At 67.4% G+C, this 47,857-nt stretch carries 60 protein-coding genes (1 of these 60 running past the window's edge); 44 read left to right on the forward strand and 16 right to left on the reverse strand.

Annotated features, from left to right (window positions below; translation table 11 throughout):
* Positions 1-1,237 carry the 3' portion of a L,D-transpeptidase gene (locus tag AC4LGL_RS20515; RefSeq protein ID WP_491840383.1) on the forward strand. It extends 92 nt beyond the left edge of the window, so the window shows 1,237 of its 1,329 coding nt (coding positions 93-1,329); its start codon lies beyond the left edge, outside the window; it ends in the stop codon at positions 1,235-1,237.
* A 172-nt stretch (positions 1,238-1,409) separates the two neighbouring features.
* Here AC4LGL_RS20515 and AC4LGL_RS20520 read toward each other — a convergent pair whose 3' ends face one another.
* Positions 1,410-2,174, reverse strand: a complete 765-nt coding sequence (locus AC4LGL_RS20520; protein ID WP_491840384.1) for an SDR family oxidoreductase — start codon at positions 2,172-2,174, stop codon at positions 1,410-1,412.
* 189 nt (positions 2,175-2,363) lie between these two features.
* Here AC4LGL_RS20520 and AC4LGL_RS20525 point away from each other — a divergent pair, with 189 nt between their 5' ends.
* The 6 genes from AC4LGL_RS20525 to regX all read left to right on the forward strand — a co-directional run bounded on the left by AC4LGL_RS20525 (position 2,364) and on the right by regX (position 8,354).
* Complete coding sequence (locus AC4LGL_RS20525) at positions 2,364-3,722, forward strand: ROK family protein (protein WP_491840385.1); 1,359 nt, start codon at positions 2,364-2,366, stop codon at positions 3,720-3,722.
* Between the two features lie 10 nt (positions 3,723-3,732).
* Positions 3,733-5,040 carry a D-inositol-3-phosphate glycosyltransferase gene (gene mshA / locus AC4LGL_RS20530; RefSeq protein WP_491840386.1) on the forward strand — a complete coding sequence of 436 codons (1,308 nt, stop codon included), beginning with the start codon at positions 3,733-3,735 and terminating at the stop codon, positions 5,038-5,040.
* Complete coding sequence (locus tag AC4LGL_RS20535) at positions 5,037-5,534, forward strand: type III secretion system chaperone family protein (RefSeq protein ID WP_491840387.1); 498 nt, start codon at positions 5,037-5,039, stop codon at positions 5,532-5,534. Before mshA ends, AC4LGL_RS20535 begins: the two co-directional genes overlap by 4 nt.
* Positions 5,535-5,584: 50 nt before the next feature.
* Entirely contained in the window at positions 5,585-6,328 is a 744-nt protein-coding gene (locus AC4LGL_RS20540; RefSeq protein WP_491840388.1) for a phosphoglyceromutase, read from the forward strand.
* A 143-nt stretch (positions 6,329-6,471) separates the two neighbouring features.
* The gene (locus tag AC4LGL_RS20545) at positions 6,472-7,659 is read left to right on the forward strand and encodes a sensor histidine kinase (protein ID WP_064957086.1); all 1,188 of its coding nucleotides are present in this window, start codon (positions 6,472-6,474) and stop codon (positions 7,657-7,659) included.
* A gap of 8 nt (positions 7,660-7,667) precedes the next feature.
* On the forward strand, positions 7,668-8,354 hold the full coding sequence (gene regX, locus AC4LGL_RS20550; RefSeq protein ID WP_055110471.1) for a two-component sensory transduction protein RegX: 687 nt from the start codon (positions 7,668-7,670) through the stop codon (positions 8,352-8,354).
* Between the two features lie 4 nt (positions 8,355-8,358).
* Here regX and AC4LGL_RS20555 read toward each other — a convergent pair whose 3' ends face one another.
* Positions 8,359-9,144, reverse strand: coding sequence for a DUF3109 family protein (locus AC4LGL_RS20555; protein WP_064957085.1), 786 nt, complete (start codon positions 9,142-9,144; stop codon positions 8,359-8,361).
* Between the two features lie 149 nt (positions 9,145-9,293).
* On the opposite strand from AC4LGL_RS20555, the gene AC4LGL_RS20560 reads away from it, so the two are divergent.
* The 9 genes from AC4LGL_RS20560 (at position 9,294) to AC4LGL_RS20600 (ending at position 16,925) form a co-directional block, all read left to right on the forward strand.
* Positions 9,294-10,265, forward strand: coding sequence for a Ppx/GppA family phosphatase (locus AC4LGL_RS20560; RefSeq protein ID WP_064937749.1), 972 nt, complete (start codon positions 9,294-9,296; stop codon positions 10,263-10,265).
* Positions 10,266-10,295: 30 nt separating this feature from the next.
* Positions 10,296-11,438 carry an Rv0497 family membrane protein gene (locus AC4LGL_RS20565; RefSeq protein WP_491840389.1) on the forward strand — a complete coding sequence of 381 codons (1,143 nt, stop codon included), beginning with the start codon at positions 10,296-10,298 and terminating at the stop codon, positions 11,436-11,438.
* Positions 11,439-11,485: 47 nt separating this feature from the next.
* Positions 11,486-12,331, forward strand: coding sequence for a sugar phosphate isomerase/epimerase family protein (locus AC4LGL_RS20570; protein ID WP_055110467.1), 846 nt, complete (start codon positions 11,486-11,488; stop codon positions 12,329-12,331).
* Positions 12,332-12,364: 33 nt separating this feature from the next.
* Positions 12,365-13,177 carry a thioesterase family protein gene (locus tag AC4LGL_RS20575; protein ID WP_491840390.1) on the forward strand — a complete coding sequence of 271 codons (813 nt, stop codon included), beginning with the start codon at positions 12,365-12,367 and terminating at the stop codon, positions 13,175-13,177.
* Positions 13,178-13,212: 35 nt separating this feature from the next.
* Entirely contained in the window at positions 13,213-14,073 is an 861-nt protein-coding gene (gene proC / locus AC4LGL_RS20580) for a pyrroline-5-carboxylate reductase (RefSeq protein ID WP_491840391.1), read from the forward strand.
* Between the two features lie 138 nt (positions 14,074-14,211).
* Positions 14,212-14,439 carry a cell division/environmental response transcriptional regulator gene (locus AC4LGL_RS20585; RefSeq protein ID WP_003882954.1) on the forward strand — a complete coding sequence of 76 codons (228 nt, stop codon included), beginning with the start codon at positions 14,212-14,214 and terminating at the stop codon, positions 14,437-14,439.
* A 118-nt stretch (positions 14,440-14,557) separates the two neighbouring features.
* Positions 14,558-14,659, forward strand: coding sequence for a 30S ribosomal protein bS22 (locus AC4LGL_RS20590; RefSeq protein ID WP_003402602.1), 102 nt, complete (start codon positions 14,558-14,560; stop codon positions 14,657-14,659).
* Between the two features lie 29 nt (positions 14,660-14,688).
* Positions 14,689-15,825: an SDR family oxidoreductase gene (locus tag AC4LGL_RS20595; RefSeq protein ID WP_491840392.1), complete on the forward strand. Its 1,137-nt coding sequence runs from the start codon at positions 14,689-14,691 to the stop codon at positions 15,823-15,825.
* A gap of 35 nt (positions 15,826-15,860) precedes the next feature.
* A complete protein-coding gene (locus AC4LGL_RS20600) occupies positions 15,861-16,925 on the forward strand; it encodes a lysophospholipid acyltransferase family protein (RefSeq protein ID WP_491840393.1) in 1,065 nt (354 codons plus the stop codon).
* A 94-nt stretch (positions 16,926-17,019) separates the two neighbouring features.
* Here AC4LGL_RS20600 and AC4LGL_RS20605 read toward each other — a convergent pair whose 3' ends face one another.
* Together AC4LGL_RS20605 and AC4LGL_RS20610 are read right to left on the reverse strand one after the other, a co-directional pair.
* Positions 17,020-17,553 (reverse strand): FAS1-like dehydratase domain-containing protein, encoded by a 534-nt coding sequence (locus AC4LGL_RS20605; protein ID WP_064882272.1) that lies wholly within the window; start codon positions 17,551-17,553, stop codon positions 17,020-17,022.
* 108 nt (positions 17,554-17,661) lie between these two features.
* Positions 17,662-18,555, reverse strand: a complete 894-nt coding sequence (locus AC4LGL_RS20610) for an HAD family hydrolase (RefSeq protein ID WP_491840394.1) — start codon at positions 18,553-18,555, stop codon at positions 17,662-17,664.
* A gap of 38 nt (positions 18,556-18,593) precedes the next feature.
* Between AC4LGL_RS20610 and AC4LGL_RS20615 the strand changes: the two genes are divergently transcribed.
* Genes AC4LGL_RS20615 through AC4LGL_RS20640 form a run of 6 tightly spaced genes read left to right on the forward strand, consistent with a single transcriptional unit; the run spans position 18,594 to position 24,418 of the window.
* The gene (locus AC4LGL_RS20615; protein ID WP_491840395.1) at positions 18,594-18,878 is read left to right on the forward strand and encodes a glutaredoxin family protein; all 285 of its coding nucleotides are present in this window, start codon (positions 18,594-18,596) and stop codon (positions 18,876-18,878) included.
* A 52-nt stretch (positions 18,879-18,930) separates the two neighbouring features.
* Positions 18,931-20,289 (forward strand): glutamyl-tRNA reductase, encoded by a 1,359-nt coding sequence (locus tag AC4LGL_RS20620; protein ID WP_491840396.1) that lies wholly within the window; start codon positions 18,931-18,933, stop codon positions 20,287-20,289.
* A 24-nt stretch (positions 20,290-20,313) separates the two neighbouring features.
* Positions 20,314-21,249, forward strand: coding sequence for a hydroxymethylbilane synthase (gene hemC / locus AC4LGL_RS20625; protein WP_055110460.1), 936 nt, complete (start codon positions 20,314-20,316; stop codon positions 21,247-21,249).
* Positions 21,246-22,922, forward strand: coding sequence for a bifunctional uroporphyrinogen-III C-methyltransferase/uroporphyrinogen-III synthase (locus AC4LGL_RS20630; RefSeq protein ID WP_055110459.1), 1,677 nt, complete (start codon positions 21,246-21,248; stop codon positions 22,920-22,922). The genes hemC and AC4LGL_RS20630 overlap by 4 nt, the downstream gene beginning before the upstream one ends.
* A 54-nt stretch (positions 22,923-22,976) precedes the next feature.
* Positions 22,977-23,987 carry a porphobilinogen synthase gene (gene hemB / locus AC4LGL_RS20635; RefSeq protein WP_491840397.1) on the forward strand — a complete coding sequence of 337 codons (1,011 nt, stop codon included), beginning with the start codon at positions 22,977-22,979 and terminating at the stop codon, positions 23,985-23,987.
* Positions 23,984-24,418 carry a hypothetical protein gene (locus AC4LGL_RS20640; RefSeq protein WP_491840398.1) on the forward strand — a complete coding sequence of 145 codons (435 nt, stop codon included), beginning with the start codon at positions 23,984-23,986 and terminating at the stop codon, positions 24,416-24,418. Before hemB ends, AC4LGL_RS20640 begins: the two co-directional genes overlap by 4 nt.
* Before the next feature lie 5 nt (positions 24,419-24,423).
* Here the strand turns inward: AC4LGL_RS20640 and AC4LGL_RS20645 are convergent, their stop codons facing one another.
* On the reverse strand, positions 24,424-24,561 hold the full coding sequence (locus AC4LGL_RS20645) for a hypothetical protein (RefSeq protein WP_491840399.1): 138 nt from the start codon (positions 24,559-24,561) through the stop codon (positions 24,424-24,426).
* Positions 24,562-24,580: 19 nt separating this feature from the next.
* Here AC4LGL_RS20645 and AC4LGL_RS20650 point away from each other — a divergent pair, with 19 nt between their 5' ends.
* Genes AC4LGL_RS20650 through AC4LGL_RS20665 form a run of 4 tightly spaced genes read left to right on the forward strand, consistent with a single transcriptional unit; the run spans position 24,581 to position 26,285 of the window.
* A complete protein-coding gene (locus tag AC4LGL_RS20650) occupies positions 24,581-24,820 on the forward strand; it encodes a hypothetical protein (RefSeq protein WP_491840400.1) in 240 nt (79 codons plus the stop codon).
* Positions 24,810-25,295: a transport-regulating membrane protein Mce1N gene (gene mce1N / locus AC4LGL_RS20655; protein ID WP_491840401.1), complete on the forward strand. Its 486-nt coding sequence runs from the start codon at positions 24,810-24,812 to the stop codon at positions 25,293-25,295. Before AC4LGL_RS20650 ends, mce1N begins: the two co-directional genes overlap by 11 nt.
* Positions 25,292-25,519: a hypothetical protein gene (locus AC4LGL_RS20660; RefSeq protein ID WP_491840402.1), complete on the forward strand. Its 228-nt coding sequence runs from the start codon at positions 25,292-25,294 to the stop codon at positions 25,517-25,519. Before mce1N ends, AC4LGL_RS20660 begins: the two co-directional genes overlap by 4 nt.
* A gap of 4 nt (positions 25,520-25,523) precedes the next feature.
* Complete coding sequence (locus tag AC4LGL_RS20665) at positions 25,524-26,285, forward strand: APH(3'') family aminoglycoside O-phosphotransferase (RefSeq protein WP_491840403.1); 762 nt, start codon at positions 25,524-25,526, stop codon at positions 26,283-26,285.
* Between the two features lie 16 nt (positions 26,286-26,301).
* Here AC4LGL_RS20665 and AC4LGL_RS20670 read toward each other — a convergent pair whose 3' ends face one another.
* A complete protein-coding gene (locus AC4LGL_RS20670) occupies positions 26,302-27,150 on the reverse strand; it encodes an alpha/beta hydrolase (protein ID WP_491840404.1) in 849 nt (282 codons plus the stop codon).
* A gap of 133 nt (positions 27,151-27,283) precedes the next feature.
* Here AC4LGL_RS20670 and AC4LGL_RS20675 point away from each other — a divergent pair, with 133 nt between their 5' ends.
* The 4 genes from AC4LGL_RS20675 to AC4LGL_RS20690 all read left to right on the forward strand — a co-directional run bounded on the left by AC4LGL_RS20675 (position 27,284) and on the right by AC4LGL_RS20690 (position 29,521).
* Positions 27,284-28,138: an oxygenase MpaB family protein gene (locus tag AC4LGL_RS20675; RefSeq protein WP_491840405.1), complete on the forward strand. Its 855-nt coding sequence runs from the start codon at positions 27,284-27,286 to the stop codon at positions 28,136-28,138.
* Positions 28,125-28,739 carry a TetR/AcrR family transcriptional regulator gene (locus AC4LGL_RS20680; RefSeq protein ID WP_491840406.1) on the forward strand — a complete coding sequence of 205 codons (615 nt, stop codon included), beginning with the start codon at positions 28,125-28,127 and terminating at the stop codon, positions 28,737-28,739. Before AC4LGL_RS20675 ends, AC4LGL_RS20680 begins: the two co-directional genes overlap by 14 nt.
* 51 nt (positions 28,740-28,790) lie before the next feature.
* Positions 28,791-28,985, forward strand: a complete 195-nt coding sequence (locus AC4LGL_RS20685) for a hypothetical protein (protein WP_491840407.1) — start codon at positions 28,791-28,793, stop codon at positions 28,983-28,985.
* A gap of 92 nt (positions 28,986-29,077) precedes the next feature.
* Positions 29,078-29,521, forward strand: coding sequence for a pyridoxamine 5'-phosphate oxidase family protein (locus tag AC4LGL_RS20690; protein WP_491840427.1), 444 nt, complete (start codon positions 29,078-29,080; stop codon positions 29,519-29,521).
* Here AC4LGL_RS20690 and AC4LGL_RS20695 read toward each other — a convergent pair.
* The 6 genes from AC4LGL_RS20695 to AC4LGL_RS20720 all read right to left on the reverse strand — a co-directional run bounded on the left by AC4LGL_RS20695 (position 29,478) and on the right by AC4LGL_RS20720 (position 33,683).
* Positions 29,478-30,140, reverse strand: a complete 663-nt coding sequence (locus tag AC4LGL_RS20695) for a hypothetical protein (protein ID WP_491840408.1) — start codon at positions 30,138-30,140, stop codon at positions 29,478-29,480. The genes AC4LGL_RS20690 and AC4LGL_RS20695 overlap by 44 nt on opposite strands.
* Positions 30,141-30,370: 230 nt before the next feature.
* Entirely contained in the window at positions 30,371-30,499 is a 129-nt protein-coding gene (locus tag AC4LGL_RS20700; protein ID WP_491840409.1) for a hypothetical protein, read from the reverse strand.
* A 103-nt stretch (positions 30,500-30,602) separates the two neighbouring features.
* Positions 30,603-31,373: a methanethiol S-methyltransferase gene (gene mddA / locus AC4LGL_RS20705; RefSeq protein WP_491840410.1), complete on the reverse strand. Its 771-nt coding sequence runs from the start codon at positions 31,371-31,373 to the stop codon at positions 30,603-30,605.
* Between the two features lie 136 nt (positions 31,374-31,509).
* Entirely contained in the window at positions 31,510-32,475 is a 966-nt protein-coding gene (locus AC4LGL_RS20710; protein WP_064882304.1) for an acyl-ACP desaturase, read from the reverse strand.
* Between the two features lie 363 nt (positions 32,476-32,838).
* Positions 32,839-33,219: a nitroreductase family deazaflavin-dependent oxidoreductase gene (locus AC4LGL_RS20715; RefSeq protein WP_491840411.1), complete on the reverse strand. Its 381-nt coding sequence runs from the start codon at positions 33,217-33,219 to the stop codon at positions 32,839-32,841.
* 77 nt (positions 33,220-33,296) lie between these two features.
* Complete coding sequence (locus AC4LGL_RS20720; RefSeq protein ID WP_491840412.1) at positions 33,297-33,683, reverse strand: nitroreductase family deazaflavin-dependent oxidoreductase; 387 nt, start codon at positions 33,681-33,683, stop codon at positions 33,297-33,299.
* A 56-nt stretch (positions 33,684-33,739) separates the two neighbouring features.
* On the opposite strand from AC4LGL_RS20720, the gene AC4LGL_RS20725 reads away from it, so the two are divergent.
* The 8 genes from AC4LGL_RS20725 to AC4LGL_RS20760 all read left to right on the forward strand — a co-directional run bounded on the left by AC4LGL_RS20725 (position 33,740) and on the right by AC4LGL_RS20760 (position 41,654).
* A complete protein-coding gene (locus AC4LGL_RS20725) occupies positions 33,740-34,126 on the forward strand; it encodes a nitroreductase/quinone reductase family protein (RefSeq protein ID WP_491840413.1) in 387 nt (128 codons plus the stop codon).
* A 57-nt stretch (positions 34,127-34,183) separates the two neighbouring features.
* Positions 34,184-35,494 (forward strand): glutamate-1-semialdehyde 2,1-aminomutase, encoded by a 1,311-nt coding sequence (gene hemL / locus AC4LGL_RS20730; RefSeq protein WP_491840414.1) that lies wholly within the window; start codon positions 34,184-34,186, stop codon positions 35,492-35,494.
* 20 nt (positions 35,495-35,514) lie between these two features.
* Complete coding sequence (locus AC4LGL_RS20735; protein WP_491840428.1) at positions 35,515-36,102, forward strand: histidine phosphatase family protein; 588 nt, start codon at positions 35,515-35,517, stop codon at positions 36,100-36,102.
* Positions 36,103-36,711: a TlpA disulfide reductase family protein gene (locus tag AC4LGL_RS20740; protein ID WP_491840415.1), complete on the forward strand. Its 609-nt coding sequence runs from the start codon at positions 36,103-36,105 to the stop codon at positions 36,709-36,711.
* Positions 36,708-37,487 carry a cytochrome c biogenesis CcdA family protein gene (locus tag AC4LGL_RS20745; RefSeq protein ID WP_491840416.1) on the forward strand — a complete coding sequence of 260 codons (780 nt, stop codon included), beginning with the start codon at positions 36,708-36,710 and terminating at the stop codon, positions 37,485-37,487. Before AC4LGL_RS20740 ends, AC4LGL_RS20745 begins: the two co-directional genes overlap by 4 nt.
* Entirely contained in the window at positions 37,487-39,124 is a 1,638-nt protein-coding gene (resB, locus tag AC4LGL_RS20750; protein ID WP_491840417.1) for a cytochrome c biogenesis protein ResB, read from the forward strand. Before AC4LGL_RS20745 ends, resB begins: the two co-directional genes overlap by 1 nt.
* Positions 39,121-40,125 (forward strand): c-type cytochrome biogenesis protein CcsB, encoded by a 1,005-nt coding sequence (gene ccsB, locus AC4LGL_RS20755; protein WP_491840418.1) that lies wholly within the window; start codon positions 39,121-39,123, stop codon positions 40,123-40,125. The genes resB and ccsB overlap by 4 nt, the downstream gene beginning before the upstream one ends.
* Before the next feature lie 245 nt (positions 40,126-40,370).
* Positions 40,371-41,654 carry a MinD/ParA family ATP-binding protein gene (locus tag AC4LGL_RS20760; RefSeq protein WP_491840429.1) on the forward strand — a complete coding sequence of 428 codons (1,284 nt, stop codon included), beginning with the start codon at positions 40,371-40,373 and terminating at the stop codon, positions 41,652-41,654.
* Here AC4LGL_RS20760 and AC4LGL_RS20765 read toward each other — a convergent pair.
* Positions 41,651-41,812 (reverse strand): hypothetical protein, encoded by a 162-nt coding sequence (locus AC4LGL_RS20765; RefSeq protein WP_003882924.1) that lies wholly within the window; start codon positions 41,810-41,812, stop codon positions 41,651-41,653. The two genes, AC4LGL_RS20760 and AC4LGL_RS20765, sit on opposite strands and share 4 nt — an antisense overlap.
* Positions 41,813-41,887: 75 nt before the next feature.
* Here AC4LGL_RS20765 and AC4LGL_RS20770 point away from each other — a divergent pair, with 75 nt between their 5' ends.
* On the forward strand, positions 41,888-42,169 hold the full coding sequence (locus AC4LGL_RS20770; protein WP_491840430.1) for a DUF4229 domain-containing protein: 282 nt from the start codon (positions 41,888-41,890) through the stop codon (positions 42,167-42,169).
* A 32-nt stretch (positions 42,170-42,201) separates the two neighbouring features.
* On the opposite strand, the gene AC4LGL_RS20775 is transcribed toward AC4LGL_RS20770, so the two are convergent.
* Positions 42,202-43,551 carry an MFS transporter gene (locus tag AC4LGL_RS20775; protein WP_491840419.1) on the reverse strand — a complete coding sequence of 450 codons (1,350 nt, stop codon included), beginning with the start codon at positions 43,549-43,551 and terminating at the stop codon, positions 42,202-42,204.
* Positions 43,552-43,693: 142 nt separating this feature from the next.
* On the opposite strand from AC4LGL_RS20775, the gene AC4LGL_RS20780 reads away from it, so the two are divergent.
* Positions 43,694-43,912, forward strand: coding sequence for a helix-turn-helix domain-containing protein (locus tag AC4LGL_RS20780; protein WP_491840420.1), 219 nt, complete (start codon positions 43,694-43,696; stop codon positions 43,910-43,912).
* A 1-nt stretch (position 43,913) separates the two neighbouring features.
* On the forward strand, positions 43,914-44,480 hold the full coding sequence (locus AC4LGL_RS20785; protein WP_491840421.1) for a Clp protease N-terminal domain-containing protein: 567 nt from the start codon (positions 43,914-43,916) through the stop codon (positions 44,478-44,480).
* Between the two features lie 86 nt (positions 44,481-44,566).
* Here the strand turns inward: AC4LGL_RS20785 and AC4LGL_RS20790 are convergent, their stop codons facing one another.
* On the reverse strand, positions 44,567-45,436 hold the full coding sequence (locus AC4LGL_RS20790) for a 1,4-dihydroxy-2-naphthoate polyprenyltransferase (RefSeq protein ID WP_491840422.1): 870 nt from the start codon (positions 45,434-45,436) through the stop codon (positions 44,567-44,569).
* Positions 45,437-45,495: 59 nt separating this feature from the next.
* Between AC4LGL_RS20790 and AC4LGL_RS20795 the strand changes: the two genes are divergently transcribed.
* From AC4LGL_RS20795 to AC4LGL_RS20805, 3 genes are read left to right on the forward strand one after another with little or no spacing between them, the layout of a single operon-like run.
* Positions 45,496-45,792: a hypothetical protein gene (locus tag AC4LGL_RS20795; protein ID WP_491840423.1), complete on the forward strand. Its 297-nt coding sequence runs from the start codon at positions 45,496-45,498 to the stop codon at positions 45,790-45,792.
* 6 nt (positions 45,793-45,798) lie between these two features.
* A complete protein-coding gene (locus tag AC4LGL_RS20800) occupies positions 45,799-46,575 on the forward strand; it encodes an S-methyl-5'-thioadenosine phosphorylase (RefSeq protein ID WP_491840424.1) in 777 nt (258 codons plus the stop codon).
* 59 nt (positions 46,576-46,634) lie between these two features.
* Complete coding sequence (locus AC4LGL_RS20805; protein ID WP_491840425.1) at positions 46,635-47,762, forward strand: NAD(P)H-dependent flavin oxidoreductase; 1,128 nt, start codon at positions 46,635-46,637, stop codon at positions 47,760-47,762.
* Positions 47,763-47,787: 25 nt separating this feature from the next.
* Here the strand turns inward: AC4LGL_RS20805 and AC4LGL_RS20810 are convergent.
* A partial coding sequence (locus AC4LGL_RS20810; RefSeq protein WP_491840431.1) for a DUF5078 domain-containing protein occupies positions 47,788-47,857 on the reverse strand: 70 nt, incomplete at its 5' end.

The following is a 47,857-nucleotide window of genomic DNA, read 5'->3' on the forward strand; positions in this document are numbered from 1 at the left end:
GCTGGCTGCCTGCTCGGGAAAATCGCCCGTCTCGGCACCTGAGGCCGCCGGGCCTGCGGCGCCGACGGTTACCTACGAGCCTGCCGCCGACTCCGATGACGTGCTGCCGACGGCGCCGGTCGGTGTCAAGGTCGAGAACGGCGTGTTCCAGCGCGTCAGCCTGACCAACGCCAACGGCAAAGTCGTCGCCGGCAAATTCAACAGCGACCGCACGGCATTCACTGTCACCGAACCCCTCGGCTACGAATCCACCTACACGTGGGCGGGCGCCGTGGTGGGGCAGGACGGCAAGTCCGAATCCGTGCAGGGCAAATTCTCCACCGTCGCCCCGCAGAAACAGGTCAACGGACAGTTCCAGCTCGCCGACGGCCAGGTCGTCGGCGTTGCCGCGCCGATCATCCTGCAGTTCGATGCCGCGATCGACGACAAGTACCGGGCGACCGTCGAAAAAGCTCTTCAGGTCACGACCACCCCGCCCGTCGAGGGCAGCTGGGCATGGCTGCCCGACGAGGCCGGCGGCTCGCGCGTGCACTGGCGCACCCGGGAGTACTACCCGGCCGGAACCAAGGTCAGCGTCAAGGCGCCGCTGTACGGCGTCAGCTTCGGTGACGGCGCCTACGGTGCGGCGGACTCGACGCTCGACATCGAGATCGGCCGCCGCCAGGTCGTCAAGGCCGAGGCCTCCAGCCACCGCATCCAGGTGCTCGACGGATCCGGCGCGGTGATCATGGACTTCCCGTGCAGCTACGGCGAGGGCGACCTCGACCGCAACGTCACGCGCAGCGGCATCCACGTGGTCACCGAGAAGTACGAGGACTTCTGGATGACCAACCCGGCGGCCGGCTACAGCAATGTGCACGAACGCTTCGCGGTGCGGATCTCCAACAACGGTGAGTTCATCCACTGCAACCCCAACAGCATCGGTTCGCAGGGCAACACCAACGTGACCAACGGTTGCATCAACCTGAACCTGGAGAACTCGCAGCAGTACTTCAACAGCGCGATGTACGGCGACCCCGTCGAGGTGACGGGGACCCGGATCCAGCTGTCCTACGCCGACGGCGACCTCTGGGACTGGGCGGTGGACTGGAGCGAGTGGAAGTCCATGTCCGCGCTGTCCTCGGAGGATTCGCCGTCGAATCTGCCGGCCAGCGCGCCGGCGACGCCGACCGACGCGCCCACCCTGTCCGGCACGCCGACGACCACGACGCCGCCGAAGCCCACCCCGGGCGGCTGAGCCTTTACGGGCATCCGTCCCGCCATCTGTCGCCGTTTTCGACACAAGGGTCGTGGCCATTGAAGAAGTGCAGCCGTGACGTCGAAATCGGCGAGCCGCGGATGCCGGGGAAGCCCTCGGCGCATCACACCTGACGGTTGCGGGGCTAGTCGTTCAACCTCCGGTTACCGGGCTAGTCGTTCAACCTCCGGTTGAAGCGGGACCCTGGGGCCCCGCTGACCTGGTCACGAGGCCTGACCACGATCAGGTCCAGATCGACGTGAGACGGGCGTGAGGCGACGAAACCGATCACCTCGGCGATGTCCTCGGCCACCAGCGGGGTAACCCCCTCATAGACCTTCTCGGCTCGCTCCTCGTCCCCGTCGAAGCGGTTCAGTGAGAAGTCGGTCTGCACCATCCCGGGCGCAACTTCGGTGAGCCGCACGGGTTTTCCGAGCAATTCGCTGCGCAGGGTGCGGTGCAAGACGCCCTGGGCGTGCTTGGCCGAGGTGTAGCCCGCCCCGTTGTCATAGATCTCGACAGCGGCGATCGAGGTGACGGTGATGATCAGCCCGTCGCCGGAGTCGATGAGCTTGGGCAGCAGCGCGCGGGTGACGCGCAGGGTGCCCAGCACGTTGGACTCCCACATCCAGCGCCAGTGGTCGATCTCGGCCTCGGCTACCGGCTCCAGCCCGCGGGCGCCGCCGGCGTTGTTCACCAGCACATCCACCCGGTCCAACTGGGCCGCCAAGGCGTCGACCGAGGCCTGGTCGGTGACGTCCGCCACAATCGCGGTCCCGCCGATCTCGTCGGCCAGCGCCTGGACCCGATCGGCCCGGCGGGCCGCGCAGACCACGTGAAAGCCCAGGGCGGCAAGGGATCTGGCGGTCGCAGCACCGATCCCGGCGCTGGCGCCGGTGACCACTGCGACCCTTTTTTCTGACTGTGATGTCGTCACATGACCAACATTAGATGGCGTGCTAAGTTCTTCGTGTGTCCGGAAACCTCCAGTCCCGCTTCGTGCGGCGTGCGTGTTGTTGTTGCGCACCCCGCCGCGCCTGACTGAACCCGGACACCGTTTCACGTCCTGCTGAGTCGCCAGGTGTGGTCTTCACCCACCAGCCGACAATCAGTAAGGACCATTCACGTGACCACCGCCATCGCCGCTCCCCGCCGCACTTCCGCCCGTTCCGCTGCCGTCTCCTCGAACGGCGCCTCCACGCGGACCGCCCGGTCGCTGTCCGCCGCCTCGCGCTACCCGCAGTCGCGGCTGCTGCACATCGTCGCCCCGTCGCTGAAGGTGCCTGACGCCGCCGCCGCGTCGGTCTTCAGTGCCGTCCGCTCCCGCGGGCCCATCGCCCGGGACGCCATCGCGCAGCTCACGCAGTTGAGCATCGCGACCGTCAACCGTCAGGTCACCGCCCTGCTCGACGCCGGAATCCTGCGTGAGCGTGCGGATCTCGCGGTCTCCGGGGCCATCGGACGGCCCCGGGTGCCCGTCGAGGTCAACCACGAGCCCTACCTCACGCTCGGCATCCACATCGGTGCGCGCACCACGAGCATCGTGGCCACCGACCTGTTCGGTCGCACGCTCGACGTGGTCGAGACCCCGACCCCGTTGGGTCCCCAGTCCGCGGCGTTGGCCACCTTGGCTGCCAGCGCCCGCCGGTACCTGAGCCGCTGGCACCGTCGTCGCCCGCTGTGGGTCGGCGTCGCCGCAGGTGGCGTCGTCGACAGCGCCACCGGATACCTCGATCACCCGCGGCTGGGCTGGGCCGATGCCCCGGTGGGCCCGGTGCTCGCCGAAGCGCTGGCGCTGCCCGTGTCGGTGGCTTCGCACGTGGATGCGATGGCCGGTGCCGAACTGCTATTGGGGGGACGCCGTTCCTCCCCGGAGGCCGCCGGGGCTCCGGCCCGGACCAGCCTCTATGTCTATGCCCGCGAGACCGTCGGCTATGCGCTCTCGATCGATGGCCGGGTGCACTCGCCGGCAAGCGGTCCCGGCACCATCGCCGGACTGCCTGCACAATCCGAATTGCTCGGCGGATCAGGGCAATTGGAGTCCACCGTGAGTGACGAGGCGGTCCTCAACGCGGCCCGCAGACTGCGGATCATCCCGGCCGAAGGTCCGTCCTCGACGCTGCCCGCGGTGCTTCGCGCAGCCCGGCAGGGTAACGAGAAGGCGGTCGAGCTGCTGGCCGACCGGGCCCGCGTGCTCGGCGAGGCCGTCGCGCTCCTGCGCGATCTGCTCAACCCCGACGATCTGGTGCTCGGGGGCCAGGCCTTCACCGAATACCCCGAAGGCATGCCCGTCGTGGAGGACGCCGTCACGCGCCGCTCGGTGCTGGGGCCCCGCGACATCCGGCTGACGGCCTTCGGTAACCGGGTTCAGGAGGCCAGTGCCGGCATCGTTTCGCTTGGCGGTCTCTACGCGGATCCGATCGGCGCCATGCGGCGTGCCCAAACCCGCCGGTCGGCGAGCGGGGCCGGCATAGCCGCGGTGTAGACATAGAGGTGTGCGTCTAGCGTCAGACCTCGAGCTTCCTCGCCGCGTTGCGGTGATTTCCGTACACACTTCGCCGCTGGCGCAGCCGGGCACCGGTGATGCCGGCGGGATGAATGTCTACGTGCTGCAGACTGCGTTGCAGCTGGCCCGTCGTGGCGTCGAGGTGGAGGTTTTCACCAGGGCCACCTCCTCGTCGGACGCCCCGGTGGTGCCGGTGGCGCCGGGGGTGTTGGTGCGCAATGTGGTGGCCGGGCCGTTCGAGGGCCTGGACAAGTACGACCTGCCCACGCAGCTGTGCGCGTTCACCGCGGGGGTGTTGCGCGCCGAGGCGACGCACGAGCCCGGCTATTACGACGTCGTCCACTCGCACTACTGGCTGTCCGGTCAGGTCGGCTGGCTGGCCCGGGACCGCTGGGCGGTGCCGCTCGTGCACACCGCGCACACCCTGGCCGCGGTGAAGAACGCCGCTCTGGCCGCCGGTGATTCGCCCGAGCCGCCGCTGCGCGCGGTGGGGGAGCAGCAGGTGGTCGACGAGGCTGACCGCCTCATCGTCAACACCGAACATGAAGCGCAGCAACTGGTTTCGCTGCACCACGCCGATCCGGGACGGATCGATGTGGTGCATCCCGGGGTTGACCTGGATGCCTTCACCCCGGGTGATCGCGACGCGGCGCGGGCAGTCCTGGGCATTGCGTCCCACGAGCAGGTGGTGGCGTTCGTGGGCCGGATCCAGCCGCTCAAGGCGCCCGACGTGCTGTTGCGGGCCGCCGCCAAACTGCCCGGGGTCCGGGTGCTGGTCGCCGGCGGGCCGTCGGGCAGTGGCCTGGCCGAACCCGACACCCTGGTTCGTCTTGCCGACGAACTGGGTATCACCGACCGCGTGACGTTCCTGCCCCCGCAGTCCCGCGAACAGTTGGTCAACGTGTACCGCGCCGCCGATCTGGTCGCGGTGCCCAGCTACTCCGAGTCGTTCGGCCTGGTCGCGATCGAGGCCCAGGCCTGCGGGACGCCCGTGGTGGCGGCCGCGGTCGGCGGCCTGCCGGTCGCGGTGGCCGACGGGGTCAGCGGCGCCCTGGTCGACGGACACGACGTCGACGACTGGGCGGCCGCCATCGACGGCGTGCTGCAGCGCGATCCGGGTCCGTTGCGCGTGGCTGCCGCGGCCCACGCCGCACAGTTCTCCTGGGCGCACACCGTCGACGCCCTGCTGAACAGCTATGCCCATGCCATGAGTGACTACCGGTCCCGACACCGCAGGCCGTCTGGTCGGCGTCCGGGGCGCCGGTTCGCGCTGCGCCGTGGGGTGCGGGCCCTATGAGCGACGTCGTAAAGACCATCACCGACAGCCTCGACGAGCACGAGCTGGTCTACCACCATCACGAGGGCGCACGCGGCGGCCTGCCCGGCATCGTCGTCGAGTTGCCGGGGGAACGGAAGCTCAAGACCAACACCATCCTGAGCATCGGCGAGCATTCGGTGCGCGTCGAGGCGTTCGTGTGCCGCAAGCCCGACGAGAACTTCGAGGGCGTCTACCGGTTCCTGCTCAAGCGCAACCGCAGGCTCTACGGCGTCGCCTACACCCTCGACAACGTCGGCGACATCTACCTCGTCGGCCGGATGTCGCTGGAGTCGGTCAGCGCCGACGAGATCGACCGCGTGCTCGGCCAGGTGCTCGAGGCCGTCGACTCCGACTTCAACACCTTGCTGGAGCTGGGTTTCCGCTCCTCCATCCAGAAAGAGTGGGAGTGGCGGGTGTCGCGCGGTGAGTCGCTGAAGAACTTGGAAGCGTTCGAGCACCTCATCGACGACTGAGTGCTCGTGAGAAGATCACACGGCCCGCACGCGAGGAGGAAGACTAACCCATGCCGACGCTGATCCTGCTCCGCCACGGTGAGAGCGACTGGAACCAGAAGAACCTGTTCACGGGATGGGTCGACGTCGACCTCACCGACAAGGGCCGCACCGAGGCCGTCCGCGGCGGCCAGCTGTTGGTCGAGAACGACGTGCTGCCCGACGTGGTCTACACCTCGCTGCTGCGTCGCGCGATCACCACGGCCAACCTGGCACTGGACGCCGCTGACCGGCACTGGATCCCCGTGCACCGCGACTGGCGGCTCAATGAGCGGCACTACGGCGCGCTGCAGGGCCTGGACAAGGCTGCGACCAAGGAAAAGTACGGCGAAGAGCAGTTCATGGCGTGGCGGCGCAGTTACGACACCCCGCCGCCGGCCATCGAGAAGGGCAGCGAGTTCAGCCAGGACGCCGACCCGCGCTACGCCGACATCGGTGGCGGCCCGCTGACCGAATGCCTCAAGGACGTCGTCACCCGGTTCGTGCCGTACTACGAGGCGACGATCGTGCCCGACCTCAAGGCCGGCAAGACCGTCCTGATCGCCGCCCACGGAAACTCGCTGCGTGCGCTGGTCAAGTACCTCGACGGAATGTCCGACGAGGAGGTCGTCGGCCTGAACATCCCGACCGGCATCCCGCTGCGCTACGACCTCGACGAGAACCTCAAGCCCCTGGTCGCAGGTGGTCAGTACCTCGACCCCGAGGCAGCCGCCGCCGGTGCCGCCGCCGTCGCCGCGCAGGGTGCCAAGAAATAGTTCGCTGGACACGCAGGCTTGCGGGCAAACAGCAGGTTACCGAGGGTTAACGACAGCCGAACTCCTGTATTTGTCGGTGTGACTTGTCCCGTTTTGGCCGCACGCTGCTGGGATGACGTTCACCGTGTGCGTACGATTTTCGCGTGAGCTTGGTGTCGGCGTTACTGCTGACGGCGGTCGTGTCGTTGCTCGCGCTGATCGTCGGTGCGGGGGTGGCCGCCGTGGTCGCCCCCCGCATCGTGGCCAAGCGGCAGCAGCGCGAGGCTGATCAGGCAGGCCTGACGGTGTCGCAGATGCTGCAGCACATCGTGTCTGCAGCGCCCAACGGCATCGTCGTGGTCGACACGTTCAACGACGTCGTCTACGCCAACGACCGTGCGACCGAACTCGGTGTCGTGCGGGACCGCCTGCTCGACGACCGGGCGTGGCGCGCAGCCGAGCAGGTGTTCGCCACCGGCCAGCCCATCGACGTCGATCTGTCGCCCCGCAAGCTCCCGCACCCCGGGCGGTCGGGCATCTCGGTGCGCGGCTGGGTGCGGCCGCTGAGCAGTGAGGACCGCCGCTTCGCGGTCGTCTACGCCGACGACCAGTCCGAGCACGCCCGGATGGAAGCCACGCGGCGCGACTTCGTCGCCAATGTCAGCCACGAGCTCAAGACCCCGGTGGGGGCCATGCGGGTGCTCGCGGAGGCGCTCCAGGCCTCCGCTGACGACCCCGACATGGTGCGCCGCTTCTCCGACAAGATGGTGGCCGAATCGCTGCGGCTGGCCGACATGGTGGGCGAGCTGATCGAACTGTCCCGGCTGCAGGGCGCCGAGCGCCTGCCCGATCTGGGGGCCGTCGACGTCGACACCGTGGTGTCCGAGGCGCTGTCGCGGCACAAGGTGGCCGCCGACAAGGCCGACATATCGATCACCACCGATGCCGCGACCGGCTACCGGGTGCTGGGGGACCAGACCTTGCTCGTGACGGCCATTGCCAATCTGGTGTCCAATGCAATTGCGTACTCGCCCAACGGATCCGGCATTTCGGTGAGCCGGCGCCGGCGGGGCGGCAGCGTCGAGATCGCGGTCACCGACCGCGGTATCGGAATCGCCAAGGCCGATCAGGAACGGGTCTTCGAGCGGTTCTTCCGGGTCGACAAGGCCCGGTCGCGCGCCACCGGCGGTACCGGGCTGGGCCTGGCGATCGTCAAACATGTGGCCGCGAACCACAACGGAACCATCCGGCTGTGGAGTCAGCCGGGCACCGGGTCGACATTCACTTTGTCGATTCCGGCCTATCCCGAAACCGATGAGTCCACAGGTGACTCAGACGACCGAGAGGATTAGCGAGACCGATGACCAGCGTGTTGATCGTTGAGGACGAGGAGTCGCTGGCCGATCCCCTGGCATTCCTGCTCCGCAAGGAAGGCTTCGAGGCCACCGTGGTGGCCGATGGTCCCTCTGCACTGGCCGAGTTCGAGCGTTCCGGCGCCGATATCGTCCTGCTGGACCTGATGCTGCCGGGGATGAGCGGTACCGATGTCTGTAAGCAACTGCGTGCCCGGTCCAGCGTGCCGGTGATCATGGTCACCGCACGGGACAGTGAGATCGACAAGGTCGTCGGCCTCGAGTTGGGTGCCGATGACTATGTCACCAAGCCGTATTCGGCCCGCGAGCTGATCGCGCGGATCCGGGCGGTGCTGCGGCGTGGCTCCGACACCGACGACAGCGCGATCGGTGACGGCGTGCTGGAAGCCGGCCCGGTCCGGATGGATGTGGAACGCCACGTCGTGAGCGTCAACGGCGAGCAGATCACGTTGCCGCTCAAGGAGTTCGACCTCCTGGAATACCTGATGCGCAACAGTGGCCGGGTGCTCACCCGCGGCCAGCTCATCGACCGGGTGTGGGGCGCCGACTACGTAGGTGACACCAAAACCCTTGACGTGCATGTCAAGCGGCTGCGGTCCAAGATCGAGTCCGATCCGGCCAACCCCGTGCACCTCGTCACGGTGCGAGGCCTCGGCTACAAGCTGGAGGGCTGAGTTCTCACTCGGTGTGCTCGGCGGCGCGGGTCGCCGGATGCACGGCGACCAGGCCCAGCGCGCTGCGCCGCCGGCACATCGCGGCCAACTCGGCGTAGGCCTTCTCGCCGAGCACCGCGGTGAGCTCGGGGGCGTAGGACTCGAACACCGGGCGGGCGCCGACGTGGGCGGCGGGGTCACCGGTGCAGTACCAGTGCAGGTCCGCACCGCCCTCGCCCCAGCCGCGCCGGTCGTACTCGGTGATGACGGTGCGCAGGACCTGGGTGTCATCGGGCCGGGTGATCCATTCCTGGCTGCGCCGGATCGGCAACTGCCAGCACACGTCGGGCTTCATGGTCAGCGGCTCGACCCCGAGCTTGAGGGCCTTGCTGTGCAGCGCGCATCCGATGCCGCCGGGAAAGCCCGGGCGGTTCAGGAAGATGCACGCCCCCTTGTACTTCCGGGTCCGCAGGTTCGGCTTGCCGTCGTACTCGTCGTCCTCCAGGAAGCCCTTGCGGCCCAGGCCCTTGTCCCGGAACTGCCAGTCCTCGTCGGTCAGCTGTTTGACCGCGTCATCGAGCCGGGCCCGGTCGTCGTCGTCAGAAAGGAATGCGCCATGCGAGCAGCAGCCGTCGTCCGGGCGGCCCTCGACGGTGCCCTTGCAGGCCGGTGTGCCGAACACACACGTCCAGCGGGACAGCAACCACGTCATATCGGCCGCGATCAGATGGGTCGCGTCCTCCGGGTCATAGAACTCCACCCATTCGCGGGCAAAGTCGAGTTCGACTTCGCCGGGATGCACATCTGTCACGGCGCAAACGGTACCCCTATATGGCGGAACGCATTTCCCAACCGCAGGACGACGCACGGTGGGAAGTCCCACAGCCCGGGCAGGCCCATCTCGGGGGTTGCGGGAGGTCCGGCCACGAAGCGCTGGTCGGCTGCGGTTAGGTTGGTGCAGTGCGGTTAGGCGTGCTCGATGTCGGGAGCAACACGGTTCATCTCCTTGTGGTGGATGCACGCCGTGGCGGACACCCGACCCCGATGAGCTCCACCAAGGCAGCGTTGCGACTCGCCGAGGCCATCGACAGCTCCGGCAAACTGACCCGCAAGGGTGCCGACAGCCTGGTGGCCACCGTTGACGAGTTCGCCAAGATTGCCACCAGCTCGGGTTGTGCCGAATTGATGGCGTTTGCCACCTCTGCGGTGCGCGACGCCACCAACTCCGAGGAGGTGCTGGCCAGGGTGCGGGCCGAGACCGGGGTTTCCCTCGGCGTGCTGAGCGGGGTCGACGAATCCCGCCTGACGTTCCTGGCGGTGCGCCGCTGGTACGGCTGGAGCGCGGGCCGCATCATCAACATCGATATCGGCGGTGGCTCGCTGGAACTGTCCAGCGGGGTCGACGAAGAGCCGGAGGTGGCGCTCTCGCTGCCCCTGGGAGCAGGCCGGTTGACCAGGGAGTGGTTGGCCGAAGACCCTCCTGGGCGGCGCCGGGTCGCGATGCTGCGGGACTGGCTGGCCACCGAGCTCGCCGATGCCGGCACCACCATGCGGCGCTCCGGCAACCCGGACCTCGCGGTGGCGACGTCGAAGACCTTCCGATCGCTGGCCCGGCTCACCGGGGCGGCCCCCTCAGGTGCAGGCCCGCGGGTGAAGCGGACCCTCACCGCGGCTGGATTAAGACAGCTCATAGCTTTCATCTCTAGGATGACAGCGGCTGACCGTGCCGAACTGGAAGGGGTGAGTGCCGAGAGGGCACCACAGATCGTGGCCGGTGCTTTGGTAGCTGAGGCTAGTATGCGAGCACTGGAGATCGATTCCGTCGACATTTGCCCCTGGGCGTTGCGGGAGGGGTTGATTCTGCGGAAACTCGACAGCGAGGCCGACGGCACAGCCTTGGTAGAGACGTCGGCGCGGGACGCCGGTCGTTAAGGAAAAGCTAGCCCCAAAGGCAACATAGGTATGACAGGACCAGAGAACAGCCCATCCGGCACCCGACCGATCTCGGTCGCCGAGTTGCTGGCAAAGAACGGGACGATCGGGGCACCCCCGGTCGGCGGTCGCCGTCGGCGCCGGCGCGGTAACAGCGACTCGGTGACGGTCGCCGAACTCACCGGCGAGATCCCGATCATCACCGATGACATGGAGCCCGAACCCCTCGACGAGTCGGTTCCCGCGCCTGATCCACTGGTCGACACCGCCGTCGTGGCCCCGATCCGCGATGAACCCCGCGAAACACGCGAAACACGCGAGCCCCGCGAACAACCGCGGGACGAGCCGCGGGTCCGCAACGGCGGCCCCCGGCCCCCTCGGGTACCTCGGGTCAAGCCGCCCAGGCCGGTGGAGCCCGAAGAGGTGCGCACCGAGGCCGAGGACGACTACGACGCGCACCTGGCGGCACGTGACGCCGACCCGGAGCCGATCGAATTCCGGCCACGTCCGCGCCGCGCGCAGCCCAAGACGCCGGCACGCGACTACCGGCCGTCGGGTACCGGCGCCGAGCGGATGAGCCCCGACCCGCTCTACGACCTCGGCGCGGACGACGCCGCAGAGCCGGCCGACGCGCTGGTGGAGGCCGACGCGCATGACCTCGATGTGGACTCCGTCGACGACACCGGCTACGACGACTACGCGGGTGACGACTACGACGACGAATACGGCGATCGTTCCTACGCTTCGCTCGGCCCGTTGTTCGGCGGCGGGTCCGTCGCCGACGAGCAGGCCCGCCGCCCCCGTGGCCGCGACGAGGTCGATCTCGAACACGACGGAGACCTGTCCGAGGGCACCGGCACGGCCGGCGATTTCGATGAGCACGACGAATTCGACGACGAGCAGCCGCCCGCGTCCCCGATGGTCCGCGGAATGTGGATCGTCGGTCAGTGCGTGATCGCGGTGGCCTTCGGGGCCGGCCTGTTCGTCGCCTTCGATCAGCTGTGGAAGTGGAACACCATCGTCGCGCTGGTGCTCGGGGTGCTGGTCATCCTCGGCCTGGCCGGTGGCGTGCGGGTGGTCCGCAAGACCGAGGACATCGGCAGCACGCTGACCGCGGTGGCGGTAGGGGCCCTGGTGACGTTCGGACCGCTGGCGCTGCTGCAGGCGAGTTAGCGCCTGCGCACGCGAGGAGTGAAGCAGCCTCAGTACACAATTGGGTTGTGCGCCCCGCCATCAAGATCGGTCTGTCCACCGCCTCGGTCTATCCGCTGAGGACGGAGGCGGCCTTCGAGTACGCCGCCCGTCTCGGCTACGACGGTGTCGAGCTGATGGTGTGGGCGGAATCGGTCAGCCAGGATATCGACACGATCGCGAAGATGTCGGCGCACTATGGCGTGCCGGTGTTGTCGGTGCATGCGCCGTGCCTGCTGATCTCGCAGCGGGTGTGGGGTGCCAACCCGATCCCGAAACTGGAACGCAGCGTGCGGGCCGCCGAACAACTGGGCGCGCAGACCGTCGTGGTGCATCCGCCGTTCCGCTGGCAGCGACGCTATGCCGAGGGGTTCAGCGACCAGGTCGCCCAACTGGAGGCCGACAGCGAGGTCCTGGTGGCGGTGGAGAACATGTTCCCGTTCCGGGCCGACCGGTTCTTCGGGGCGGGCGGTACCTCGGTGGAGCGGATGCGCAAGCGCGGCGGCCGGCCGGGCCCCGGCATCTCCGCCTTTGCGCCGTCCTACGACCCGCTGGACGGCAATCACGCGCACTACACACTCGATCTGAGCCACACCGCGACGGCGGGCACCGACGCGATGGACATGGCCCGGCGCATGGGCGACGGCCTGGTGCACCTGCATCTGTGTGACGGCAAGGGCGCCTCCACCGACGAGCATCTGGTTCCGGGCCGCGGCACCCAGCCCACCGCCGAGGTGTGCCAGCTCCTGGCCGCGGGCAATTTCTCCGGCCATGTCGTCCTCGAGGTCACCACGTCGGCGGCGCGGACGGCCACCGAACGCGAGGCGCTGCTGACCGAGTCGTTGCAGTTCGCCCGTACGCACCTGTTGCGCTGAACCCGATTCCGCCTACCCCAGTAGAGGACGCACATGACTGGTTCCACCCTGTTCACCGATGCCATGGAGCTCACGGCCGCCGGCGACGGCGTCTATCACGGTGAGCTCAACGAGCATTGGACGATCGGGCCCAAGGTGCACGGCGGCGCCATGCTCGCGCTGTGTGCCAACGCCGCCCGCACCGAGCTGGGCACGTCCGCGCAACCCCTCGCGGTCTCGGGAAACTACCTGTGGGCGCCGGATCCCGGTCCGATGCAGGTGATCACCACGGTCCGCAAGCGGGGCCGCCGGATCGGTCTGGTGGACGTCGAACTCCGGCAGGGCGAGCGCACGGCGGTGACGGTGGCGGTGACCCTCGGCGAGCCCGAGCATCATGTGCCGCCGCTGCTGTCGTTCAACCCCGTGGTGCCGCTGATGACGCCAGAACCGCCGCCCGGGCTGGAGCCGATCGGACCGGGGCATCCGATGGAGCACGTCGTGCACCTGGCGCACGGCTGTGACATCCGCCCGGCGCTGCACACCATGGGGCCGCGCACCGACGGCGGGCCGCCGGTCTTCGAGTACTGGGTGCGGCCGAAGGGTGTCGCTCCGGACGTCCTGTTCGCGCTCCTGTGCGGCGATGTGTCGGCTCCGGTGACATTCGCCGTGGAACGCACCGGTTGGGCGCCCACGGTCCAGCTGACGGCCTATCTGCGGTCCTTGCCGGCCGACGGCTGGCTGCGCGTGATGTGTACCTCGGTGCAGATCGGCCAGGACTGGTTCGACGAGGACCACATCGTGGTCGACTGCGAGGGCCGCATCATCGTGCAGACGCGTCAGCTGGCGATGGTCCCCGCGCCGGGCTGACGGCGCTGACGCGCGGACATGGAATGCTGTCGCCCATGTCGAGAATCGCGATCATCGGCGGCGGAAGCATGGGCGAGGCGCTGCTGTCGGGGCTGTTACGGGCTGGTAGGCAGGTCAAGGACCTGGTGGTTGCGGAGAAATATCCGGACCGGGCCAAGTACCTGTCGGAGAAGTACTCGGTGCTGGTGACCTCTGTCGCCGATGCCGCCGACAACGCCGCCTACGTGGTGATCGCGGTGAAGCCGACCGATGTCGCGAGTGCGATCGACGAGATCGCCGATGCGGCGGCCCGCGCCGATTCCGACACCGCCGAGCAGGTGTTCGTCAGCATCGCGGCCGGCGTCAGCACGTCGTACTACGAGAACAAGCTGCCGGCCGGGTCGCCGGTGATCCGGGTGATGCCGAACTCGCCGATCGTGGTCGGAGGCGGGGTGAGCGCTCTGGCGGCGGGCCGGTTTGCCACTGCCGAGCAGCTCAAGGAGGTCTCGTCGATCTTCGATGCGGTCGGTGGCGTGCTCACCGTGAACGAGTCGCAGCTGGACGCGGTGACTGCGGTGTCCGGGTCGGGGCCGGCGTACTTTTTCCTGATGGTCGAGGCGCTGGTCGATGCGGGCGTGGAATCGGGTCTGTCGCGCGCGGTGGCCACCGATCTGGCGGTCCAGACGATGGCGGGCTCGGCGGCGATGCTGCTCGAACGTCTCGATGAGGTGAACGCGGCCGGAGGCGCTGCGCTGGACACGACGCCCGCGCGACTGCGGGCAATGGTGACCTCGCCGGCCGGTACCACCGCCGCTGGACTGCGGGAACTGGAGCGCGGGGGACTGCGGGGTGCGGTCTCCAACGCCGTTCAGGCCGCGAAAACGCGCTCTGAGCAGCTCGGAATTACATCTGAGTAATTAGATTAATTCCAACTGATTAGCCCACACCCGTCGCAGTAACCCCACCCGCCACGCTATTCTCCCTTTGTATGCGCGGGTCGGTGCCAGCGGTGGGGAAGCCGCTGGAACTGCCTGTGCCTGATTGATTGGGTTGCGATGACGTCTATGAACGGGCCATCGGCGCGGGATGCTGGCGACGGTCAGCCTCGGGCTCAATTTCTGACGGTCGCCGAAGTGGCGAGCTTGATGAGGGTCTCGAAGATGACGGTGTACCGGTTGGTGCACAACGGTGAACTGCCTGCGGTTCGAGTGGGCCGATCGTTCCGGGTCCACGCCAAGGCGGTCCATGATCTGCTGGAGTCTTCGTACTTCGACGCCGGATAGGCACACACCGCAGCGGTCTGGGCGCAGTGAGCAGGCTGGCGTTTTCCGTTTCGGTGGTAGGCCCGGGTAAAGTGACCGGGTCAACCATCCAGCGTGAGTAGCGGAGACACCAGACTTTATGGGCTCAGTCATCAAGAAGCGGCGTAAGCGTATGTCGAAGAAGAAGCACCGCAAGCTGCTTCGCCGTACCCGGGTGCAGCGTAGAAAACTCGGCAAGTAGCTTTCCGCTGCGGCCGCTAGGCTGAGCCGATGGATTCTGATGGTCGTTCGGGGGGACGCCCGACGGGAGTCCCCGGGTCTTCTGATGCGGATTCGTCCGGCGGAGGTAAGTCCGCCGGTACGGCTCCCTCTCCGAAAGTCGTTCTGGTCACGGGTGCGTGCCGGTTCCTCGGTGGTTATCTGACCGCCAGGCTGGTGCAGAACCCGGCGATCGAGCATGTCATCGCCGTTGACGCGGTGGTGCCGAGCAAGGACATGATGCGCCGGATGGGGCGGGCGGAGTTCGTCCGCGCCGACATCCGCAACCCGTTCATCGCCAAGGTGATCCGTAACGGGAACGTGGACACCGTCGTGCATGCCGCGGCGGCGTCCTACGCTCCGCGCTCCGGAGGTCGCGCCACGTTGAAGGAACTCAACGTGATGGGCGCGATCCAGCTGTTCGCCGCCTGCCAGAAAGCACCGTCCGTTCGTCGGGTCGTGCTCAAGTCCACCTCCGAGGTGTACGGCTCGAGCTCGCGCGATCCGGTGATGTTCAGCGAGGAGAGCAGTGCTCGTCGTCCGCCGGGCGACGGGTTCGCCCGCGACAGCATCGACATCGAGGGCTATGCGCGGGGTCTCGCCCGGCGCCGTCCTGACATCGATCTGACGATCCTGCGGCTGGCCAACATGATCGGGCCGGCGATGGACACCGCACTCTCGCGGTATCTGGCCGGTCCGGTCGTTCCTTCGGTCGTCGGGCACGACGCACGGCTGCAACTGCTGCACGAACAGGACGCCCTGGGCGCGCTGGAACGTGCATCGATGGCAGGCAAAGGGGGCACGTTCAACATCGGCGCCTCGGGCATCATCATGATGAGCCAGGCGATCCGGCGTTCGGGACGGGTTCGGCTCCCGGTGCCGAGCGGGGCGTTGTCGGCGATCAATTCGCTCAGTCGCGCAACGCGTTACACCGAACTCGACCGCGATCAGATGAACTATCTGAGCTACGGCAGGGTCATGGACACTACGCGAATGCACAGGGATCTGGGTTACAGTCCCAAGTGGACGACGGCCGAGGCATTCGACGACTACGTCCGTGGTCGTGGATTGACACCGATACTCGATCCGCGATGGGTACGCTCAATGGAGAGTCGCGCCATGGGGGTGGCGCAGCGTTTGGGATATTAGGACTGGCTCTATCCGGGGTGGGAGAAGGTATCGACGTGGCGGCTGAATCCAAGGCGAAAGTTATTCCGCTACACGGGAACTCGAACCGTTCGGCGGCCGCGCGCCGCGCGGCGGCGCGGTCCGACAGCGCCCGTCGGCATCCGTCGGTTCTGGCGGATCCGGGAAGCCGTGCCTCGGCCGAGCAGATCGCCGCGGTGGTGCGGGAGATCGATCAGCGGCGCAGCGGTGCCTCGGGCTCGTCCGTCGACGAAGGCCCCAGCGAACTCGTCAAGGGCATAGCAGCGGTCTCGGAATTCATCCGCACCCGGATGACCGGTGAGTACTCGGTGGACGAGTTCGGGTTCGACCCGCACATCACCAATGCAATCTTTCTGCCTTTGCTGAGAACGTTTTTCCGATCCTGGTTCCGGGTCGAGGTTTCCGGTATCGAGAACCTGCCCGAGAGCGGCGCGGCGCTCGTGGTGGCCAACCACGCCGGGGTGCTGCCCTTCGACGGGCTGATGACCCAGGTGGCCGTTCACGATCACCATCCGCTCAACCGCGATCTGCGTCTGCTCGCCGCGGACCTGGTGTTCGATCTGCCGATGGTCGGGGCTGCCGCACGCAAGGCCGGGCACACCATGGCCTGCACCGCCGACGCGCACCGGCTGCTCGCCAACGGCGAGCTCACCGCAGTCTTCCCGGAAGGCTTCAAGGGGCTGGGCAAGAACTTCAAGGATCGCTACAAGCTGCAGCGGTTCGGCCGCGGCGGCTTCGTTTCCGCAGCTCTGCGGGCCCAGGCGCCGATCGTGCCGTGCTCGATCGTGGGCTCGGAGGAGATCTACCCGATGATGGCCGACGTCAAGCTGCTGGCCCGGTTGCTCGGTCTGCCGTACTTCCCGGTGACCCCGCTGTTCCCGCTGGCGGGCCCGCTCGGCCTCGTGCCGTTGCCCTCGAAGTGGCACATCCAGTTCGGTGAGCCGATCGAGACGGTCGACTACGACGAGAGCGCCGCCGACGATCCGATGGTCACCTTCGAGCTGACCGATCAGGTCCGCGAGACCATCCAGCACACGCTGTATCAGCTGCTGGCGGGGCGCCGAAACATGTTCTTCGGCTGAGCTTTTCGCCTCTCCTCTTTACCGCGACCGGTAACAAAACTGCCCACTTCCTTGCGGAAGTGGGCAGTTTTATACGTGCTCGCGCAAAGAAAAATCAGGCGCCGGACTTTTGCCCAGCAACCATCTTGGCGATCGCGGCATCGCGCGCCGCGGCGATCTGTGAACTGATCTCGTCGGCCTCGTCGATGGCCGCCTCACCGAGCATGGTGACGATGCTCGTGGCTACCGGGTTGCCGTCGTCGTCGGTGACCTCGGCCCGGACCTCGGCGATCACGGTGCCGTGCGACTCGATGACCGAGTCCAGGTAGGAGTCGAACCACAGCTTGTCGCCGACCATGATCGGCCGGTGGAAGATCAGCTTCTGGTCGCGGTGCAGCACGCGCTCCAGATTGATCGGGATGTCGAATTTGTCGAACAGCTCGAGCTGGACCCGTCGGCCGGCCACGGCGAGGAACGTCACCGACGCCACCACGGAGTCGTGGCCGAATTCCTTGGCCGCCTCGGCGTCATAGAGCGCGGGATGGTCGTCCTTGACCGCGCGGGCGAACTCACGGACCTTCTCCCGGCCGACCTCGAAGTAGTCGGGGTACCGGTAGTGCGTCCCGATGATGTTTGCGGCGATGCTCATATTCCCTGCGCTGTTCGGTATGCGGTGCGCGGTGCGCACGAAACGTGCATGGCTGTGGGGCCCGCGTGGTGTGACCCGCCGCGGAAGCTTATAACGCGGCCTGCTAGCTCAGCGAATGTCGTGGCGGCGGGAGGCCGCGGCGGCCAGCGCACCGCCCAGCGCGCCGAGCGCCAATGCCGACGGCACCCCGATGCGTGCAGCCTTGCGTGCGGTGCGGAAGTCGCGGATCTCCCAGCCGCGCTCCCTGGCCACGTCGCGCAGCGCGGCGTCGGGGTTGATGGCCACCGCGGTACCGACCAGGGACAGCATCGGCACGTCGTTGAAGCTGTCCGAATAGGCGGTGCACCGGCGCAGGTTGAGCCCTTCCCGAATGGCCAGGGACCGCACCGCGTGGGCCTTGCCGGTGCCGTGCAGGATGTCGCCGACCAGCCGGCCGGTGAACACCCCGTCGACCGATTCGGCGACCGTCCCCAGCGCACCCGTCAACCCCAGACGCTTGGCAATCGTGGCGGCCAACTCGTAGGGCGTCGCGGTGACGAGCCACACCTGCTGCCCGGCGTCCAGGTGCATCTGGGCCAGCGCCCGGGTTCCCGGCCAGATCTTGTCGGCGATGATCTCGTCGTAGATCTCCTCGCCCAGCTCGACGAGCTCGGCGGTGGAGCGGCCCTCGATGAACGCCAGGGCCTTCTGCTTGCCCTCGGCGACGTCGTCGCTGTTCTCCTTGCCGGTGAACTGGAACTTGGCCTGGGCGTAGACGATGCCCAGGATGTCGCGGTAGGTGAAGTACTTGCGGGCGGCCAGGCCGCGGGCGAAGTGCACCAGCGACGATCCGTGCACCAGGGTGTTGTCGACGTCGAAGAACGCCGCGGCCGTCAGATCGGGCGGCGGCACCGGCGTCCCGGTGGGGTCGGTGTCGGACTCGAGCTCGGTCACTGCGAGTTCGGCGCTGGCCTCGGCGGCAAGCTCCTGTTCGAGCGCATCGGCACTACCGGATTCGGGCACGAATTCACCCTAAGTCACGCGGCCGGGATACTGGCGCTATGGAGGGCGAGCGGGCGGGTACCAGCGGTCGAGCCACTGTGACGTTGCTGACCCGGGCGGGCTGCAGCATGTGTGAGCGGGCGGCGCAGGAGCTGGGCGCATTGCATGAAGAACTGGACTTCGAGCTGGTGACGACGGACGTGGACGTCGCCGCCGGTGCGGGCGACACCACGCTGCGGGCCCGCTACGGCGATCTGTTGCCGGTGATTTTGCTGAACGGGACCCAGCACAGCTATTGGGAAGTCGACGAGCAGGCGCTTAGGGCCGACCTTCCCACCAGATGAAATTTGGTGGGCGGGCCGGAAACGATTACCTTGGTGACGTGGTGATGAAGCCGTGAGTGTGCTGCTATTCGGGGTTTCGCACCGCAGCGCGCCGGTGTCTGTTCTCGAGCAGTTGAGCACTGACGAGTCCGATCAGGCCAAGATCATCGACGAGGTGCTTCGCTCCTCTCTGGTCACCGAGGCCATGGTCCTGTCCACCTGCAACCGCGTCGAGATATACGCCGTGGTGGAGGCCTTCCACGGCGGTCTGTCGATTATCGGGCAGGTGCTCTCCGAGCACTCCGGGATGTCGCTCAACGATCTCACCAAATACGCCTACGTCCGGTACGCCGAGGCCGCCGTCGAGCACCTGTTCGCGGTGACCAGCGGCCTGGATTCGGCGGTCATCGGTGAAGCCCAGGTGCTGGGTCAGGTGCGTCGCGCCTACGCCTCGGCCGAGGAACACCAGACCGTCGGGCGCACGCTGCACGAGCTGGCCCAGCGGGCCCTCAACGTCGGCAAGCGGGTGCATTCCGAGACCGGGATCGACGCCGCGGGCGCATCCGTCGTCTCGGTCGCCCTCGGAATGGCCGAGACCAAACTCACCGGCGGGATCGCCGGGCGTACCGCGGCCGTGATCGGCGCGGGCTCCATGGGCGCCCTGGCCGGTGCGCACCTGGTGCGGGCCGGGATCGAGCGGGTTCATGTGGTGAACCGCTCACTGCCCCGGGCCGAACGCCTCGCGGAGAATCTCACCGAACAAGGCGTACAGGCGCAGGCCTTCTCCCTGGACCACCTGGAGGAGGCTCTGGTCGACGCCGACGTCGTGGTCAGCAGCACGGGCGCGGTGCGCCCGGTGGTCTCCCTGGCCGACGTGCACCATGCCCTGGCGCAGCGCAACGCCGCCGCCGGTGGCGATCGGCAGCTGGTCATCTGTGACCTCGGCATGCCCCGCGACGTGGATCCGGCGGTGTCGGGGTTGCCAGGTGTCTGGGTTGTCGACATGGACCGGATTCAGCGGGAGCCGTCGGCGCGGGCCGCGGCCACCGACGCCGATGCGGCCCGCACGATCGTTGCCACCGAGGTTGCCAACTACCTGGCCGGCCAGCGGATGGCCGAGGTCACCCCAACCGTCACCGCGCTGCGCCAACGCGCCGCCGACGTGGTGGAGGCCGAGCTGTTGCGCCTGGACAACCGGCTGCCCGAACTGGAGGCAGCGCACCGCGACGAGGTGGCCAAGACGGTCCGCCGTGTAGTCGACAAGCTTTTGCACGCACCCACGGTGCGGGTGAAACAACTCGCCAGCGCGCCTGGCGGGGACAGCTACGCAGAGGCTCTGCGGGAGCTGTTCGAACTCGATCCGCAAGCCGTCGAAGCTGTGGCGGCCAGCGAATTGCCCTTTATGACAACAGATCTCGATAAGTCTGAGTAGAGCTTGGTAGAAACGCGCGATACGGTGATCCGGATCGGCACCCGGGGTAGCCTGCTGGCGACCACGCAGGCCGGCACCATCAGGGACGCTTTACGAGCCGCAGGCCACCCCTGCGAGCTGGTGATCATCTCGACCGAGGGCGACCGCAACCAGGGCCCCATCGCCGACATCGGCGTCGGGGTCTTTACCGCGGCGCTGCGGGAGGCGATCCACGACGGCCGGGTGGACATGGCTGTTCACTCCTACAAAGATTTGCCCACCGCCCGTGACGATCGCTTTGTGATCGCCGCCGTCCCGCGCCGTGAGGACCCTCGTGACGCGCTGGTGGCGCGTGACGGATTGGTGCTCGGCGAGTTGCCGGCGGGGTCCGTGATCGGCACGTCGAGTGCGCGACGGGCCGCGCAGCTTAGAGCACTGGGTCTCGGTTTGGAAATCCGCCCCCTACGAGGCAACCTAGATACCAGGTTGAACAGGGTTACGAGCGGCGATCTCGACGCCATCGTGGTCGCCCGAGCGGGTCTGGCCCGTATCGGACGTCTCGATCAAGTCACCGAGTCGCTCGAGCCGGTGCAGATGTTGCCAGCGCCGGCTCAAGGTGCGCTCGCGGTGGAATGCCGCTCCGGCGACACCGAGCTGATTTCGGTGCTGTCGGAGTTGGATGACGCCGACACGCGCGCCGCGGTCACCGCCGAACGGACCCTGCTCGCCGAACTGGAGGCGGGCTGTTCCGCACCGGTGGGAGCGATCGCAGAAGTGGTCGAGTCCATCGATGAGGACGGCAATGTCTTCGAAGAGGTGTCGTTGCGCGGCTGCGTGGCGACGCTGGACGGATCCGACGTGATCCGTGCGTCCGGCATCGGAACTCCCGATCGGGCCGCTGACTTGGGTGTCTCGGTGGCTGCGGAGCTTTTCGAGTTGGGTGCACGCGAGCTGTTGGTAGAGCGCGGGAGTGAAGAATGACCATGCGAGGTCGCAAGGCGAAGCCCGGCCGCATCACATTTGTGGGCTCAGGCCCGGGAGATCCGGGGCTGCTGACGGCACGGGCACAAACTGTGCTGGCGCACGCCGAGTTGGTGTTCACCGATCCCGACGTCCCCGAAGCAGTGCTGGCACTGATCGGCACCGAGCTGCCGCCGGCATCCGGTCCGGCCCCGGCTGAGCCGGCCAAGGCCGACGCCGCCGGTGAGGACGCCGCCGGAACCCCCGACGCGGCGCAAGCCGCCATCATCGCGGGTGGACCTGAGGTCCGTCCCGCCCTCGGCGATCCTGCCGAGGTGGCCAAGACGTTGATCGCCGAGGCCCGTCACGGCTACGACGTGGTCCGCCTGGTCTCCGGCGACCCGCTGTCCGTGGACGCCGTCATCACCGAGATCGGTGCGCTGGCCAAGTCCCACATGAACTTCGAGATCGTCCCCGGACTGCCCGCCACCAGCGCGGTGCCTACCTACGCGGGCCTGCCGCTGGGGTCGGCGCACACCGTGGCCGATGTCCGCGGTGACGTGGACTGGGCGGCGCTGGCCGCCGCGCCCGGGCCGCTGATCCTGCACGCGACCGCGTCGCACCTGCCGGATGCCGCCCGCACCCTCATCGAGCAGGGCCTGGTCGACAGCACCCCGGCAGTGGTGACCGCGAGCGGTACCACCTGCCAGCAGCGTTCGGTGGAGACCACGCTCGGTGGTCTGCTCGACAAGGCCGTGCTGGAGAAGCCGGCCGGAAGTGAGCTGGCGGGGCCGCTGACCGGTCCGCTGGTCGTCACCATCGGCAAGACGGTGGCCAACCGGGCCAAGCTGAACTGGTGGGAGAGCCGCGCCCTGTACGGCTGGACCGTGCTGGTGCCGCGCACCAAGGACCAGGCCGGGGAGATGAGCGACCGGCTCGTGGGCCACGGCGCCCTGCCGATCGAGGTCCCGACCATCGCCGTCGAGCCGCCGCGCAGCCCCGCGCAGATGGAGCGCGCGGTCAAGGGCCTGGTCGACGGCCGGTTCCAGTGGGTGGTGTTCACCTCCACCAACGCCGTGCGTGCGGTGTGGGAGAAGTTCAACGAGTTCGGCCTGGACGCGCGGGCGTTCTCCGGCGTGAAGATCGCGTGTGTCGGGCAGGCCACCGCCGACAAGGTGCGGGCCTTCGGAATCAATCCCGAGCTGGTGCCGTCGGGGGAGCAGTCCTCGCTGGGCCTGCTCGACGAGTTCCCGCCGTTCGACGAGGTTTTCGACCCGGTGAACCGGGTGCTGCTGCCCCGCGCCGACATCGCCACCGAGACGCTGGCCGAGGGCCTGCGTGAGCGCGGCTGGGAGATCGAGGACGTCACCGCCTACCGCACCGTGCGTGCGGCTCCGCCGCCGGCGCAGACCCGCGAGATGATCAAGACCGGCGGCTTCGACGCGGTCTGTTTCACCTCGAGCTCGACGGTGCGCAACCTGGTCGGTATCGCCGGTAAGCCGCACGCCCGGACCATCGTGGCCTGCATCGGACCGAAAACTGCTGAAACCGCAGCGGAATTCGGCCTGCGGGTGGATGTCCAGCCCGAGTCGGCCGCGGTGGGACCGCTGGTCGATGCGCTTGCCGAGCACGCCGCTCGACTGCGGGCCGAAGGGGCGCTGCCCCCGCCGCGAAAGAAGAGTCGCCGCAGATAAACGTCCGCCGAAACGGCATTCCGGCAGGTCTGCACTCGGAGTTCTTCTGCTGGAATGCGGTTTCGCGGAGGAGGAGACGCGCTAGTGACCTACCCGAGACACCGTCCTCGTCGCCTGCGTACCACGCCGGCAATGCGTCGTCTGGTGGCCCAAACTTCTTTGGAACCACGCCATCTCGTGCTCCCGATGTTCGTCGCGGACGGCATCGACGAGCCGCGAGCCATCAGTTCCATGCCCGGCGTGATGCAGCACACCAGGGATTCGCTGCGCCAGGCGGCCGCCGATGCGGTGGCGGCCGGCGTGGGTGGTCTGATGCTGTTCGGCGTGCCCCGTGACGAGGACAAGGATCCGACCGGCGCCGTCGGCGTCGATCCGGACGGCATCCTCAATGTGGCCTTGCGGGATCTGGCCAAGGACCTGGGTGACGCCACGGTGCTGATGGCCGACACCTGCCTCGACGAGTTCACCGACCACGGGCACTGTGGTGTGCTGGATGCCGCGGGTCGGGTGGACAACGACGCGACCAACCTGCGCTACGTGGAACTTGCGGTGGCACAAGCGGAATCGGGTGCACACGTGGTGGGCCCGAGCGGAATGATGGACGGTCAGGTGGCCGCCATCCGTGACGGTCTCGATGCGGCCGGGCACGCCGACGTCGCCATCCTGGCCTACGCGGCCAAGTTCGCCTCGGCGTTCTACGGCCCGTTCCGCGAAGCGGTGTCGTCCAGCCTGGTCGGCGATCGGCGTACCTACCAACAGGATCCGGGCAATATCCGCGAAGCCGTGCACGAGGTCGAACTCGACATCGACGAGGGTGCCGACATCGTCATGGTCAAGCCGGCGATGAGTTACCTGGATGTGGTGCGCGCCGCGGCCGATATCTCACCGGTACCCGTTGCCGCGTACCAGATTTCGGGGGAGTACTCGATGATCTGTGCCGCTGCGGCCAATGGCTGGATCGACCTGCAGGCCGCTGCGCTGGAGTCGTTGACCGGAATCCGGCGGGCCGGGGCCGACATCGTGCTGACCTATTGGGCGGCCGACGTCGCCGGCTGGCTCGCGTGACCGATCAGGGGACCGAACAGGAACCGAGCCCGACCGGTCGTCCCGACGACGTCGACACCGGATTCTGGCTGTGGACGGCCGCACTGGTGCTGATGGTGATCGGGTATCTGATCGACGCGTTGACCGGATCCGGCACCGGTGTGCAACGGTCCATGACGGTCGTCTTCTCGGTGATGTTCGTCGTGGTGCTGTCGTCGATCGTGGTGGCCTTCCTGATGCTGATGCGGCAGGGATATCGCTGGGCCCGCACGCTGTTGACCAGTGGGGGAATTGTCTCGGTGCTGCACGCGATCAGCAGCCTGTTCACCGGCGAACGCCAGGATGCGGCGGCGATGGGTTACGCGGTCACCGCGATCGTCGGGTCGGTGCTGATCGCGGGTGGGCTCTATCTGCTGCACCGCAAGGACGCCGACGGCTTCTTCACCCGCTGATTTCGCTACGCTTCGAAGACAATGTCTTCGACGTCGTCTTCGCCCTCGTCCCCGTCGCGACGCGCGACCATCGGATTCAGCTGCTGGTTGGTCGGCTCGGTGTTGTTGATCGCCGGCGGCATGCTCGCGGTTTCGGCGAGCATCCCGCCCGGGGTGAACACAATGTTGTACCGGGGGATCGGAGCACTCACCGTGCTGGCGGGGCTCGGTATGGCTTTCCTGGCGGGCCGCAGCCGCTCAGATGATCGCTACCGGCGCGCGGCGGTGGCATTGTCGCTGGCTATCGTGGTCCTGGTGCTGTTGACCGGCCTCAATGTTCTCGTGCTGGTCGCACTGCTCCCGCTCATCGTGGGAACCGGTGTGAGCGCGCTGCCATTGCGGAGGGGTGACCATGGAGAGTGAACCGGTGAACAAGGTTGCCTCTGAAGTGTTGTTCTACGAGCAGGGCGCCAGCTGGGCCTGGCTGCTGCTCGGACCGTTCGCCGGGATCGGCATGGCGATTCTGCAGATGACCGGCGGCTACGGCCAGGACCTGTGGATCCCGATCGTGTTCCTGGTGCTGGTGTCGGTGTTCGTGGCCATCCAGATCAAGGCCGCGCGCATCCACACCTCGGTCGAGCTGACCGCTGAAACGCTGCGCCAGGGTGCCGAGACCATCAAGCTCGACGAGATTGTGTCGATCTACCCGGAGGCATCGGGCTCGGAGTCGCCGAAATGGCAGTCCGACCGTGCCCTCGGTGAGCTCAGCGGGGTGCCGCGCGGCCGGACCGGTATCGGGCTGAAGCTCACCGGCAACCGCGGGGCACAGGCCTGGGCGCGCAAGCACCGGCGGCTACGTGAAGCCCTGACGCCCCTGGTCGAGGAGCGCACCCGGTGAAGCGGCGGGCCGTTCTCGAGCTCATGGTGGCTGCCATTGCCGCGGTGGGCTGCGTGCTGAGCTGGATCGCGGCGGCGACGACGATCGAGGTGGCACCTGTGCTGGAGGGTGAGCCGGCCACCACGGCGGTCAGCTATTCGTCGCCGCTGTTGGTGCTGGCACTCGTGCTGGCGGGGCTGGCGGGCGTACTGACCGTGTTGGGTATCGCGCGGTTGCGCCGCTGACCCCGTGACCGATTGGCTTCCCGTCACGCGCGGTGAATCCGGCGCCGGGGTGTTCCGGAACTCGGACGGCAGGTACGCGAAGGTGGTCGACGCCGCGGCGGCGGCCGATCTGCTTGCCGAGCGGGACCGGGTGTCGTGGGCGCACGGTCACGGGCTGCCGGTGCCTGCCGTCATCGACTGGGGTAGCACCGAGGACGGCGGCGCCGTCCTGGTCACCAGTGCGGTCGGCGGCGTCGCAGCCGATCGCCTCACCGAAACGGAACTGCGGACGGCCTGGCCCTCGATCGTGGCGGCGGTCCGCACACTGCACGGCATCGCGCCGACCGAATGTCCCTACCGCCGCGATCTCGACGACATGTTGGCGCGGGCCCGCTCGGTGGTCGCTGCGGGCGCGGTCGACCCGGAGTTCCTGCGCGACGAGGACCGGGACGTCCCCGCCGGAGAACTGCTGGCCCGTGTCGAACGAGAGACCGAACTGCGCCGCCGCCAGGAGGCCGACGATCAGGTGGTGTGCCATGGCGACCTGTGTCTGCCGAACATCCTGATCGACCCTGACCGGCTGACTGTCGAGGGTTTCGTCGACCTGGGCCGATTGGGCCTCGCGGATCGTCATGCCGACCTGGCACTGCTCTTGGCCAACACCGCCGACACCTTCCCCGGTTTCGCCGAGGCCGCCGCGGCGGGCCTGGCTGCGGGTTATCCGGCGCAAGTGGATCCGGAGCGTCTGCGGTTCTATCTCGCGCTCGATCCGCTGACCTGGGGATGAGACCCCACGGCGCGGTTCAGGAATCGAGCCAGGCCAGCTCATCGGACAAGTGCGCGCGCCAGAAGTCCTGATCGTGTCCGCCGGGGTAGAAGCCGACGGCCGGGGTCCTGGGCAGTTGGTTGACGAACATTCGGGTCGCTGCGTAAAACCCGTCGCCGGTACCGCAGTCGATGCGTAGCGGGATCGACCCCAGCGCCGGTGGCAGTCGCAGCGCTGAGTTCTGCTGCCAGTCTTCGAGGCTGTCGAAGGCGTCGGGCGGCGCGCCCCAGTACGTCAGGTACAGCGCCGGGCTGATCGCGCAGACCGCCGCGGTACGCGCGGCGCCCAGTCTGGCACCCAACAGCATGGCGCCGTAGCCGCCCATCGACCAGCCCATGAAGGCCACTCGCGAGGTGTCGATGCCCTTGGTGCCCAACATCGGGATCAGTTCGTTGAGCACCATCGCCCCCGAGTCCCCACCAGAGGCTCGGCGGCGCCAGAACGAGTTGCCGCCATCGACGCTGACCACTGCGAACGGCGGTCGGCCGGCGGCGGTCAGCCGGGCCAGCGCCTCCGGAATGCCCAGGTCCATCACCCCGGCGGCGTCGTTGTCCATCCCGTGCAGGGCGATCACCGGGCGCAATGGGCCGTGCTGGCCCGGCGGGCGGGCGATGATCCAGTTGGTTTCGACACCGCCGCGGGCCGCGGAGGTGAACGACCCCGATTCGCGGGTCGGTAACGGGCTGCCCGCGGGGGCTGTCTGGTTGGGGCCCGGAGCCGCGTGGGGCGTCGGAGGATCGAGCAGGCTGCCCAATGCCATCAGTCCCGCGACACCCGCGCCGGTGACACCTAGACGCAGCGCGTCGCGGCGGGTCAGCGAGGTCACCTGCGCATCATTCCAACCATGGGTCTCAGCACCGGACACGATCCGGCCACAGCGCGATAACGCCGCCCGCCCGGTTGGTGACCCCGGTCACAGAGCACTTGGTACAAAGTGCAAAATCTGTAACACTGTGTCCATGACGGAATTGGCCGAGCAGCCCCAGCAGACCGATGCCCTGCCCCTGGGGCCGCAATCGCTGGTCTGGAAGTACTTCGGCGACAACCGGATGTACCTGATCGGCCCGCGGCCGGCCGTTCTGCAGAACATGCTGGCCGAACTGGGCCAGGGCGTGCTGGACCATTCGACGTTCTTCTCCGACACCGCCGAACGGCTCAAGCGCACCATTCCGCCGATCTTCCGCACCGTGTACGGGTCGGAAGAGGACAACGCAGGCACCCAGGTCCGCGACTTCCACCACCACGTCAAGGGCGATATGCCGGATGGGTCCCGCTACCACGCGCTGGATCCCGACACCTACTTCTGGGCGCACGCGACGTTCGTCGAGCAGGTCCTCTACTTCGCCGACACCTTCGTCAAACGGCTCAGCGACGCCGAGAAGGAACAGATCTACCTGGAGTCCAAGACCTGGTACCGCCGTTACGGCGTCAGCGACCGGCCGATGCCGGCCACCTACGCCGAGTTCGTGCAGTACTGGGACCGGATGCTGAACGACGTGGCGGTCCCCCACAAATCTGCCCGCTACGGCGTCGGCTACGTCACCAAGGGCTTTCCCTGCCCCAAGGGGGTACACCCCGCCGTGTGGCGCGTGGTGGCCACGGTGTTCGACCCGGCCGCGGCATTCCTGACTGCGGGGGGCCTGCCGCCGCGGGCCCGTGACCTGCTCGACCTGCCGTGGAGCGACCGGCAGGAACGCAATTATCAGCGGTTCGCAGCCTTCTGGCGGACCCGTCCGGTGAACTGGGTGTGGGACCATCTACCGATGAGCGTGCGCTACAACAAATTTGCGCAAAAGGGCTATGCCCGCAGTTGATGCTACGGGGTCTGATTCGTCGCCCGCGACGGTGGCAATCCTGGACGCGGCCCTCGTCGAGTTCGAGCGGCACGGCCTGCGCCGGGTCGCGCTCGACGACGTTGCGCGTCGGGCCGGGGTCAGCCGCACCACGATCTACCGCCGTTTCGCCAATCGTGACGAATTGGTGGCGGCGGTGATCGAGCGAGAGAACGTCGCGTTGTTCGCGGACATCGCCAACGAGTTGAAAGATGCAGGGCCGCAATCGAATTACTATGTCGAGGCGTTTACGCTCTCGATTCTGCGGTTCCGTCGTCACCACGTGCTCAACCAGTTGATCGCCGATGAGCCGGCCCTGGTCATGGAGCTGCTACAGACCCACTACGGTGCGGCGATCGAACGGATGGCAGCGGCGCTCAAGGTGATCTTCCCGGCCGGATTCGCCGACCGGATCGGTCAGCAGGCGGTCAACGACCTGGCCGACACCATCCTGCGTTACGCGGGGATGGTCCTGCTGCTGCCCAGCGTCGAGCCGCTCGATACCGCCGAGGACATCCGGGCGTTCGCCACCCGTCATTTCCTGCCCAGCCTGCCGGCGTCGCTGCGCACCGTTTCGGCCTGATCGCGGGCGCCGAAGTGTTTGGTAGCTCACATTTTCGGGCAGCCGATACGGATGACCACCAACAAGCCCCCGCCCGTCAGTGAAGAGAACCGCAAGGAAGCCGAGCGCGTCATGAGGTCCTATGACGACTCCCGCCCCACCGTCACCCTGCCGGGCAGTCACGGCACCGTATCCGGCACCGCCGTCAACGACTGGGTCGACGAGGACGGTAACCCCATCTACGGCCAGCCCGAAAGCAAGAAGTAACCGCGAACCCGCGCCGTCGCGGGTTGCGCCATGCCTACTGTGGCGAGGTGACTGCTACCCCGCTGGACCGGATCGCCCCTGCCTTCGTGACGATGGCCCACGAGATCGTGTGGGCCTCGGTGGCCACCGTCGACGCCGACAGTCAACCCCGAACCCGCATCCTGCACCCCATCTGGGACTGGGACGGAACCGATCTGTTCGGCTGGATCGCGACCGTGCCCACTCCGGTCAAACGCGCGCACCTGGCGGTGCATCCGCACGTCTCGGTCAGCTACTGGACCACCAACCACGACACCTGCGCCGCGGACTGCCTGGTGGAGTGGTACACCGACGACGAGACCTGCACGCAGGTGTGGGACCGTTTCGCCAACGGTCCGGCGCCGGTGGGCTATGACCCGCACATCATCCCGCAGTGGAGCGACGGGCCGACATCGGATCAGTTCGCCGCGTTGCGATTGACGCCCTACCGGTTGCGGGTGATGCCCGGCACGGTCATGACGGCGGGGTCCGGTGAGGTCTTGAAATGGCAGGCATGACTTCCGCGCTGCCCAGCACCGGGTGCAACGGCCACCGCCGCCGCCGATCGTCGGCGGCGGTGCCCTGCTGCCAAGTCACGATGGCATCTGCGACGTCGCGAACGTCGTCGTCGGTGTCGATCACCGCGTAGGACGCCGCGTGACCGGGCAGTCCGTTGACTACGCATTCATAGCCGATCCGGTATGCCAGATCGCGAGTCCACCGCAGCGCGATCGCCCGGCGGCCAGGAGGCAGCCGCCGGGCGTCGCAGATCAACAGGGTCCGGCGGGCACCCACGGTGAGCGCGGCCCGGGTTGTCGACGCGCAGGCCTCGTTCGCATACCTGCGTAATTGCCTGCGCGACGCCCAGTTGTGCCGCCCGCCGAACCGGATTCGCATGGTGGGCCCGTCGAGAATGGCGATGACCGAGTCGATCGAGTCGATCTCCGCCGCGCTCAACGACAGTTCCTCCGGGCCGGCGGTGAGCCATCGGCTTCGGATCGGCAGGTGAGTGCCGGGCGGGTGTGCGTGTTTGGCCGTGATGCCACCACGCTCCAGCGCTGCTGCGATCGACCCGGACAGGTCTGTCAGCCAACCGAGCACCAGCACCCGCGGGCCGGCGGCCTTTCGATCCGCCACTGCAATTGCACCCGCCGTTCTCAGCCCTAGTCGTAAATTGTCATTCCTCTACCGATCTCCTTGTTCCATGCCCTCGCAATAAAATAATTTATTGTCCGATTGACACGGAAAATTAAATGCCCACTAAAGGTGTGAATTCGGCGCGAATCGATTTCCGCTCGACTTGTGCGATGGGTGTTCGCCCGATGCATCTGATGGAGTGCGGCCGTAGAAAACTGCACTCCAGGCCGCTAAACGCGCTCCGGCCGCTTCCGCCGGGGAATGGTCTCGCCGGCTTCTGCAGCCTTGTCGCGCTTCGCGGCGCGCCGTTCCTTGATGGTCATCGCCGGTTTCTTGCGACCCTGGGATTTATCAGCCATCGTTGCTCCTTTTCTCGCAAACAATCACTGAGCCCGACCATACCGTAGAAAAAAATAAAAGCCAGCCGGCCATTTTTCGGCGGCTGAACGCACTTTTCGACGGCTACGCCGGCCGGTGCCTGACCTTCGGGGTGGGGTCGTCGTGGCCGAGATGTAGACCGGGGGCCAGCATCGCCACCCGGTGCCGGTAGTCGCGGTACTGATCGCCCAGGTTGTCCACGAGGTCGCGTTCTTCGAGCTGGATCGCCACCAGGATGTAGGCGGTGCTGACGGCCGCGAACAACAGATGGCCGGCGGTCATTGTCGGGATGGCCCAGAACGCGACGATGAACCCGGCCATGATCGGGTGCCGGATCACCCGGTAGAACATCACCGTCTGGAACCTCAGTTCGCTATACGGCCGGCCGCGCCAGTTCAGCCACACCTGCCGTAACCCGAACAGGTCGAAATGGTTGATCATGAACGTCGAGGCGAACACCGTGGCCCAGCCCAGCCAGAACAGCGCCCACAGAATCACCCGGCCCGCAGTGGATTCCACGTCCCAGACGATCGCGGGCATGGTGCGCCACTGCCAGTACAAGAGGAGCAGTGCCAGGCTGGACAGCAACACGTACGTGCTGCGTTCGATGACTTGCGGGACGATCCGCGTCCATCGGTCCTTGAACCATGGCCGGGCCATCACGCTGTGCTGGATGGCGAACACCGACAGCAACAGCAGGTTGACGAGTACGGCCTCGGCGGTGGGGGCGGCGATGCCGGAATCGACCGTGCGTGGCACCACGAAATTGCCGACGAAGCCGATCGCGTAGAGGAACGACACCACGAACAGGAGATAGCTCGCGATGCCGTAACCGATGATGAGTAGGCGCTTCATGGTGACCTCCTGCCACCGATGGGACAGATGCCGCGCCCTGCTGCCGACCGCAGTAGTGGCCTACTTACGGTAGACCTTGTATCCCCAGGTGAACAGGGGTTTACGTCTGCGTCTGCGCCTGCTCTCGCCGGTCTACCTAGGCGGAGCGCTCCGCCTTGGCGGCCTCGCGCGCCAGCATGCGGTCGCGCTGCTCCTCGAACCTGAGTACCTGCTTCTGCAGATCCTCCAGGTAGGTGGCGAGTTGCTCGCGGCGTTTCTCGCCGACGGCGCTCACGTCGTTGCGCTCGAAGATCCGCCATTTCTTGACGTTGGGCATCACTACCTCTTCGAGGTGCTGGCGCAGGTCATAGATGCCGTGCTTGGCCATGATCACGCTGTTGCGGCGCCAGTTGGGCATTCCCCGCCCCGGCATCCGGAATCCTTCGATGATGGCGCACACCGCCTCCATCGCCTGGTCGGGGGAGAGGTCGAAACCGGCAGAGAACACGTTGCGGTAGAAAACCATGTGGAGGTTCTCGTCGGTCGCGACGCGCTGCAGCATCGACTCGGCCAGAGGGTCGTCGCAGATCTTGCCGGTGTTGCGGTGGCTGACGCGGGTCGCGAGTTCCTGCAGGGTGGCGTAGGCCGCGATCATCAGCGGGCCGGGCTCGTGAATCTCGCGTTCTTCCTCGTCGGGGTCGTAGCCGTTGCGCATGTGCTCCATGCGCATGCGCTCCAGGGCGACGGGGTCCACTCCGCGGGTGACGACGAGGTAGTCGCGGATGACGATCCCGTGGCGGTTCTCTTCGGCGGTCCACTGGTTGACCCAATGACCCCAGGCCCGGTCGAGTGAGAAATGATTCGCGGCCCCGCGGTGGTAGGACGGCAGGTTGTCCTCGGTGAGCAGATTGGTGATCATCGCGACCTTGGCAACTTCGGACAGACCCGACTGCTCCGGTGCCCAGTCTTCGCCGCCCAGTGCCGCGAAGTTGCGGCCGAGGTCCCACGGAACGTAGTCGTGCGGATGCCACTCCTTGGCGACCTTCAGATGGTGATTGAGGCCTTCTTCGGCAACCGGTTCAAGTTCCTTGAGGATCTCGTCGTCGGTCAAATGTCTCTGCACTCAAGTCCCCTCCAGTTTTGGCCGGCCGTCGCGCAGGTACGAACGTCGCTCGCGCAATCGGGCCGGCCGTGTGGCCGAGCTTCGATCTCGGTCGATCCCAGCGACGCGTGACTGCGCCCGTATCGGGTACAGGCTCGGCATCGACAGGCTGTCCCGCCCGTTGCACTGGCTCCCCCATTTTGGTGGCGGGACTCCGATACCTTAGCTGGCGGAGCCGATGCCACAACTTGTAGCTCGCCGGGAACGGCGAGCTACATCGGCAATCGAGCAGCCAACTTCGGGTTCGACCCGTGTTGACGGTGGCGGTTCGCGGGCGAGAGTGAGTTCTCCCACTGTTTGCTTCTGCCGGATTGGCGAACCGCATCAGATCCGGCGCAGCAACACCGCCTGCTCGACCGGCACGCGTTCGAAGACCCGCCGCACCCGGCCCTTCACCCGCTCGGCCGCCTCGGCTTTGGTGACCACCCGCGGATCGGTGAGTTGGATGGTCTTGCCGTGCCGGCGCATCCGCGCGCCGCCGGCGGCGGTGATGTTCTTGAGCCAGTCGCGGTTGGGGCCGTAGGTGAGCAGGATCGCGACGCCCCCGTCGGCGGGGAACACCGACAGCGGGGTGCGGTAGCGGGCGCCGGACTTGCGGCCGACGTGTTCGAGTATGCCGAAGAGTGGCGCCCATCCGGCCCAGAGCTTCTGGATGGGGTTGGTGACATACCGGTTGAGCCGGGCCAGCCATTGCGGGAGTTGCATGGCCTCATTCAATCGCTGCCGTGACGGCCGTCACAACCTACTGTGGTCGGATTTTGGTGGGCCGCAAACGCCAGGGGTCAGTCGGCCCGCCTGAGCAGCAGGGTGTGGTCGACACCGGCGCGCGCCATCAGTTGGCGCCACGGTGCCCGCAGTTGAGGCAGAGCCTCGGCGGTCGGCACGATTCGGGGCTGATCGACGGCGAAGGTGCGTCCTTGGAATTTCACGCGACCGCCGTCGGCATGTTGCAGGTTTTTCACCCAATCCCGTTGTCGCCCATAGGGCAGGAGCACCGCCACCCCGTCGTCGGTGCTGAACACCGTCACCGGGGTTCGGTAGATGGTGCCACTGCGTCGCCCGGTGTGCTCGATGATCGACCAGATCGGCAGGTAGCCGGATACGGGCCGGAAGATCCGGTTGGTGACGCGTCGATTGAACCGAGCGCGGCGGTCTGAGAATCGCACCATCACTTCATCTTGCCGCGATCTTGCCGCGCCGGGTCGAATGAGCCGACACTGAAACCATGGCCTATCTCAAACCGCCGTGGTTCGTCCGGAAGGTGTTCAATCGGGTCGCGATGGCGACCGGCGTGGGGCACAGCGAGACGCTCACCGTGACCCGGCGGACCAACAAGCAGCCGCAGCAGATTCCCGTGGTCGTCCCTGTGGTCGACGGGGTCAGGTACCTGGTGTCGACCCGCGGCGAGTCGGACTGGGTGCGCAACGTCCGGGCCGATCCCAAGGTGCGGCTCGGATCCGCGGAGTACCTCGCGGCCGAGGTTCCGGTGCCGCAGCGGGCCCCTGTGATCGCCGCCTACCGCCCGCTGGCGGGGAAGGTCGTGGAGGGCTACTTCCGCGATCTGCCCGACGACGCCGATCACCCGGTGTTCGCGCTGACGCCGGCGGAGTGACCGCGTCCACTACACCCTGTAGTTGACCGATTTGCACCGGCTGGGACACTGGTGGTCATGCGTGTTGACGAACCGCACATCCAGCGATCGGCCCAGCTGTTCGCCGACGCCTGTGCAGTGATCCCCGGTGGGGTCAACTCCCCGGTCCGTGCCTTCAACTCGGTCGGCGGCACCCCGCGGTTCATCACCTCGGCCAAGGGCTACTGGCTGACCGATGCCGACGACAATCGGTACGTCGATCTGGTCTGTTCGTGGGGCCCGGCGCTGCTCGGCCACGCCCACCCGGCGGTCGTGGAGGCCGTGCAGAAGGTGGCGGTCAACGGGCTGAGCTTCGGCGCCCCGACCCCGTCGGAGACCGAACTGGCCGCTGAGATCATCGACCGGGTCGCCCCGGTCGAGCGGCTGCGCCTGGTCAACTCGGGCACCGAGGCCACCATGAGCGCGATCCGGCTGGCCCGCGGTTACACCGGCCGCGCAAAGATCATCAAGTTCTCCGGCTGCTATCACGGGCACAGCGACGCGCTGCTGGCCGACGCCGGTTCCGGCGTCGCCACGCTGGGTCTGCCGTCCTCGCCCGGGGTCACCGGCGCGGCTGCTGCCGACACCATCGTGCTGCCGTACAACAACGTTGTCGCTGTGGAAGAGATCTTCGCCCGGTTCGGCGACGAGATCGCTTGTGTCATCACCGAAGCCAGCCCCGGCAACATGGGCACGGTGCCGCCGCTGCCCGGGTTCAACGCGGCGCTGCGGCGGATCACCGCGGCCCACGGCGCGCTGCTGATCCTCGACGAGGTGATGACGGGCTTCCGGGTGAGCCGCGCCGGTTGGTACGGGCTCGATCCCGTCGACGCCGACCTGTTCACGTTCGGGAAGGTGATGAGCGGTGGCCTGCCCGCCGCGGCGTTCGGCGGCAGCGCCGAGGTGATGGGGCGGCTGGCCCCGCTGGGGCCCGTCTACCAGGCCGGAACCCTGTCCGGTAACCCGGTGGCGATGGCCGCGGGCCTGGCCACGTTGCGCCACGCCGACGATGCGGCTTACGCCCGGGTGGACGCCAATGCCGACCGGTTGGCCGGCCTGCTCACGGGTGCCCTCACCGACGCCGGTGTGGTCCATCGCGTGCAGCGCGCGGGCAACATGCTCAGTGTGTTCTTCACCGACGGGCCGGTCGACGACTTCGCCGCGGCCAAGGCAACCGAAACCTGGCGTTTCCCACGGTTCTTCCACGCCCTTTTGGAGGCTGGGGTGTACCCGCCCTGTAGTGCGTTCGAAACCTGGTTCGTGTCAAGCATTTTGGATGACGAAGCGTTCGAGCGCATCGCCGATGCGCTGCCCGGCGCGGCCCGCGCCGCCGCGGAGGCCCGCCAGTGACGAGGACGACCGTGCACGTGATGCGTCACGGCGAGGTGTTCAACCCGGAGAAGGTGCTCTACGGCCGGCTGCCCGGCTACCACCTGTCCGAGCGCGGGCAGGTACAGGCGCGGGCTGCCGCGGACTGGCTGGCCGACAAGGACATCGTCTACGTCGTGGCCTCCCCGCTGGAGCGGGCTCAGGAGACGGCCGCGCCGATCGCCGAGAAGCACGGCCTGGCCATCGACACCGACGACGAGCTCATCGAGTCGTGGAACATGTTCGAGGGGGAGCGGGTGGCCCCTGGCGACGGTGCGCTGCGCGACCCGAGGAACTGGCCGAAGTTGCGTAACCCGGCCAAACCCTCCTGGGGCGAGCCCTACGCCGAGATCGCGCCGCGGATGATGGCGGCCATGCACCGGGCCCGCGAGAAGGCGGCCGGGCACGAGGCGGTCTGCGTCAGCCATCAGCTCCCGGTCGAGACGCTGCGCCGGGCGATGACCGGTCGCAAGCTGGCGCATCTGCCGTTGCCGCACAGCCGGCTGTGCGATCTGTCCTCGATCACGTCGTTCACCTTCGATGACGCCTTGCTGATCCGATGGGGCTACACGGAGCCCTGGGGAATCTGAATGAGGTCGTCTCTCGCCCGGGTGAGTGCGGCGGTGCTGGCGGGGCTGGTGCTGCTCACCGGTTGCTCGACGGGTGACGACGCGGTGGCCCAGGGTGGCACGTTCGAGTTCGTCGCGCCGGGTGGCAAGACCGACATCTACTACGACCCGCCCGAAAAGCGGGGCACTCCAGGCAAATTGAGCGGGCCGGAGCTCACCGACCCGAGTAAGACCCTGTCGCTGGAGGATTTCGCCGGCAAGGTCGTGGTGATCAACGTGTGGGGCCAGTGGTGTGGGCCGTGCCGGGCCGAGATCGGCCAGTTGCAGCAGGTGTACGACGCCACCCGCGACAAGGGCGTGGCGTTTCTCGGCATCGATGTACGGGACAACAACCGTGATGCCGCAGTCGATTTCGTCACCGACCGCAAGGTCACCTTCCCGTCCATCTACGACCCGGCGATGCGCACCATGCTCGCCTTCGGCGGCAAGTACCCGACCACGGTGATCCCGTCGACGGTGGTGCTGGACCGTCAGCACCGGGTGGCGGCTGTGTTCCTGCGTGAACTGCTGGCCGACGATCTGCAACCGGTGGTCGAGCGGTTGGCTGCCGAGCCGGGGCAGCAGCCGTGACCGGATTCGCCGAGATCGCCGCGGCCGGGCCCGTGCTGCTGGCGCTGGGGATCAGCGTGCTGGCCGGGTTGGTGTCGTTCGCCTCGCCGTGCGTGGTGCCGCTGGTGCCCGGCTATCTGTCGTATCTGGCCGCGGTGGTCGGGGTCGACGAGTCCGACGCGGTGTCGGGTGCGATCGGCGTCAAGACCGCTCGGTTGCGGGTGGCCGGCGCGGCCGCGTTGTTCGTCGCGGGCTTCACCGTGGTGTTTCTGCTCGGCGCGGTGGCCGTCCTGGGCATGACCACCACGCTGATCGCCAATCAGGTTCTGCTGCAACGCATCGGCGGCGTCGTCACGATCTTGATGGGCCTGGTGTTCGTCGGCTTCGTGCCGGCGCTGCAACGTCAGGCCCGGTTCGCCCCGCGGCAGTGGTCCACGATGGCCGGGGCACCGCTGCTTGGCGCGGTGTTCGCGCTGGGCTGGACCCCGTGCCTGGGCCCGACGCTGACCGGTGTGATCGCGGTGGCCTCGGCCACCGACGGCGCCACCGTGGCGCGCGGGGTGGTGCTGGTGCTGGCGTACTGCCTGGGGCTGGGTATCCCGTTCGTGTTGCTGGCCCTGGGTTCGGCGCGGGCGGTGACGGGTCTGGGCTGGCTGCGCCGACATACCCGGACCATCCAGATCTTCGGTGGTGTCCTGCTGATCCTGGTGGGCACAGCGCTGGTGACCGGCCTGTGGAACGAGTTCGTGTCGTGGGTACGCGACGCCTTCGTCAGTGATGTGAGGCTGCCGATCTGATGGTTACTTCTGACTCGCGAGCAGACACTCCGGTACCCGAAACGCGGCGTCCAGGGGTGCTTTCGCGTCTGCTCGCGCTGGTTCGGAACACCTGGCGCACCCTGACGTCGATGGGCACGGCGCTGGTGCTGCTGTTCCTGCTGGCACTCGGCGCGATCCCGGGTGCGCTCTTACCGCAACGCAGCCTCAACGAATCCAAGGTCGACGAATACCTGGCGGCACATCCCACCCTGGGACCGTGGCTGGACCGGGTGCAGGCCTTCGACGTGTTCTCCAGCTTCTGGTTCACCTCGATCTACGTGTTGCTGTTCATCTCGCTGGTGGGTTGCCTGACACCGCGGATGATCGAGCATTTCCGGAGCCTGCGCGCGGTACCCGTGCCGGCGCCGCGCAACCTCGGCCGGCTGCCCAAACACCAGGCCGAGCAGGTGACGGGCGACGCCGACGAGATCGCCTCAACGGTGACGCGGCGACTGAAGGGCTGGCGCACGGTCACCCGCAAGCAAGAGGACGAGATCACTGAAATTTCAGCAGAGAAGGGCTATCTGCGCGAGTTCGGCAACATCGTCTTCCACTTCTCGCTGCTCGGTCTGCTGGCGGCGGTCGCCGCGGGCAAGCTGTTCGGCTACGAGGGCAACGTCATCGTCATCGCCGACAGCGGGCCCGGATTCTGCACCGCCTCGCCGGCCGCCTTCGACTCGTTCCGGGCCGGCAACACCGTCGACGGCACCTCGCTGAGCCCGGTCTGCCTGCGGGTCAACAGCTTCGATGCCGATTATCTGCCCACCGGGCAGGCGTTGTCGTTCGCCGCCGACATCGACTACCAGTCCGGCGATGATCTGGCCGCGAACACCTGGCGGCCCTACCGCCTTGAGGTCAACCATCCGCTGCGCATCGGCGGCGACCGGGTGTACCTGCAGGGCCACGGGTATGCGCCGTCGTTCACCGTGACGTTCCCCGACGGCCAGCAGCGCAGTCAGACCATCCAGTGGCGGCCCGAGGAACAGATGACGCTGCTGTCCTCGGGCGTCGTGCGCATCGATCCGCCGGCCGGTACCTACCCCGACGCCGACGAGCGTCGTAAACACCAGATCGCGATCCAGGGTCTGTTCGCGCCCACCAAACAACTCGAGGGCACGCTGCTCTCGTCGAGCTTCCCGGCCCTCAACGACCCGGCCGTCGCCATCGACATCTACCGCGGCGACACCGGCCTGGATACCGGCCGGCCGCAGTCGTTGTTCTCCCTCGATCCCCGGTTGATCGATCGCAAGCAGCTGACCAAGGCGGCGCGCGTCAACCTGGTGCAAGGCCAGGACACCCGGCTCGATGACGGCACCAAGGTCCGCTTCGACGGTGCGGTCCCGTTCGTCAATCTGCAGGTCTCGCACGACCCGGCCCAGGTCTGGGTGCTGGTGTTCGCGATGTCCATGATGGCCGGGTTGCTGGTGTCGTTGGTGGTGCGCCGGCGCCGGATCTGGGTTCGGATCCAAGCTGCTCCAGCAGGTACGGTGAACGTCGAGCTGGGCGGGCTGGCCCGTACCGACAACTCCGGCTGGGGCGATGAGTTCGAGAAGCTGACGGAGCGGTTGTTGGAGGGTTACGAGCAGCCGGCGGCAGGAGAGAAGGCGGAGCAGTGAATACCGAGCACATCGATATCGGGCTGGCCAGGTACTCCGACTGGGCGTTCACGTCGTCGGTCGTGGTCCTGGTCGGGGCGCTGATCCTGCTCGCCGTCGAACTTGCCTACAGCCGCGGTCGTCGGGTCGATGAGCGCTCGCGCGAAGAGCAGATGGCTGGAGCAACCGTCCTCATCGGCGCGACCGTCGGCGCCGACAGTGCCACCCCCGGCGTCGTCGCCGAGGAACCCCGCCGCCCGTTCGACGAGCGGGTCGGCAAGACCGGTCTGGCGCTGACCTACGTCGGCATCGGCATGCTGTTCATCTGCATCGTGCTCCGTGGCCTGGCCACCTCGCGGGTGCCGTGGGGCAACATGTACGAGTTCATCAACCTGACCAGCTTCTGCGGGCTGATCGCCGCCGCGGTCGTATTGCGCAAGCCGCAGTACCGCGTGCTGTGGGTGTTCGTCCTGGTTCCGGTGCTGATCCTGCTGACGGTGTCGGGCCGATGGCTGTACTCCAACGCCGCGCCCGTGATGCCGGCGCTGCAGTCCTACTGGCTGCCCATCCACGTGTCCGTGGTGAGCCTCGGCTCCGGGGTGTTCCTGGTCGCCGGTGTGGCCAGCATCCTGTTCCTGCTGAAGATGTCGCCGCTGGGCGAACCGGGCCGGGAAGGCACCGTCGCGCGGATCATCGAGCGGCTGCCCGACGCGCAGACCCTGGACCGCATTGCCTACCGCACCACGATCTTCGCGTTCCCGATCTTCGGTTTCGGGGTGATCTTCGGTGCGATCTGGGCTGAGGAGGCCTGGGGTCGGTACTGGGGCTGGGATCCCAAGGAGACGGTGTCGTTCATCGCCTGGGTGGTGTACGCCGCGTACCTGCATGCGCGCTCGACGGCGGGCTGGCGGGACCGCAAGTCGGCGTGGATCAACGTCGTTGGTTTCGTCGCGATGGTGTTCAACCTGTTCTTCATCAACCTGGTAACCGTGGGTCTGCATTCGTATGCGGGGGTTGGCTAGGCACCGTCCGGTTGGTGAGATGACCGTGCGGAAGCGTGTGGAAAAGAGGGGAATTCGTGTCCGAGCCAGTGTCTGAGTCAGTGTCGGAGCCGGTGTCCGAGCCGTCCGAACCGCGGGAGCCCGCACCGCAGGACATCAGCGAACCATCGACAGACGCGCCGGCAGACGAGCCTGCTTCGGTCCATCCGGACACCCCGCCCGCCGTCGACCCACCGTCGGCGGTCCCGGCCGTCGCACCGGCTCCGGTGTCCGAGCCCCCGCCGGTCCCGTCGGTGTTCGCCCCGATACCCGGATTCCGCGGTCAGCAGCGGTTCAGCAATCCCGCCGAGCCCGGCGTCTCCACACCGCTGCCCGCCGAGTGGACCGCCCCGACACCGCCACACGGTGTCCCGGTGATCACCGCACCGCCCGTGCCCGGAAGTTTCGACGGACCACCGGCCGGACTGTTCGCGGGCCCGCCGCCCCGGCAGCCCGCCGGGCCCGCGCCGCACCCGGCACCGGCATGGCCCGGCCCGGGAGCCGAAGCCCGGCGCGCCGCTGGGTCGAATGAGCGGCTCGCCGCTGCCGACTTCACCACCCCCTACCGCGACCTCTCCACCGACGCACTGCTGGGCCAGCGCAAGAACCCGCCCACCTCGGGCTGGCGCAAGGCCCTCTACGTCGCGTCGTTCAAACAGGTCAACGTCGGGGAGAGCCCCAAGGCCACCCACCACAACAACCTGATTGGCGAGGTCAGCCAGCCATTACAGGGCTGCTACCGCATTGCACTGATGTCCCTCAAGGGTGGCGTGGGCAAGACCACGATCACCGCGACGCTGGGTGCCACGTTCGCGTCGATCCGCGGTGACCGGGTGGTGGCGGTCGACGCCAACCCCGACCGGGGCACGCTGAGCCAGAAGGTGCCGCTGGAGACGGCTGCCACGGTGCGGCACCTGCTGCGCGACGCCGAAGGCATCGAGCGCTACAGCGACGTGCGGGCGTACACCTCGCAGGGGCCGAGCCGGCTGGAGGTGCTCGCTTCCGAAAGCGATCCGGCGGTGTCGGAGGCGTTCAGCTCGGACGACTATCTGCGCGCGCTGGAGGTGCTGGAGCGGTTCTACAGCCTGGTGCTCACCGACTGCGGGACGGGTTTGATGCACTCGGCGATGTCGGCGGTGCTGTCCAAGGCCGACGTGCTGGTCGTGATCAGCTCGGGTTCGGTGGACGGGGCGCGTAGCGCGTCGGCGACGTTGGACTGGCTCGACGCCCACGGGCATCAGGACCTGGTGCGCAACTCCATCGCGGTGATCAACGCCGTACGTCCGCGCTCCGGCAAGGTCGACCTGTCCAAGGTGGTGGACCACTTCTCCCGGCGTTGCCGCGCGGTGCGCCTGGTGCCGTTCGATCCGCATCTGGAGGAGGGCGCCGAGATCAGCCTGGAACGGCTCAAGCCCGGCACCCGCGAGGCGCTCATCGAGCTGGCTGCCGTGGTGGCCTCGGACTTCGCCGGGGCACGTCGCTCAGCGAACGGCGCGCCCGACCCGCGCTAGTTGCGGGGATTGTCGCCGTGCCCGAGGCGACGCAGGAATTCCGGATCGTCGTCGGGGCCGATCACTCGGGTTTTGGGTCGACTGCCAGAGACCCGCGCCAGCCGCCAGCCGAGATACACCAGGCTTGCCGCGGCAATGAGCAGGAGTAGATATGCCACTCGAAACCTCCTTGATCCGAATATACGCGTCGTCGGTAGGCTCGGAGCGTGTCAGGAAGTGGTTCGACCTCCCGGATGGTCACCGATGTCGTGGTCTACCTCGTTGCCCGGCTGGTGCTGGTCGCTGTGCTGGCTGCGGCGATCTATGGGGTGGGGCAGCTGGTCGTAGCGAATTTCCCGGTCGTGGTGGCGCTGCTGTTCGCCATCGTGATCGCGCTGCCGTTGGGGATCTGGCTGTTCCGGCCGTTGCGTGAACGGGCGACGGCCTCCATCGCCCAGGTCGACGAGCGCCGCCGCAAGGACCGTGAGCAGTTGCAGGCCCGGCTGCGTGGCGACGAGCCGCCGAAATCCGCATAGGGCAGACCTTTTCCCGGAACGGCATTGTCGCGTTACCGGATGAAGGCCGACCCCTTTTCCTGGTCCAGGTAGGTCTCGGACTTGTTCTTGAGGAAGAACACGTACACCGCCAGTGAGATGGCGATACACACCGTCACGTAGGCGATGAACCACGGCACGTGGCCACCCTCCTTGAGGGCCTGGTAGATCACCGGTGCGGTCCCGCCGAACATCGAATTCGCCAGTGCGTAGCCGATTCCCACGCCGAGGGCGCGCACGTGGGCGGGGAACAGCTCGGATTTCACGAGCGCGTTGATCGAGGTATAGCCGGTCAGGATCACATATCCGACGGCCACCAGTAGGAACGACAACAACGGTGAATGTGTCTGGGGCAGATACGTGAACAGAATGTAGGTGTAGATCACCCCGCCGACGCCGAAGAACACCAGCAGCGGTTTGCGGCCGACCTTGTCGCTGATCATTCCGCCGACGGGCTGGATCGCCATCAGGAAGATCAGCCCGATCAGGTTCACCCAGGTGGCCGTCATCGCCTGGTCCTTGTAGGTGGTCTTCACGATGGCAGGGGCGTTGACGCTGTAGGCGTAGAACGCCAGCGTGCCGCCCATGGTGATCAGGAAGCACAGCAGCAGTGGCTTCGCGTAGCGGGTGAGCAGTTCGGAGAGCGATCCTGCGCTCTTGTCCTTGCCTTCCCTGATCGCCTGAAGTTGTTCGGCGGACAGTGATTCGTCCATGGTTCGCCGCAGCCAGAACACCACGATCGCGGCCACGCCACCGATGGCAAAGCCGATGCGCCAACCGAATTCGTGGACCTGCTCGGTACTGAAGGACGTCAGGATGATCAACAGGGTGAACTGGGCCAGCACGTGACCGCCCACCAGCGTCACGTACTGGAACGACGAGAAGAAGCCGCGCCGTTCGCGGGTGGCGGCCTCGGACATGTAGGTCGCCGAGGTGCCGTATTCACCGCCGGTCGCGAAGCCCTGCACCAGCCGGCACAGGATGAGGATGACAGGCGCTGCCACACCGATGGTTTCGCGCGACGGCACGAGCGCGATCACCAGTGAGCACAGCGCCATCAACGAGACGCTGACGGTCAGGGCGGCGCGGCGGCCGCGCCGGTCGGCGAAGCGGCCGAAGAACCAGGAGCCGATCGGACGGGTGAGGAAGGTGACGGCGAAGATCGCGTAGACGTACACCGTGGCGTTCTTGTCGGACTTGTCGAAGAACTGCGCTTCGAAGTAGGTCGCGAACACCGTGTAGACGTAGACGTCGTACCACTCGACGAGGTTGCCCGACGATCCCCGGATGGTGTTCCAGATGGCGCGCCGGGTTTCGGCGCGACCCGAGGGTGCGGGCTGATGCGCCTCGGTCGAAGTCGTCATGCGCATCCCCCAGGTCATTGGCGTGGCAGGCCGACGGCCACGTTAGTGCAATACCGCTCGTGCTGTGGGGGATGCGAGCTGCCCGTTGCGCCGCGCCGTGTCAACTTTTCTTGACGACTATCGGATGTCAAGTTAACTTGACATGGTGAGTGATGTCGATGAGCTGATCGCCGATGGCGCCGGCAGCGCAGACCCCGCCGTCGGCCTACGCGCGGTGCGGGCCCTGCAGCGTCTGCAGGAGCGATTGGAGGCCATCCACGTCGCCAACGCTCGAGACCAGGGCTGGAGCTGGCAGGCCATCGCTGATGCCCTTGAGGTCAGCCGTCAGGCCGTGCACCAAAAGCACAATCGGAGGGGATGACGTGTTCGAACGGTTCAGTCGCCATGCGCGCGTTGCAGTAGTACTGGCCCAGGAGGAGGCCCGAGAACTGTCGGCCAACGACATCCGGCCGGAGCACATCCTGGTAGGGGTGCTGCAGAGCTCCGGACGTGAATTGTCGGCACTGCTGGCCGGATTCGGCCTGACGTCGGATGTGGTTCGTGCCAAGTTGGTGGCCGCCGACGCGCCTGGCGACGAATCGTTCGATGGCGACGCCGAGGCGTTGCGGTCGGTCGGAATCGACCTCCGGGCCGTGCGCGACAACGTCGACCGCACGTTCGGCGACGGCGCGTTCGACAACGCGCTGCGCAGCAGCGGACGTCGGCGCAGGCGCCGGGGCCACCTTCCCTTCACCAAGCCCGCGAAGAAGGTGCTGGAGCTGGCATTGCGGGAGTCGTTGGCGCACAAGGACGGCTACATCGGATCCGAGCACATCCTGCTGGGAATCCTTCGGGGCGGCGACGATCACACGGTTGCCCTGATCGCAGAGCATGTCGATACCCGAGAGCTGCGCGACGACATCGTCGGACTGCTGGACAACGCGGCCTAAGCGCGGCTCGCCGGTTTCTACCTCTGGGTCGTGGGCGTCGACGAATCGCAGCCCGCAGGTAGAAATCGGCGATGCGGGAGCGCCCACTAACCCAAGAACAGCGCTAGCGAGACCGCGATCGCCCACACCAGCATGGTCAGTCCGGTGTCGCGCAGCACCGGGATCAGCTGGGCGCCCGTGCTGCCGTTACGCACCGGCCGTAGCCCCCGCACCGCGGGCACCGCAGCGAGCAGGCCCACTGCACACCACGGCGTGGCGAGCATCAGCACCAGGGGAAGCGCCAGGGCCACCGCGACCAGCAGTTGATAGAGCAGCCGGGTACGCCCATCGCCGAGGCGCACCGCGAGGGTGATCTTGCCCGACTCGGTGTCGGTGGGGATGTCGCGCAGGTTGTTGGCCACCAGCACCGCCGACGACAGCGAGCCCATTGCCACCGCCGCGACCAGTCCGACCCAGTCGACGCGCAGGGCCTGGGTGTACTGCGTGCCCAGCACCGCCACCAGCCCGAAGAAGATGAACACCGCCACCTCGCCCAGGCCGAGGTACCCGTAGGGCTTCTTGCCGCCGGTGTAGAGCCAGGCGCCGGCGATGCAGACCGCGCCGACCGCGATCAGCCACGGCGCGCTGAACGCCGCCAGCACCAGCCCGGCCACCGCACCGACGGCCAGGCTCACCACGGCCGCGGTCAGGACGGCCCGCGGTGAGGCCAGCTTGGAACCCACCAGCCGCAACGGGCCGGACCGCACATCGTCGGTGCCGCGGATGCCGTCGGAGTAGTCGTTGGCGTAGTTGACGCCGATGATCAGCGCGAGCGATACGGCCAGTGCCAGCAACGCTTTCCACCACACCGCCGACCCCGTCCAGGCGGCGGCGCCGGTACCGGCGAGCACCGGGGCGACGGCGTTGGGCAGGGTGCGGGGACGAGCGCCCTCGATCCATTGCGCGAAACTGGCCACGGTGGTCATCGTATGAGCTGGCCGGGTGCGTCGCCGCTCCGACTCTTACACTGAGCGTCATGAAGGAGCAGCTCAGCAAGACCGAGATCGGCAAGGACGTGCTGCAGGAATCCGTGGAGGCCGTGGCCTCGACGGTCGGGCAGGTCACCTCGATCATCACCACGGCCGTCAAGGACGTCGCGACGGTCATCGGCGGCCTGGCCACCGATGTCTTCGAGATCGCCGACGGCGCCCGCAAGGCCAACGAGGATTTCGACGACGACTTCGACGATGACAAGGACTTCGTGGCCCCCGAGGCCACTAAGACCGAGGACGTCGTGGCGGACGTCGTGACCCCCGACAACAAGGGCGAATAACGCTGCATGCTCGGCGTCATCGGCGGTAGTGGGTTCTATTCGTTCTTCGGGCCGGAGGCCCGCACCGTCACTGTGGACACCCCGTACGGTGCGCCCAGCGCGCCGATCACGGTGGGCGCCGTGGGCGGGCACGAGGTCGCGTTCCTGCCCCGGCACGGGGTCAACCACGAGTACTCGCCGCACACGGTCCCGTACCGGGCCAACATGTGGGCGCTGCGCACCTTGGGGGTGCGACGGATCTTCGCTCCCTGCGCGGTGGGCAGTCTGACGACGGAGCTGGGCCCGGGTTCGATCGTGGTGCCCGATCAGTTGGTGGACCGCACCCGTGGCCGGGCCGACACCTACTTCGATTCCGGCGGCATCCACGTCGGCTTCGCCGATCCGTACTGCCCGGCCTTGCGGTCCGTCGCGGCCGGGCTGCCCGGGGTGGTCGACGGGGGCACCATGGTGGTGATCCAGGGTCCGCGGTTCTCCACCAGGGCGGAGAGCCGGTGGTTCGCCGATCAGGGTTTCACGCTGGTCAACATGACCGGCTATCCCGAGGCAGTGCTGGCCCGTGAACTCGAGATGTGTTATGCGGCAATCGCTTTGGTTACAGACCTGGATGCCGGGATCGAGGCGGGTTCCGGGGTGACGACGGTGGACGTCTTCGCCGAATTCGAGCGCAACCTGGTGCCGTTCAAGAAGCTTGTGCACGAGGCGCTGGAAGCCGCCGGCACCGAGCGCGCCTGCACGCACTGTCTGGCCCACGACGGGGTGAAGCTGCCGTTCGAACTGCCGTGACGCCCCGTCATCGGACCCCCTCTTGACACCCGTCAAGTCGGGGTGCCAATACTGACGGGGTGAAACCCGCGATCTGTGAGCAGTTCGGTATCGACTTTCCGCTCTTCGCCTTCAGCCACTGCCGTGACGTGGTGGCCGCGGTGACCAACGCCGGGGGCTTCGGCGTGCTGGGCGCCACGGCCTACACCCCCGAGCAGCTGGACCAGGAGCTGTCCTGGGTCGACGAGCAGGTCGGCGGAAAGCCGTACGGCGCCGACATCATCGTGCCTGCGAAGTTCGAGGGCAAGGGCGAGAAACTGTCGCGGGGACAGCTGACCGACCGCATCCCCGCCGAGTACCGCGAGTTCGTGGCGCAACTGCTGGCCGATCACGGTATCGAGCCCGAGGCCAAGCAGCGCTTCGGCGGGTCCTCGCTGTCCGGCGACACCGGCCACGAATTGTTGGACGTGGCGATGAGTCACCCGATCAAGCTGATCGCCAACGCGCTCGGGGTGCCGCCGGACTACATGATCGAGGCAGGCCGGGAGCGCGGGGTTCCGGTCGCGGCCCTGGTGGGTGCCCGCGAGCACGCCCTCAAGCAGGTGCAGGCCGGGGTCGACCTGATCGTCGCGCAGGGCACCGAGGCCGGCGGGCACTGCGGTGAGGTCAGCACGCTGGTGCTCGTTCCCGAAGTCCTTGAGACGCTGGAACAGGCGGGTAGTGACATCCCGGTGCTGGCCGCCGGCGGCATCGTCACCGGGCGGCAGATGGCCGCCGCGGTGGCGATGGGTGCGGCCGGGGCCTGGACCGGTTCGGTGTGGTTGACCACCGAGGAAGCCGAGACCGCACCGCACACCGTGCAGAAGATGCTTGAGGCGACGTCGCGGGACACGGTCCGTTCGACGGGACGGACCGGTAAGCCGGCCCGCCAGCTCAAGTCGGAGTGGACCGACGCCTGGCAGCCGAATGCCGGTGGTCACCAGACCCTTCCGCTGCCACTGCAGAACATGTTGGCCGAGCCCGTCATCCGACGAGTGGATGTGCTTGCCGCCCAGGGGCACCCGGGCGCACAGGCACTGGCCACCTACTTCGTCGGGCAGGGCGTGGGCTTGATGAACAAGGTCAAGCCGGCCCGCGAGGTGGTCCGCGAGTTCATCGAGGACTACCTGGCTGCCACCGAGCGGTTGAGCAACTCACTCCCGGACTGAGCCCGGCCGGGTTGACGCGCCTACGTCAGTGCCAGTCCCAGACCGACATGTCGTTGGGCGGGTAGTTCTGGCAGACGTCGGTGGTGTTGGCGGCG

Source organism: Mycolicibacterium arcueilense, from assembly GCF_058536225.1.

Coding starts and splice junctions, on each gene's coding strand:
- AC4LGL_RS20535 (WP_491840387.1), top strand. CDS start 5,037: ATGAGCGACGTCGTAAAGACCATCACCGACAGCCTCGACGAGCACGAG.
- AC4LGL_RS20540 (WP_491840388.1), top strand. CDS start 5,585: ATGCCGACGCTGATCCTGCTCCGCCACGGTGAGAGCGACTGGAACCAG.
- regX (WP_055110471.1), top strand. CDS start 7,668: ATGACCAGCGTGTTGATCGTTGAGGACGAGGAGTCGCTGGCCGATCCC.
- AC4LGL_RS20565 (WP_491840389.1), top strand. CDS start 10,296: ATGACAGGACCAGAGAACAGCCCATCCGGCACCCGACCGATCTCGGTC.
- AC4LGL_RS20575 (WP_491840390.1), top strand. CDS start 12,365: ATGACTGGTTCCACCCTGTTCACCGATGCCATGGAGCTCACGGCCGCC.
- proC (WP_491840391.1), top strand. CDS start 13,213: ATGTCGAGAATCGCGATCATCGGCGGCGGAAGCATGGGCGAGGCGCTG.
- AC4LGL_RS20585 (WP_003882954.1), top strand. CDS start 14,212: ATGACGTCTATGAACGGGCCATCGGCGCGGGATGCTGGCGACGGTCAG.
- AC4LGL_RS20590 (WP_003402602.1), top strand. CDS start 14,558: ATGGGCTCAGTCATCAAGAAGCGGCGTAAGCGTATGTCGAAGAAGAAG.
- AC4LGL_RS20595 (WP_491840392.1), top strand. CDS start 14,689: ATGGATTCTGATGGTCGTTCGGGGGGACGCCCGACGGGAGTCCCCGGG.
- AC4LGL_RS20605 (WP_064882272.1), bottom strand. CDS start 17,553: ATGAGCATCGCCGCAAACATCATCGGGACGCACTACCGGTACCCCGAC.
- AC4LGL_RS20615 (WP_491840395.1), top strand. CDS start 18,594: ATGGAGGGCGAGCGGGCGGGTACCAGCGGTCGAGCCACTGTGACGTTG.
- AC4LGL_RS20630 (WP_055110459.1), top strand. CDS start 21,246: ATGACCATGCGAGGTCGCAAGGCGAAGCCCGGCCGCATCACATTTGTG.
- hemB (WP_491840397.1), top strand. CDS start 22,977: ATGCGGTTTCGCGGAGGAGGAGACGCGCTAGTGACCTACCCGAGACAC.
- AC4LGL_RS20645 (WP_491840399.1), bottom strand. CDS start 24,561: ATGCTCGCCGAAACCGCGAGCATGCCGCCGGCGATCAACAACACCGAG.
- AC4LGL_RS20650 (WP_491840400.1), top strand. CDS start 24,581: ATGTTGTACCGGGGGATCGGAGCACTCACCGTGCTGGCGGGGCTCGGT.
- mce1N (WP_491840401.1), top strand. CDS start 24,810: ATGGAGAGTGAACCGGTGAACAAGGTTGCCTCTGAAGTGTTGTTCTAC.
- AC4LGL_RS20675 (WP_491840405.1), top strand. CDS start 27,284: ATGACGGAATTGGCCGAGCAGCCCCAGCAGACCGATGCCCTGCCCCTG.
- AC4LGL_RS20680 (WP_491840406.1), top strand. CDS start 28,125: ATGCCCGCAGTTGATGCTACGGGGTCTGATTCGTCGCCCGCGACGGTG.
- AC4LGL_RS20685 (WP_491840407.1), top strand. CDS start 28,791: ATGACCACCAACAAGCCCCCGCCCGTCAGTGAAGAGAACCGCAAGGAA.
- AC4LGL_RS20690 (WP_491840427.1), top strand. CDS start 29,078: ATGGCCCACGAGATCGTGTGGGCCTCGGTGGCCACCGTCGACGCCGAC.
- AC4LGL_RS20700 (WP_491840409.1), bottom strand. CDS start 30,499: ATGGCTGATAAATCCCAGGGTCGCAAGAAACCGGCGATGACCATCAAG.
- mddA (WP_491840410.1), bottom strand. CDS start 31,373: ATGAAGCGCCTACTCATCATCGGTTACGGCATCGCGAGCTATCTCCTG.
- AC4LGL_RS20715 (WP_491840411.1), bottom strand. CDS start 33,219: ATGCAACTCCCGCAATGGCTGGCCCGGCTCAACCGGTATGTCACCAAC.
- AC4LGL_RS20720 (WP_491840412.1), bottom strand. CDS start 33,683: ATGGTGCGATTCTCAGACCGCCGCGCTCGGTTCAATCGACGCGTCACC.
- AC4LGL_RS20725 (WP_491840413.1), top strand. CDS start 33,740: ATGGCCTATCTCAAACCGCCGTGGTTCGTCCGGAAGGTGTTCAATCGG.
- hemL (WP_491840414.1), top strand. CDS start 34,184: ATGCGTGTTGACGAACCGCACATCCAGCGATCGGCCCAGCTGTTCGCC.
- AC4LGL_RS20735 (WP_491840428.1), top strand. CDS start 35,515: ATGCGTCACGGCGAGGTGTTCAACCCGGAGAAGGTGCTCTACGGCCGG.
- AC4LGL_RS20740 (WP_491840415.1), top strand. CDS start 36,103: ATGAGGTCGTCTCTCGCCCGGGTGAGTGCGGCGGTGCTGGCGGGGCTG.
- resB (WP_491840417.1), top strand. CDS start 37,487: ATGGTTACTTCTGACTCGCGAGCAGACACTCCGGTACCCGAAACGCGG.
- AC4LGL_RS20770 (WP_491840430.1), top strand. CDS start 41,888: ATGGTCACCGATGTCGTGGTCTACCTCGTTGCCCGGCTGGTGCTGGTC.
- AC4LGL_RS20775 (WP_491840419.1), bottom strand. CDS start 43,551: ATGACGACTTCGACCGAGGCGCATCAGCCCGCACCCTCGGGTCGCGCC.
- AC4LGL_RS20780 (WP_491840420.1), top strand. CDS start 43,694: ATGGTGAGTGATGTCGATGAGCTGATCGCCGATGGCGCCGGCAGCGCA.
- AC4LGL_RS20795 (WP_491840423.1), top strand. CDS start 45,496: ATGAAGGAGCAGCTCAGCAAGACCGAGATCGGCAAGGACGTGCTGCAG.
- AC4LGL_RS20800 (WP_491840424.1), top strand. CDS start 45,799: ATGCTCGGCGTCATCGGCGGTAGTGGGTTCTATTCGTTCTTCGGGCCG.